This window comes from Curvibacter sp. GW821-FHT01G03, assembly GCF_059422285.1.
The window spans coordinates 279,571-337,241 of the sequence record NZ_JBWKWP010000008.1 but is presented as its reverse complement, the minus strand read 5'-3'; the positions used below and the strand labels follow the sequence as shown (position 1 = coordinate 337,241).

The 57,671-nt window shown below is 65.1% G+C and carries 47 protein-coding genes and 1 pseudogene (1 of these 48 running past the window's edge); 25 read left to right on the top strand and 23 right to left on the bottom strand.

The window, feature by feature from the left end:
- Nucleotides 1-644 precede the first annotated feature (644 nt).
- Nucleotides 645-1,478: a tyrosine-type recombinase/integrase gene (locus AC07VS_RS14165; RefSeq protein WP_494657988.1), complete on the top strand. Its 834-nt coding sequence runs from the start codon at nt 645-647 to the stop codon at nt 1,476-1,478.
- A gap of 100 nt (nt 1,479-1,578) precedes the next feature.
- Here AC07VS_RS14165 and AC07VS_RS14160 read toward each other — a convergent pair whose 3' ends face one another.
- The 5 genes from AC07VS_RS14160 to AC07VS_RS14140 all read right to left on the bottom strand — a co-directional run bounded on the left by AC07VS_RS14160 (nt 1,579) and on the right by AC07VS_RS14140 (nt 9,727).
- Complete coding sequence (locus AC07VS_RS14160) at nt 1,579-3,021, bottom strand: replication initiation protein (protein WP_494657987.1); 1,443 nt, start codon at nt 3,019-3,021, stop codon at nt 1,579-1,581.
- A 1,606-nt stretch (nt 3,022-4,627) separates the two neighbouring features.
- The gene (locus AC07VS_RS14155) at nt 4,628-5,665 is read right to left on the bottom strand and encodes a ParB/RepB/Spo0J family partition protein (RefSeq protein WP_492347456.1); all 1,038 of its coding nucleotides are present in this window, start codon (nt 5,663-5,665) and stop codon (nt 4,628-4,630) included.
- Between the two features lie 3 nt (nt 5,666-5,668).
- Nucleotides 5,669-6,355, bottom strand: coding sequence for an AAA family ATPase (locus AC07VS_RS14150; protein WP_492347457.1), 687 nt, complete (start codon nt 6,353-6,355; stop codon nt 5,669-5,671).
- A 1,418-nt stretch (nt 6,356-7,773) separates the two neighbouring features.
- A complete protein-coding gene (locus AC07VS_RS14145) occupies nt 7,774-8,121 on the bottom strand; it encodes a hypothetical protein (protein WP_492347458.1) in 348 nt (115 codons plus the stop codon).
- Between the two features lie 577 nt (nt 8,122-8,698).
- Complete coding sequence (locus tag AC07VS_RS14140; RefSeq protein WP_494751274.1) at nt 8,699-9,727, bottom strand: AraC family transcriptional regulator; 1,029 nt, start codon at nt 9,725-9,727, stop codon at nt 8,699-8,701.
- Nucleotides 9,728-10,007: 280 nt separating this feature from the next.
- On the opposite strand from AC07VS_RS14140, the gene AC07VS_RS14135 reads away from it, so the two are divergent.
- The 9 genes from AC07VS_RS14135 (at nt 10,008) to AC07VS_RS14095 (ending at nt 18,122) form a co-directional block, all read left to right on the top strand.
- Nucleotides 10,008-10,451, top strand: coding sequence for a carboxymuconolactone decarboxylase family protein (locus AC07VS_RS14135; RefSeq protein WP_494751273.1), 444 nt, complete (start codon nt 10,008-10,010; stop codon nt 10,449-10,451).
- A 51-nt stretch (nt 10,452-10,502) separates the two neighbouring features.
- Complete coding sequence (locus tag AC07VS_RS14130) at nt 10,503-11,558, top strand: beta-keto acid cleavage family enzyme (protein ID WP_492347461.1); 1,056 nt, start codon at nt 10,503-10,505, stop codon at nt 11,556-11,558.
- Nucleotides 11,559-11,606: 48 nt separating this feature from the next.
- Complete coding sequence (locus tag AC07VS_RS14125; RefSeq protein WP_494751272.1) at nt 11,607-12,884, top strand: MFS transporter; 1,278 nt, start codon at nt 11,607-11,609, stop codon at nt 12,882-12,884.
- A 13-nt stretch (nt 12,885-12,897) separates the two neighbouring features.
- The gene (locus AC07VS_RS14120; RefSeq protein ID WP_494751271.1) at nt 12,898-13,767 is read left to right on the top strand and encodes an SDR family NAD(P)-dependent oxidoreductase; all 870 of its coding nucleotides are present in this window, start codon (nt 12,898-12,900) and stop codon (nt 13,765-13,767) included.
- A 118-nt stretch (nt 13,768-13,885) separates the two neighbouring features.
- Nucleotides 13,886-15,085, top strand: coding sequence for a porin (locus tag AC07VS_RS14115; RefSeq protein WP_494751270.1), 1,200 nt, complete (start codon nt 13,886-13,888; stop codon nt 15,083-15,085).
- Between the two features lie 155 nt (nt 15,086-15,240).
- The gene (locus tag AC07VS_RS14110; RefSeq protein ID WP_494751269.1) at nt 15,241-16,281 is read left to right on the top strand and encodes a YeiH family protein; all 1,041 of its coding nucleotides are present in this window, start codon (nt 15,241-15,243) and stop codon (nt 16,279-16,281) included.
- Nucleotides 16,274-16,606, top strand: coding sequence for a Rieske (2Fe-2S) protein (locus AC07VS_RS14105; RefSeq protein ID WP_494751268.1), 333 nt, complete (start codon nt 16,274-16,276; stop codon nt 16,604-16,606). The genes AC07VS_RS14110 and AC07VS_RS14105 overlap by 8 nt, the downstream gene beginning before the upstream one ends.
- A gap of 84 nt (nt 16,607-16,690) precedes the next feature.
- A complete protein-coding gene (locus AC07VS_RS14100; protein WP_494751267.1) occupies nt 16,691-17,296 on the top strand; it encodes a LysE family translocator in 606 nt (201 codons plus the stop codon).
- A gap of 13 nt (nt 17,297-17,309) precedes the next feature.
- Nucleotides 17,310-18,122, top strand: a complete 813-nt coding sequence (locus AC07VS_RS14095) for a helix-turn-helix domain-containing protein (protein ID WP_494751266.1) — start codon at nt 17,310-17,312, stop codon at nt 18,120-18,122.
- 92 nt (nt 18,123-18,214) lie between these two features.
- Here AC07VS_RS14095 and AC07VS_RS14090 read toward each other — a convergent pair whose 3' ends face one another.
- Complete coding sequence (locus AC07VS_RS14090; protein ID WP_494751265.1) at nt 18,215-19,138, bottom strand: LysR family transcriptional regulator; 924 nt, start codon at nt 19,136-19,138, stop codon at nt 18,215-18,217.
- 179 nt (nt 19,139-19,317) lie between these two features.
- Here AC07VS_RS14090 and AC07VS_RS14085 point away from each other — a divergent pair, with 179 nt between their 5' ends.
- From AC07VS_RS14085 to AC07VS_RS14025, 13 genes are all read left to right on the top strand, one after another.
- Nucleotides 19,318-20,994 (top strand): DUF1302 domain-containing protein, encoded by a 1,677-nt coding sequence (locus AC07VS_RS14085; protein WP_494751264.1) that lies wholly within the window; start codon nt 19,318-19,320, stop codon nt 20,992-20,994.
- Between the two features lie 18 nt (nt 20,995-21,012).
- A complete protein-coding gene (locus tag AC07VS_RS14080) occupies nt 21,013-22,374 on the top strand; it encodes a DUF1329 domain-containing protein (protein WP_492347471.1) in 1,362 nt (453 codons plus the stop codon).
- A gap of 130 nt (nt 22,375-22,504) precedes the next feature.
- Complete coding sequence (locus tag AC07VS_RS14075; RefSeq protein ID WP_494751263.1) at nt 22,505-23,800, top strand: WD40/YVTN/BNR-like repeat-containing protein; 1,296 nt, start codon at nt 22,505-22,507, stop codon at nt 23,798-23,800.
- Complete coding sequence (locus tag AC07VS_RS14070) at nt 23,797-26,226, top strand: efflux RND transporter permease subunit (RefSeq protein WP_494751262.1); 2,430 nt, start codon at nt 23,797-23,799, stop codon at nt 26,224-26,226. Before AC07VS_RS14075 ends, AC07VS_RS14070 begins: the two co-directional genes overlap by 4 nt.
- An 18-nt stretch (nt 26,227-26,244) precedes the next feature.
- Nucleotides 26,245-26,766, top strand: a complete 522-nt coding sequence (locus tag AC07VS_RS14065) for a nuclear transport factor 2 family protein (RefSeq protein WP_494751261.1) — start codon at nt 26,245-26,247, stop codon at nt 26,764-26,766.
- Nucleotides 26,767-26,807: 41 nt separating this feature from the next.
- Complete coding sequence (locus tag AC07VS_RS14060) at nt 26,808-27,980, top strand: alpha/beta hydrolase family protein (protein ID WP_494751260.1); 1,173 nt, start codon at nt 26,808-26,810, stop codon at nt 27,978-27,980.
- Between the two features lie 34 nt (nt 27,981-28,014).
- Nucleotides 28,015-28,968 (top strand): VOC family protein, encoded by a 954-nt coding sequence (locus AC07VS_RS14055; RefSeq protein ID WP_494751259.1) that lies wholly within the window; start codon nt 28,015-28,017, stop codon nt 28,966-28,968.
- Between the two features lie 13 nt (nt 28,969-28,981).
- On the top strand, nt 28,982-29,356 hold the full coding sequence (locus AC07VS_RS14050) for a Rieske (2Fe-2S) protein (protein WP_494751258.1): 375 nt from the start codon (nt 28,982-28,984) through the stop codon (nt 29,354-29,356).
- Nucleotides 29,353-30,486, top strand: coding sequence for an FAD-dependent oxidoreductase (locus AC07VS_RS14045; protein ID WP_494751257.1), 1,134 nt, complete (start codon nt 29,353-29,355; stop codon nt 30,484-30,486). The genes AC07VS_RS14050 and AC07VS_RS14045 overlap by 4 nt, the downstream gene beginning before the upstream one ends.
- 68 nt (nt 30,487-30,554) lie before the next feature.
- Entirely contained in the window at nt 30,555-31,691 is a 1,137-nt protein-coding gene (locus AC07VS_RS14040; protein ID WP_494657994.1) for an MFS transporter, read from the top strand.
- Nucleotides 31,692-31,720: 29 nt separating this feature from the next.
- The gene (locus tag AC07VS_RS14035; protein WP_494657971.1) at nt 31,721-32,524 is read left to right on the top strand and encodes a cyclase family protein; all 804 of its coding nucleotides are present in this window, start codon (nt 31,721-31,723) and stop codon (nt 32,522-32,524) included.
- A 32-nt stretch (nt 32,525-32,556) separates the two neighbouring features.
- On the top strand, nt 32,557-33,180 hold the full coding sequence (locus tag AC07VS_RS14030) for a cupin domain-containing protein (protein WP_494751256.1): 624 nt from the start codon (nt 32,557-32,559) through the stop codon (nt 33,178-33,180).
- On the top strand, nt 33,180-34,157 hold the full coding sequence (locus AC07VS_RS14025) for an NAD-dependent epimerase/dehydratase family protein (RefSeq protein ID WP_492347481.1): 978 nt from the start codon (nt 33,180-33,182) through the stop codon (nt 34,155-34,157). The genes AC07VS_RS14030 and AC07VS_RS14025 overlap by 1 nt, the downstream gene beginning before the upstream one ends.
- Nucleotides 34,158-34,179: 22 nt before the next feature.
- Here the strand turns inward: AC07VS_RS14025 and AC07VS_RS14020 are convergent, their stop codons facing one another.
- The 13 genes from AC07VS_RS14020 to AC07VS_RS13960 form a co-directional block, all read right to left on the bottom strand.
- Nucleotides 34,180-35,277, bottom strand: a complete 1,098-nt coding sequence (locus AC07VS_RS14020) for a protein-glutamate methylesterase/protein-glutamine glutaminase (RefSeq protein ID WP_494751255.1) — start codon at nt 35,275-35,277, stop codon at nt 34,180-34,182.
- Nucleotides 35,274-35,819: a chemotaxis protein CheD gene (locus AC07VS_RS14015; RefSeq protein ID WP_492347483.1), complete on the bottom strand. Its 546-nt coding sequence runs from the start codon at nt 35,817-35,819 to the stop codon at nt 35,274-35,276. Before AC07VS_RS14015 ends, AC07VS_RS14020 begins: the two co-directional genes overlap by 4 nt.
- A complete protein-coding gene (locus tag AC07VS_RS14010) occupies nt 35,816-36,649 on the bottom strand; it encodes a CheR family methyltransferase (RefSeq protein WP_492347484.1) in 834 nt (277 codons plus the stop codon). The genes AC07VS_RS14015 and AC07VS_RS14010 overlap by 4 nt, the downstream gene beginning before the upstream one ends.
- 119 nt (nt 36,650-36,768) lie before the next feature.
- The gene (locus AC07VS_RS14005; protein ID WP_492347485.1) at nt 36,769-37,302 is read right to left on the bottom strand and encodes a chemotaxis protein CheW; all 534 of its coding nucleotides are present in this window, start codon (nt 37,300-37,302) and stop codon (nt 36,769-36,771) included.
- Between the two features lie 13 nt (nt 37,303-37,315).
- A complete protein-coding gene (locus tag AC07VS_RS14000) occupies nt 37,316-38,941 on the bottom strand; it encodes a methyl-accepting chemotaxis protein (protein WP_494751254.1) in 1,626 nt (541 codons plus the stop codon).
- Between the two features lie 17 nt (nt 38,942-38,958).
- Nucleotides 38,959-41,109, bottom strand: a complete 2,151-nt coding sequence (locus AC07VS_RS13995) for a chemotaxis protein CheA (protein WP_494751253.1) — start codon at nt 41,107-41,109, stop codon at nt 38,959-38,961.
- A gap of 12 nt (nt 41,110-41,121) precedes the next feature.
- A complete protein-coding gene (locus tag AC07VS_RS13990) occupies nt 41,122-41,457 on the bottom strand; it encodes an STAS domain-containing protein (RefSeq protein ID WP_494751252.1) in 336 nt (111 codons plus the stop codon).
- A gap of 10 nt (nt 41,458-41,467) precedes the next feature.
- Nucleotides 41,468-41,836, bottom strand: coding sequence for a response regulator (locus tag AC07VS_RS13985; RefSeq protein WP_492347489.1), 369 nt, complete (start codon nt 41,834-41,836; stop codon nt 41,468-41,470).
- A 15-nt stretch (nt 41,837-41,851) separates the two neighbouring features.
- Nucleotides 41,852-43,006, bottom strand: coding sequence for a methyl-accepting chemotaxis protein (locus tag AC07VS_RS13980; protein ID WP_494751251.1), 1,155 nt, complete (start codon nt 43,004-43,006; stop codon nt 41,852-41,854).
- A gap of 133 nt (nt 43,007-43,139) precedes the next feature.
- Nucleotides 43,140-47,030, bottom strand: a complete 3,891-nt coding sequence (locus AC07VS_RS13975; RefSeq protein ID WP_494751250.1) for a PAS domain S-box protein — start codon at nt 47,028-47,030, stop codon at nt 43,140-43,142.
- A gap of 38 nt (nt 47,031-47,068) precedes the next feature.
- Nucleotides 47,069-48,145, bottom strand: coding sequence for an HD-GYP domain-containing protein (locus AC07VS_RS13970; RefSeq protein ID WP_492347492.1), 1,077 nt, complete (start codon nt 48,143-48,145; stop codon nt 47,069-47,071).
- Nucleotides 48,146-48,312: 167 nt separating this feature from the next.
- Nucleotides 48,313-48,957 carry a response regulator gene (locus tag AC07VS_RS13965; protein WP_492347493.1) on the bottom strand — a complete coding sequence of 215 codons (645 nt, stop codon included), beginning with the start codon at nt 48,955-48,957 and terminating at the stop codon, nt 48,313-48,315.
- Nucleotides 48,954-52,982 (bottom strand): PAS domain-containing sensor histidine kinase, encoded by a 4,029-nt coding sequence (locus tag AC07VS_RS13960; RefSeq protein WP_494751249.1) that lies wholly within the window; start codon nt 52,980-52,982, stop codon nt 48,954-48,956. The genes AC07VS_RS13965 and AC07VS_RS13960 overlap by 4 nt, the downstream gene beginning before the upstream one ends.
- Nucleotides 52,983-53,152: 170 nt before the next feature.
- Here AC07VS_RS13960 and AC07VS_RS13955 point away from each other — a divergent pair, with 170 nt between their 5' ends.
- On the top strand, nt 53,153-53,815 hold the full coding sequence (locus AC07VS_RS13955; RefSeq protein WP_494657960.1) for a hypothetical protein: 663 nt from the start codon (nt 53,153-53,155) through the stop codon (nt 53,813-53,815).
- Nucleotides 53,812-54,573 carry an oxygen-binding di-iron domain-containing protein gene (locus AC07VS_RS13950; protein WP_492347496.1) on the top strand — a complete coding sequence of 254 codons (762 nt, stop codon included), beginning with the start codon at nt 53,812-53,814 and terminating at the stop codon, nt 54,571-54,573. Before AC07VS_RS13955 ends, AC07VS_RS13950 begins: the two co-directional genes overlap by 4 nt.
- Before the next feature lie 172 nt (nt 54,574-54,745).
- On the opposite strand, the pseudogene rbp reads toward AC07VS_RS13950, so the two are convergent.
- The 4 genes and pseudogenes from rbp to AC07VS_RS13930 all read right to left on the bottom strand — a co-directional run.
- A pseudogene (rbp, locus tag AC07VS_RS13945) lies at nt 54,746-55,141 on the bottom strand (RNA-binding regulator); the annotation flags it as partial.
- Nucleotides 55,142-55,435: 294 nt separating this feature from the next.
- Complete coding sequence (locus tag AC07VS_RS13940) at nt 55,436-55,567, bottom strand: hypothetical protein (RefSeq protein ID WP_494657958.1); 132 nt, start codon at nt 55,565-55,567, stop codon at nt 55,436-55,438.
- A gap of 311 nt (nt 55,568-55,878) precedes the next feature.
- Nucleotides 55,879-57,072 carry an MFS transporter gene (locus AC07VS_RS13935; RefSeq protein WP_494751248.1) on the bottom strand — a complete coding sequence of 398 codons (1,194 nt, stop codon included), beginning with the start codon at nt 57,070-57,072 and terminating at the stop codon, nt 55,879-55,881.
- A 59-nt stretch (nt 57,073-57,131) separates the two neighbouring features.
- Nucleotides 57,132-57,671: the end of a carboxylesterase family protein gene (locus AC07VS_RS13930; protein ID WP_494751247.1), read on the bottom strand. It continues 816 nt past the right edge of the window; the window shows 540 of its 1,356 coding nt (coding positions 817-1,356); its start codon lies beyond the right edge, outside the window; the stop codon is at nt 57,132-57,134.

The following is a 57,671-nucleotide window of genomic DNA, read 5'->3' as shown; positions in this document are numbered from 1 at the left end:
CTTTCACATTTTTTCAAATGATCCCAGATTCCCAGCCCCCGCACGCGCACAGCGAAACATCCACCCATTCGCCCACTTCCGCCCACTCTCGGCATGCCACAGCGGGGGACATTTTTTTCATCCTTTTGTTGATCGCTGTCGTTCTTGCCATCGTTGGCATGCTTTGTTTTGGCCTGTACACCAAGCTGACGCGTTGATCAATGGATGCGACGTCCAGGCCCACCGTTGCCCTGTCAAGCGGTACAGGACCATCAAGTACTTGGCTGTGACGATCTTTCACGCGTGAATATTTTTTGAGGTGGCCCAAAGAATGTGATCTCCCGCAGGAGCCACCCTTCTGGAGAAATGGCGTGCCCCAACCGCGGGCAGGCGCTTGCCACCGCCCTGATCAGCCATGATGCTGCAATACTGGGCACCGTCGGGGTTGAATGACTGTGCCTCTTGAATCAACATCAGTCTCTGTGCGCCCGATGCAAACACACCCTACGAATCCACGACCCGCGGGTGACGATTTTTTTGACCTCTGGTTGGCTTTTCGCCAGAGAGATCCCTACGACCCCGTGTGTGCCACCGCGACACGCCGCTTGTATACCAGCATCTGGACATTGTGGCTGAGGCATTTAAGTCATCGTGCCGTGCACTGGATGGACGCCAGTCCACTTGACGTGGCTCAATTTTTGAAGCAGCTCAAAGCACGGCGAGCCCAAACCGATGATGGCAGGGTCAGACTTGTGAGCGAGGTCTCGCAAAAACGTTACTGGCAATTGCTCCACTGGGTTTATGACCATGCATCGAAGCTAGGGCATTGCCAACATGTGCCTACCGGCGAAATGCACGAGTCTGATCGCCCCCGCAAACTCAATGATGATCCCACGATCCTTGACCCCGCTCTGTGGCGCGCATTGCCTCTGGCCTTTCCGCAGACTGGGCACTGTGACATTTACGGAATACGTGATCTGGTCATTTTGCGACTGCTTTATGAACACGGGTTGACCAGTGAAGAGGTGCGCGACATGCGGATGACGGATCTGGTGTGGAGTGATTCACAAGAGCCAGAGCTTCGTGGGAGCGTTACCTCAAGGGTGACAGGCGCCCACATTCGAGGGTCACGTAGTTGCCAAGAGCGAACAATTGAATTCTCAAGACCTCTCTGCAATGCAATGGATCATTGGCTGACTGCCAAGGCATTGCAGGCCAAATACGACGCACGGGAATGGGTGTTTTTGTCTGATCGTGCCAACCAGATCTCTGTACGAATTCTGTTTCATTTGGTCAGCCGAACCATCGTCAGTGCCGCTCAACAGGCGGATCTGCCATTGCCATTGCGCTGTGGCCCGCAGGTTATCCGCAACACCGTGATCCGAGAAAAACTAGACCAGAAATGGCCCGTCGACAAGATCGCTACCTTCGCTGGTCTTAAGAACCGTGAGAGTGTCTGGCGGCATGCCAAATGGAACCCAGGTCAAGGATTTTCCTGAAACTGCGGACCACATGGGGTCTGGGCCCCGTCATTGATGCATCTTTTTGACGTCGCCAAAGACTGGTTTAACAAGCGTACACATCTGAAGCAGCGCTGAATCAGACTTTGGTTCCTGAAGCGGTTTGAAGAAAGTCAGCCACGGCTTTGTCATCTGGTTCACCCCAAAGGCGAACGGCCAGCCAGTCATAAAAATGAACTTGGACAATCTTGGCCTCCAACCCTTTTCTCTTGGCGGTTGAGGCAAGGGTCTTGTTCCCAAACGACTCCATCTGGCTCAAATACTCGTGCCAGATGTTGTCACTTTCCCGACGGGTCATTTCCAGGAACAGGTTTTGTGCTTCTGTGCGGCGATGTGACACCAAATCCAGCCGCGCTCGCTTTGCATCCCTTTCCATCTGTGCCTGATTGAATTGGGCAGGCGCTTGGGTTGCTGCGGATTGTTCTTCGAACACCATCCCGTCTGCGTAGTTGTTCTTGATGGCGGCTTTGAGATACGCCGTGGGGTTGCGCAAGGCGGCTGATTCTGACACCGCAGCGCTTCTTTGCTTCACATAGGTCACGTTCGCCATCACACGTTCGGCGCCGTAGGTGGTGACGATTGAAATGGCTTCGGTGGCCTTCAACCCCAGGGCTCGCAATTCAGCCTCCGCCACCTTGATCGCCTCTTTTGCGGCATCACCCAGCAACAAGGGGAGAACTTCAACGGTCTTGGGTTCAATCCTGAACTGAATTTCGACGACGACACGACCTTCCTTGTGTTCGATCAACTCCAAGTTCAGGTGAGTCAACCGGTTCACTTCTTCAATGGCCGGCAGCAAGGTGTCTCGCTTGAAGTACTTGTATTCAAACGCCGCTCCATGGCCTTGGGGCTTGACCCTCAAGTACATGTCCCATTCCTCTGGGGGTTTGCGGAAGGTCAGTTTGGACGGGTTGGTTTCGTACGCGACCGCAATTCGGTACAAGTTCAAGGCCGACTGATTCTTCAGTTCGCGGGCCATGATGAGGTTCAGTTCGGAAAACTGCTCAAGTTCACGCACGCCCCGACTGATGTCGGGGGGAAGACTGACCTCGACGATGTTTTGGGAAGGGCTTCGAATGATCTTGGCTTGCGAGAGCAAGCTACTGACGGTCCATTGAGTACCGCCGGAATTCACTTCGTTCCACTCGACCTGCACGGCATTGAGAGATCGGAGGGTCGATTTCAAGCGTTCGTAGTTGCTCTTGTCCCCGAGAAAGTCCATCAGGACCGGCATGGGAATCTTGTAGGTGTCTGCTTTGGGCTGCTGCTGGATTTCTCTGACGATCTTCAGCCAGGTCAGCATCATCTGGCGGGTGATGGCCCCATTCATGGGTTTGAGCGCAATGCTTGGCATTGGCTGTTGGACCACCTGTGCGACAGCGGTTGCCCCTTTGCGGGCCGCCTGCTGGGCGGGACTGTCTTGGGGCCCCTCATCCATGAACCCTTCCGGGTGCTCGTGGAAGTCCTGTTCATCGAACAGACTTTCGGAAGGGGTTTCAGTTCGCTTGCGTCGCGTGGCCATGGTGAAAGTTTACCACTTGATTTTTTTCACCTGAGGCAAGTCACGAAACACCCTCGGTAGAGTGTTTAGAAGATAACACTTGAATACTTAGAAAAGACATAGAGAAGGCGGAGATCGTTATCTGGCGCGGCTTCCAGGGCATCGAGGTGAGTTTTTTGTTGGGATGCAGTGAGACTTTTGTTGTGGCAAGGTGAGTGGATTGTTGTGCGTTGCGCACTTTAGGTGAGTCGCTTGTTGTACTTAGGTGAGTGAGTTGTTGGGATAAATGCACCTTAGGTGAGTGTTTTGTTGGGGCTGCATTTTTTTCAGATTCATTGCGGCCTCCCGGTGGCAATGTGCCCTGGCTCATGGCGTGACGCAAGGTTTTTGGCCTTTTTGACCGCTGTGATCTTGAACCGAGCAGTCAATTCGTCGAGATCAAGTCGCCTGCACCTCCTTAGGTGAGCTTTGTGTTGGGGGTGTCCTGTCGTGGTGTTCATTGACAGGTGAGAGGTTTGTTGGGTGCTGAGCTGCCCCTGGCACTTGGGTGAGAGTTTTGTTGGGGGATCAGTCTGGTGATGTGTGTCAAATTTTGGTGAGAGGAATGTTGGGGGTCTGACATGGTCGGTGATCAGGTTTCAGGTGAGCTATTTGTTGGGTTCGGCCTTCTTTGCCGTCCAAATTCAAATGGTGAGACTTTTGTTGGGGGGCGTTAAGGGCTTCTCTTTTCGTTGACCCATGGGCACCCAACAAAAGTCTCACCTTTTCGACTTAAAACCCTTCGGATACCCCAACAAAAGGCTCACCTTGCCCTGGTCCTGATGTCGAAATCCACGCAAAGGACCCAACAAAAGTCTCACCTTTCGAAGGCTCACGGATGGCCTCGATACGCTGTCATCCCAACAAAACGCTCACCTTGGTGGAAGATTTCCGATCTAGGTGTTTCAGCCTAAATCTGATGCAGCGTCTTCTCTCCAGGCCCAACATTTTTCTCACCCAAGACCATCAGGTGAGAGAAATGTTGGGGGTATTTTTGAAAAAAGTAAGTGCTGGCTTTCACGGAATGACCTGAATATCCTTATATCTCTTGAATTCAGATGCAAAGGTGAGAGTTTTTTTGGGGTCCAAAAAACAAGCAATGCCCTCCCCCAACAAAATGCTCACCTAGAGGGTCTTGCCATCAACGCCGGTGTGTTGTGGGTACGAAATGGTGCCGCGTTGAACCTTCACGTTCTGGCCGGTACGAGGCGCTGTAGAACTCCATTTGCCTTGTGACGAGGCAAGGTGAGCTATTTGTTGGGGTCGCCTTGTTCAAACTGGTCAATTCCTTCCATTTGAACGCGCGTTGATACCCGTCTGTGGCCGATCAGAAGCTGAAAAATCTCGAAAGGTGAGCTTTTTGTTGGGGGGAAGCGTTCGAGCCGTTGACGCCTCCCGCTGCAACCTCACCTTTCTCGAAGGGGCAGGAATTCGGGTGGCTTCAAGCCAAGGTGAGGGTTTTGTTGGGGGATGTGGAGCCCCCACTCTGATGGGGAGGCTGCTGCTTCATTCGATTGAAGCAGCAGCGGCGCTGATGGCGCCGCGTGACCGTGAGCCCCATGTCCCGGGCAGCCGGTCAGTTTGGCACTCAGCTCAGGATTTCAGCCGCGGGTCCGGAATTGTTCGGTGTTTCGGCCAGGTCGAACCTGCTGCGCAGTTCTGCGACCAATGCTTCCCGGTCAGTCGTATCGGCCAGGACAATTTCAAACGACACCTTGCCCGAGTCCCATTCTTTGAGGTGGCCAATCAGCTGTCCATTGCGTTGAATCTTGTACTGACGAGAAATCTCCTTGCGCTTGCGCTCCCGTGGAGACTGCACTTTTGCCCTTGCCTCCTGAATTTCCTTGCGGCCGGCTTCCCCGTCCTTGACCAACTTGGCCATGGCCAACGCACTGGGGGTGTCAACGGCCTGCTCATAGAGCACCAACTCATACAGTGCGCTCATGGCGAATGCCTTGGGGTCTTCTTTGAGGACCTCGAGCACTGGGGGCGAAAGGCGCAGTATCGCCAAGGTTTTGTTCACGTTGGGCTGTGATTGGCCTGTGGCCTCAGCAATCTCGGTTTCACTGGCAAACACACCCTGATCCAGCAAGGATCGCCATGACAGCGCGTTGTCCAGCGCAGTCTGCGTTTCCCGTTCGGCATTTTCACGATAGCTGTGTGAATACAACTCACGATCGTTCAAGGCGTCATAGACCATCAGGTCCATGGTTTTTGCGCCAATCAACTTCAGAGCCCGCAGCCGATAGTGACCTGCAGCCAACACGTAACGACCGCCTTGCTTGGCAGCCAGCCCCGGAATCTCCTGACCATGGGCACTGATGCTTGCTGCCAGCTCACTGACTCTTTCAGGTCGGTAGATATGGCGTGCGTTGAAAGGGTTGACGTCGATCAGTTCAATGGCCACCTTTTCGAAGCGAGCCCCTGAAGAATTGGTTGGCTGCACCTCTGGGATGGCCTGCGCTTGCGAATTCAGCCCGATCGGGCTGTACGACGATCTTGGGGTTTCGTCCGCAGGGTGCGTGTGCACCAGGTCCTGGGCATGGCGAAGTCGGTCCCCGATGGTTGGCGCACTCTTGGCGGCCAGGGCTGCACGGGCAGCCATATCACCTTTTTTAATATTCATTTTTTATTTAGCCTTAGATACTTTCATTTCCAACAACCCCGTCACCTCGTCAACCAAGGCGTCGACTTCCGATGCCGCCACAGACTTGCCAAAAGAGCGAACAACACAACCATAAAGCTGAGATTCGGGGAACACATTGCGCATTGCCAACGTGGATTTCAGGATAGGGATCTGCGCGCCAGACTTGAGCGTTTCCAGGCAACTGTCAAAAATATTGCCTCGGCGAACCATGCTGAGCAGGTACACCGCTTTCAGGTTATCGCCCCCACGGGAGGCGCGGGCTTGGCGCGCCTCCAGTACCAGCTCTTCTGCTTGCTTGGATGCCCAAACGTTGTCCATGACGGGGACCACTGGAATGATGGCCAGATCCGATGCCACCAAGGCCGCCCATGGCACCCGCGATCCCAGTGCTGGCGGGCAGTCGATGATGATGACGTCGTACTTTTCTGCGATGGCCGAGAGCTTTTCAAGAAAGGCTTCCTTCAACGGTGCCATGGACAACACCTCTGCCGGGAAAGGGGTTTCTGCAGCCGCTTGATGAAACCACAGCGCGGCGGTGTTCTGGGGATCCATGTCCACCACAAAAACCCGCAGCCCCCGCAAGCCCAAAGTGCCTGCCAACTGCATGGTTGTCATGGTTTTTGCGCATCCACCCTTTTGGTTGAACACGGTAACGATTTTGGCTGTCATGAGCACCCCTTATGCCTCTGTGCGTCTATTCACGCGTGAATGAAATGGCCTTGCCCATTTTATCTAAATAATTTGTATGAAAATTAAAGAATCACATTAATTTGACGGGTTGGATTGATTTTGGTCGGTTCAGGTTCAGGTTCAGGTTCAGGTTCAGGTTCAGGTTCAGGTTCAGGTTCAGGTTGAGGTTGAGGTTGAGGTTGAGGTTGAGGTTGAGGGGTATTCACGCGTGAATGAGCTGTTGATGGCCTTCGGGCTTCGTGCGGGGTCGGGTGTTTGCGTGTGGAGAGCCTCATTGCAGCGCCAACGCTTGATTGCCCAGCAGCCCGACAGCCCATGCTCCTATTCACGCGTGAATGTCTGGGCTGCGCGATGCTGTGCTTCTCGGTGGCGCACCGAGGTCGATGGGTGATGGGTCTGTGTTGATCTCTTCGTGCGGCGAGGGAGTGCGTCGCCGATGCGTTGAGTCAGGCCGAGCAGGGTCGGTTCGATTGCTCGTTGTCAGGCCCGGATGGGTGCGAATTGTTGGCGGGTCCGTGGTTGGCGCCGTGCAGTCAGTCGGCTGACCGACCGACCGACTGCTCAGAGCGTCGCGCCCCTTGGCCTATGCCTGGCAGAGTTCGGTGTTTGAGTTCGGGGCGGGTTTGTTGAAATGGTGGCGGAGCCGCCTGGGTGGTGTTGAAGGCCGTGGCTTACAGGCACCAATTGTCGGACTGCATTCAAGCCGATGGTCGTCAGGTTTGAATGCGGGCGAAAATTGAGCGTATCTGCTGCCATCGGGCGGTTGGGGCAAAGGTATAAACCACCGTCCCTGTGAACTTGATGGCCTGGCAAGGGCTTGCTCTTTCTCCGGGTGGCGGATGTCCTGGGTGAAATGAATGCGCCTTTGTGGAGGGCGAGGTTGTTGAGGTGGCGCGCGGCTGAAAATCTTTGATGCTGGAGCGGGCAGGGCCCCGTCCATGGCGCGACCAAGGTGCATTGCCAAGTGTGCTCGTCTGCATGATGTGTCGCGTGTGCTGTTGGTCAAAATCACCGTCGCAAGTTCAATGCATCCGCTTGGTGTTGGTCGGGGCGGCCCCTCGCAACGTCGGTGTCGTGGCAACCCGCAACCCGCCGATGCCGTTTGTTGGATGCGAAAGGCTCGGCTTACCCCCCCCAAAAAAAAAGCGCTTGTCGTGCCCAATTTCTATTGGGTTCTTTTGCTCGTTTTGGGTGTTGCGGGTTTTATTTTTTTAGAAGGAGTTCTGGTCGTGGGTGGGGCGATGTGGCAGCCCGCGGAGAATCGATCCACGAGGTCCATCGTCGATGGCGCCAGGGGCAAAACGCAGTGCACTGAATCGTTTTTGCTGATCAATGACTGAAATCACAGATATTTCATTGATTTCATCATTGTCTTGAGTGTCCCCAAAAGGGGTAGATCAGCGTGGCCTTGAGGGCGGGTTGGTTTCATCCAGCTTCATCTCCAGGCTGGCAACCCTGTCCGACAAGCGACTGATGCCTGCCGCAATTCGACTGAGCTCCAGGATCGAATCGCCGCCCCTGCCGTCCGTACTCCCTCCCCGGTTTGATTTGAGCTCGGCGATCAACTGCAACTGCATGGCGTTGGATTCGTCGTATTTGCGCATCAGCGCCATTCGAGCCACCCGAAAGTCGGACGCATCGCGTTGGATCTCTCGCAAGCTGCCCATGGCCTGCTGCACTTGCTCTCCAAGCCGCTGGATATGAGCCTGCATGGCTTGAAAATCGGCCAGAGGCAGCGCCACCATGGGGGCTGGGGCCTGTGCCGAAGCGTGGGCTGCAAGGGCCTGGTTTCCAGAAGGTGAGTGGCCCTCGCCCGGCTTGGCCGCATCTTGCCCGGCCATCGGGGCGCCGGCATCTCGTCTCGGGCTCCAGCGGGCCAGAATCAGTCGCCGCGCTGTGGCCAAGTCAAACCTGACTCGCTGGCTGTGGCCGCTCTTGGCAGGCTCATGATGCCTGGCGGCGTCCAACAATCCGGTGGCGGCCCAGCGTTTGAGTGTGGCGATCGAAGGCCCCAGGTTGTCCAACTCCTGGTTCAGACATTCTTGCAGCGCAGGCAGTGAAAGGAGTCTTTTTTGGCTCATATTGGTATCAACTTGGAATCATGATACCGAAATGCCGATGCCGAATAAAGATCGCGTGAAACATTTCCCTGTGAAGCTGATCCATGACATCTGAATAATGCTTCAACTCATTGTTTTTATTGAATTTATACAGAGCCATGCCCAGGCCCGTGAAACATCGAAGGCAAATGGGCAACTCGGTCGATTCGGCATGACGATGTACCGGGGTGGGGTATCCGCTGCGTCACCTGCGCGCGAGGCCTCAGGTGCCTGGCTTTGCCGTGCGATGGGCGGCATCACCGACCTGCGACCGCTGCTCGGCGGCACAGATGCCGAAAGTCTGCTTGTACCAACGCGAGAACGCGCTTGAATGAGCAAAGCCCAGCAGTTGGGCAATGTCGGTCAATGAGCGCCGTCGCTCAGCCACATAACGCTGCGCCAGTTCCATCCGGGCCGACTGGACCAGCGCACTGAAGGTTTGCCCCTCGTCGACCAGCTGCCGGCTCAGGGTGCTGCGCGAGATGCCCATGAGGGCGGCGACATGTTCCGCCGTGCAGCGGCCGCGTGGCATCAGCGTCAGGGTCATCTGTCTGACCTCGTCGCTGACCGTGCGTTGCACCAGACTGTCCACACCCAGCTTGTGCCGGATGTAATCGGCCATCACCGGATCAGCCGAGGGCACGGCGGTGTCCAGATCCTGGCTGGTACACACAATGCCATTGAACTCGCAGTTGAACTCCGGCGTCTGGCCCAACACGCTGCGATGAATCGCAAGATCTGCGGGGGCCTCGTGGGTGAAGCAGATGCGCCGTGCCTTCCAGTCTGCCCCCAGGAACAGACGCAGCATTCGGATCACCACACCGATGACCAACTCGGTGGCCTGCCGAAACGACGCCTGTCCCGCCCCCATCAGATCTTCATGAATGATCGCGATCCCAGCCGCCTCTTCGATGCGGTGCAACAGTGACTCGTTGTGCGTGTGCCGATAGCGTTCCACGATCTGCATCGCCGCACGCACGGTGGGCGCTTCTCGGTAAAGCAAGCCGACCGCACCCAGGTTCGAGATCCGCCGCTCTTTGGCCATCAGCAGCCCGAAGCACTCCTGGCTGGCGACACGGGCCGAATCCTCCAGCAGGCGGTTCACTGCATCAATGGGGATGCGCAGATCGGGGTTCTCCAGGCAAGCTTGGGGCAGCCCTGCGAGCGCCAGCCGGCGCCAGGGGTCCAACCCACAAGACTGGGCGACCTCCACATAGTTGGTCAGACAAGCCGCGCGAACCTGCAAAGACATAAGGGTTGATTGCTTGGGCAGAGGAGGGCAGGGGATGCCGACAGATGGTAGTCCAGCTCGCGAGGGCGGCCTGGCCACCCGGGCGCGTCGGGCGCACTGGTCAGGCTCGAGTCTGGAAGTGCAGCAGCCTCGGTTGCGGCAGGCATGGGGGGCCCTGGGGTTTCCCCTTGCTGAGACGGATAGATAAATTAATGAAGCGAAATGGTAAGCGCCAACGGGGTGCCAGACCAAGAATCGGCGCCATCAGCAAGCCCAGTTCTTCGTTCAATCCGGAGCCCCCATGCAGGACACACCCACTCAGACACATACTCAGGCGCCCACCCAGGCACCCACTCAGACAGCCGCCACGCCGGTCTGTGACCACCTGAAAAAAGCCGGCCAGTGGAACCCGCTTTGGGACGACTTTCAGGCCCTTGACCCCGCCTGGACCGAAAAATTCATGGCCATGGGCGTCACCCCCATGAGTGCCGGCGTGCTGGATCCCAAGACCTGGGAGTTCATCGCCATCGCGGTCGATGCCTCATGCACCCACCTCTATGGCCCGGGTGTGCGCCGCCACATCCGCAAGGCGTTGGAACTGGGGGCCACAGTGCAAGAGATCACCGCAGTGCTGCAGGCCGTCAGCGTGCTCGGCATTCACACCATGAGCCTGGCAGCCCCCATCCTCATCGAGGAAAGCGGTCGCCTCCAGGCATCGGCCACCGCGCTGTCCCGTCACCCGTGACTTGTTTAGCGACATCCCCACTTTTCGACACCCCTTTCAAGGAGACACCCCATGCAATTCTTCGACGATTCCCTGCTGCCCGAAACCCAGCAAGCGCTGGTGATCCAGGTCGCCCCCTATGGGCCTGAGTTCCTGCCCGGTGACTCGGACGACATTCCCGTGACGATGGACGAGCAGGTCCAGAAGGCCGTCGATTGCTACAACGCCGGGGCCACGGTGCTGCACGTGCATGTGCGCGAGGCCGATGGCAAGGGCAGCAAACGCATGTCGATGTTCAACGAGATGTTGGCCCGACTGCGCCAGGCCGTACCCGACATGGTGCTGCAGGTGGGCGGTTCGATCTCCTTCGCGCCCGAGGGCGAAGGCGCTGATGCCCGCTGGCTCAACGACGACACCCGCCACATGCTGGCCGAGCTCGATCCCAAACCCGACCAGGTCACCATCGCCATCAACACCAACCAGATGAACGTTTGCGAGTTGATGTCAGGCGATGACGTGGCCGGTACCTCTCTGGCCCTGCCGGCCTACCACGCCGCCTACCGCGAGATGTGGATCCCCTCGGGCCCCGGCTTCGTCGAAGAGCACCTGCGCCGCCTGCAGGCCGCCGGCATCCAGCCGCACTTCATGCTCGGCGACGTGGGCCAACTCGAGACGGTGGAGCGCTTGATCCGGCGTGGTGTCTATACCGGGCCCCTGATCCTCAACCACGTCATGATCGGGGGCGGCGCTGATGGCCCCAGTCCCTACAACCTGATGGAGTTCATCCGCCGCACCCCGCCCGGCGCCGTGCTCACGGTCGAGGGCATCATGCGCACGGTGCTGCCCCTCAACACCATGGCGATTGCGATGGGCCTGCACGTCCGCGTAGGCATCGAGGACAACCTCTGGGGCCGCAAAGGCGAGCGCATGAGCTCTGTGCAGCAGGTCGAGCAAATGGTGCGCATCGCCCGTGAACTGCACCGCGACGTGGCCACCGGTGCCCAGGCGCGCCAGATCTACAAGATCGGCGAGTGCTACGCCAATGCTGACGAATCCCTGCACCGCATCGGCTTCGCACCCAACCGGCGGGCCGGCGAGCGGGGCGCCCCCATGCTGCAGGCCGCCTGAGCCTGCCCTGCCCCACACCCACCACTAAAAAAGACATTGGAGACAAGCATGGCGTGGAAGAGCAATCCCAAGGCGGTCATGGCCTGCCTGCTGGTGATCCATGTGCTTGCGCACATCGATCGCAACATGTTGCTGGGCTTCTCACCCCAGATCACCCGCGACCTGGCGCTGAGCAATGCGCAATATGGCTTTCTGGCCGGCGCGGTGTGGGTGCTCAGCTTTGGCGTCATGGCCCTGGTCATGGGCTCGCTGGCCGATCGCTACAGCCGCACCCGGGTGATGGCCTGCGGCATTCTGATCTGGAGTGTGTGCACGGCGGCTTCGGGCGCCGCCAACAGCTTTGGTGGCCTGGTGGCGGCGCGCTTTTTTGTCGCCAGCGGCGAGGCGGCGCTGGTGCCGGCCGCTGTGTCCCTCATCGCCGAGCTGTTCTCTGAAAAGCGGCGCGGCACCGCCATGGGGGTGTTTTTCGCGGGCATTCCGCTGGGCATCGGCTTCAGCTTCGTGCTTGCGGGCACCCTGGGCGCAAGCCATGGCTGGCGTGAGACCTTTTATGGCCTGGGCCTGGTGGGCGTGCTGATCGCCTTGCCGGTGGCCTTCTTGAAAGACCCGCGCAATGCGCCCGGTGTCGGGCAAGGGCCACACGACCGCGGTGCCCCCATGCCGCAGCAACTGGCGGCGCTTTGGGGGGTGCTGCGCGGCAGCCCGGCACTGACGCTCACCATGGCTGGCTTTGTGCTGGTGCACTTCGTGATCGCCGGCCTGTCGTTTGTGCAACTGTGGCTGGTGCGTGAGCGCGGTGTCGATGCCGCCGGCATGGCTCGCCAGCTCGGCCTGTTGCAGATCGCCTTTGGAACGCTGGGCGCTCTGGGCGGCGGCCTTTTGAGTGACCGTTTGTCGCGCCATGTACCCGGGGGCCGCGCAGGCTTCATGGCGCTGCTGGTGCTGGTGTGCGGGCCCTTGATGGTGGCTCACCGTTTTGCCGAGCCGGGCTCGGCCCTGTTCTACCTCGGCATGTGTGCCGGCATCTTTTTGCCCATGGCGCTCTACGGGCCTGCGGTCTCGCTCATCCAGGGGCTGACACCGCATCACATGCGCTCCACCGTCACCGGCATGTCGATGCTGCTGATCAACGTCTTTGCCATTGCCATCGGCAATGCCCTGATCGGTGCGGTGAGTGACCACCTGGAGGCGGCAGGCCAGGCCCAGCCCTTGACCCACATCCTGCTGGTCTGCGATGCCCTGGTGATTCTGGCAGCAGCGGTGTTCGCCCTCGCGGCCCGCCGCGACACCCGCCCCGCCCCCATGGTCGGCGTGGCCGCGCACTGACAGGAGAGCCGGCATGGAACTCAACAACAAGCCGCAGCCATCGCAGGCCGGCCAAGCGCAGCGACTGGCCGGCCGGGTGGCCCTGGTGACCGGTGCCGGCCCGGGGTTGGGCTGCGTGATCGCGCAGGCCTTTGCCCGCGAGGGCGCGAAATTGCTCGTGTGTGACATTGACGAGGCTGCACTCCAGGCCACCCAAGCCGCCCTACAGGCGCTGGGCGCTGAGTGCCTGCCGATACTGTGCGATGTTTCCAGCAGTGCCTCGGTGGATGCGATGTTCGACCTGGCCCTGGCCCGATGGGGGGCGGTCGACATCCTGGTCAACAACGCCGCCCGTGTGCCCAGCTCGGCCTTCGAAACCCAACGCCGCAATCAACACTACGCCTACGCCACCACCCCGGTGCCTCGGCAATCCCTGGGCATCGTGGCGTCCTTGTCCGACGAGGATTGGCTCAAGTGGTGGGGCGTGAACATGCACGGCGTGTTCTATTGCACCCGGGCGGCCCTGCGCAGCATGCAGCCCCGGCAATCGGGCCGCATCATCAACATCGCCTCGGTGGCGGGCCTGGGTGCTGGCAGCATGCACAGCCCGGGCTACTCGGCCACCAAGGCCGGCGTGATCAGCCTGACCCGCACCACCGCGTACGACGTGGCCGGCGCCAACATCCTGGTCAATGCCATCGCCTGTGGCGGTGTGCACACCCCACCGTTCGAGGCCTACCTGGCCGGTGCCACCGAAACCCAGCGCAACAGCCTGTTCCAGATGATCCCTGCGGGGCGTCTGGGCCGGCCCGAAGAGTACGCCGCACTGGCCTTGTTCCTGGCCGCCGAAGAGCACTACCTCGTGGGGCAAGTCATCAGCCCAAACGGTGGGTATGTGATCTGAGCTGATCCCCTTCCCCAAGCGGCCGAGCAGGGCCGCACTGCCCACCCGTCAGACCCCCGGCCTGCCGGCAAGGCCCCTGCTCGGCCTTGAATTCCAACCCACCCTCAAGAGAAGACAAATGACGATCAAACCCCAAACCCTTTTCTGTGTCGCTGGGCTCGTGCTGAGCACGCAAGCCCTGGCCCAATCAACGCTGAGTCTCTACGGCACGCTGGATCTGGGCCTGATGAACATCTCGAACACCAGCAGCGGCACCGGCTACCTGCCCAAGGCCGTCAGCCCCGGCGGCGGTAGCCTGCAACTCAAGGACGGCGGTATCGGCAACAGCAGCTGGGGCCTCAAGGGTGAGGAAGATCTGGGCGATGGCCTCAAGGCCCTGTTCCAGTTGCAGGGCAACCTCAAGGCCAACTCGGGCGACAGCGGCGGGCCCAACAGCAGCGGTGGCACCTCGGTGTTCAACCAGATGGCAACTGTGGGGCTCGGCGGCGCCTTCGGTGAGATCCGCTTCGGCCGCCAAGTTTCGCCCCTTTACTACGCCCTGGCCAGCAGCGATGCCCGCGGTGCACGCTACTTCGGCAGTGCCCTGACAGCGCTGGTGGGCCTCAACAGCGCCAGTGGCCTGTACATCGGCAACAACTCCAACCCCGCGTTTGGCACCATCTACAACGACAACGCGGTGGTCTACAACGCACCGACCTGGCAAAACCTGTCGCTTAGCGCCGCCTACGCCTTTGGCAATACCCCGGGCAGCCTGCAGGCCAACTCACAACAGACCTTGGCCGCCCTGTACAGCGCGAATGGCTTGAAGCTGTCGGCCTTCTACTACAACGGCTACGGCAACAGCGCCCCGGCTGCTGCCATCCTGATGGGCTCGGCGGCCAATGCGGCGGCCGCCGGCTTCACGGCCAACGCCAACACCAACCGCCTGATGTCGCTGGGCGGGATGTACACCCGAGGTGCTTACACCGTCAGCGCCTCCTGGATGGGCGCACGCAACCCGGCGCAACTGAACCACCTGGTCGGGGGCTCGGACAGTCTGGACCTCTGGAGCGTCGGCGCTGCTTGGCAAGTGGCCCCGCTGGCCAAGCTCAGCGCCGGCTACTACCGCATCAAGGACAACACCCACCCGGGCAACCTCTCCACCCAGCTTGCCCTGGGCCTGGACTACTTTCTTTCCAAGCGCACCACCCTGTATGTCGAGGCGGCCCAGGTCAGCAACCAGGGCGCCAACATGAACACCAGCCCGGTCTACGCCACACCGGTGGCGGCCAACCAAGGTGTGACCGCCTGGATGGCCGGCCTGCGCCACAGCTTCTGAGCCACGTTCGAAAGCGGCGCATTCATGTTCCAGCAAGGTCCCAGCATGCCTTTCACCCTGATCAGGCCCGGTTTGCCGCGCGGCGGCAGTCAGCCTCGGCTTCATCCACTCCCAGTGTCGTCCCGAAGAGACCGCCAGCCAGCCGGGGTGCCCGCATGAAGCGCTGGACGAGCCGAGCGCGCAGCCTGACACCCGGCGTGCTGATGGCCGCCCTGGTCGCGGTGGCCGCCATGTTCCTGTCCGACCACCACGGCACCCCGGTGATGCTGTTGGCGCTGCTGTTGGGCATGGCAGTGAACTTCCTGTCCCAGGAGGAGCGATGCCGACCCGGCATCGAGTTCACCGCCCGTCAAGTGTTGCGCTGGGGCGTGGCGCTGCTGGGTTTGAAAATCACGGCCGCGCAAGTCCAGTCACTGGGCTGGCAGCCACTGCTCATGGTGATCGTGGCCGTGGTCCTGACCCTGGCCTTCGGCATCGTCACGGCGCGCGTCATGGGTTTTCAGGCCCAGTTTGGCTTGCTCACCGGTGGCGCTGTGGGCATCTGTGGTGCCTCTGCGGCGCTGGCTTTGTCGGCGGTGTTGCCGCACCATCCGCAAAAGGAACGGGCCACCCTTTTCACGGTGATCGGTGTCAGCTCGCTGTCCACGCTGGCCATGGTGTTGTACCCCTTGGTGGTGCGGCTGCTGGGGCTCGATGCGTTGAATGCCGGCCTCTTTCTTGGTGGCACCATCCACGATGTGGCCCAGGTGGTGGGTGCGGGCTACAGCCTGGGGCCCGAGACCGGCGATGCGGCCACTGTGGTCAAGCTGTTGCGCGTGGCCATGCTGTTGCCGGTGCTGGCCCTGGCCGCCTGGATCACGCATCGGCAGCCTGCGCCGGCCACGCCCGAGGGCGCCGAGGCCCGGCCGGGCCAGCCGCGCCGCCCCTCTGTGCTGCCCGGGTTTGCGCTGGTCTTCGCGGCGCTGGTCCTGGTCAACAGCCTGGGTCTGCTGCCCCGGCCGCTGGTGAGCGTCGGCGCGCAGTGCTCGCATTGGTGCCTGATCATGGCCATGGCGGCCATCGGCATGAAAACACAACCGAAAGACATCCTCACGGTTGGTTGGAAGCCGGTGGCCCTGATGCTGCTCGAAACCCTGTTCCTGGCCGCCTTGTTCTACGGCCTGATGCGGCTCGCCGGCCTGCACACCCATGGCTGATTGGACGCTTGCTGTCTCGTGGGGAAGCCTGCAGGCTCAGGGCCGGGCCCGGGTCAGCCTGCTCGGCCTGGAATTGGCCTTGTTCCTCATCGACGGCGAGGTGCACGCCATCGAAGATGCTTGCCCCCACGCAGGTGCATCGCTGTGCCGCGGTCCCCTGAATGGCCTCAGGGTGCAATGCCCCGCACACGGGCTGAGGTTCGATCTGCGCACTGGCGCCATGCCTGGTGGGGGCCTGCAACTCAAGGTCTTTCCATCCCGCATCGTGGGTGACGAGGTGCAGGTCCGACTCGGGCCAGACATCCCGTCGCCCACGGTCTTGTGATGCGGCTGCAATTCCGTTCAATACGACGGTCGGCCATGAACCCACACTCCGGCCTCTTGATGTTTCTGCATGGAGGACGGGTTGATGGGTTTGCTTTTGATGGCCATGGGAAGCTTTGTCTTGGTGGGGGCCATCACGCCAGGGCCGGTGAACGTTCTGGCTCTGCGCCATGGCGTCACTTCGGGGCGTGGAGTGGCGGGGGCCTATGTGCTGGGGGCCAGCGTGAGCTATGCAGCGGTGGTCTGGCTCATGGGGGTGGGCGGCGAGTTGGTGTTGGGCACGCCCTGGGTCATGCCATTGGCACGGTGGGGCGGTGCCGCCTACCTGTTTTATCTAGCCTGGCGCATGGGCACCGCGCCCCCGATCGAGATGAGCAGCCAGGACAGCACCACCCGACATTCCAGTCTGGCGTCATTGATGCAAGGCGCCCTGACCCAGGTGCTCAACCCCAAGGCCTGGATTGTTGCGCTTTCGGGTGTCAGCCTGTTTGTGCTTTCACAGCGCGACATCTCGCAGGCGCGTTGGCTTTTTGTGGCCGTCTCGCTGTTCGGCTGCTTTCTGGGCGTCGGCAGTTGGGCCCTGGTGGGCCGGGTCCTGGCGCGCTGGTTGACGCTTCCCGGTCGGCAGCGGGTCTTCAATGTGGCCATGGGCAGCGTGCTTGCGCTTTGCGTGATGGCCATGCTCGGATAAGCTCACCCAGCCCATGAGCGCCGAGAGCCGACATCGAATCCACCGCCACCCGGCAGCGCCTTGGGCCGAACTGCGCGTCAGCGTGGACACCCTGGCCTGTTACCGGCCGCATTCCCATTCCGAATACTCGATCGGGCTGGTCGATCAGGGCCAGGCCAACTTTCATCACCCCGGCGGACCGAATCCTGTGAGGCCCGGATCGGTCGTCATGATCGAGCCTGACGTGGTGCATTCCTGCAATCCCGTGCGTCAGCAACCCTGGTCCTATCGCATGCTGTTTGTCGAGGCCGCCTGGCTGCACCAAGCCCTGGCCCAACTCTGGAACCTGCCCGCCCCGCTGACGGGGCTGGAGTTCCTGTCCCGCTGTGTGGACGACCCGGTCGTGGCGGGCCAGGTCCGAGGGCTTAGCGAGCCCCTGGATTCCGAGGCAGCCGCCCTGGCCCTGGCGCGGCAGCTGCCGGCATGGATCTCGAACTGGGCCCGTCCGGGGCGGGTGCACGACGTGGAGCGAGTGCCTGAGGCGCTGGCCCCGGCCATCGAGAACCTGCGAGCACAGCCTGAGCAGAAGCTCACCGTGCGTGAACTGGCGGCGCTGTGCGAGCTGTCGGAGGCCACCTTCATCCGGCGCTTCCAGGGGGCTTTTGGCATGACACCGGGCCGCTACCTGCACAACCTGCGCCTCAATGGCGCGAGAACACTGCTGTCCCGAGGCGTGCCCTTGGCCGATGCCGCCCATGCGATGGGGTTCGCCGATCAGGCTCACCTGCAGCGCAGCTTCAAGGCCCACCATGCCATGACCCCGGGCAACTACCGACTTCGCCCTTGATCGGCAGCCCCCGGGCGCCGCATCGCCCCCCCGCCGAAAAGCCACCGGCCTGCCCGATGACCCAGGGCCGGTGCCTGCGGTTGCGGCTGGTTTCAGGTGGCCAAGGTGATCTGGTCCATCCTTGCTGCGGCCGCCAGCAGGGTCTGCCTCAGCCAGAGCAGGCCGGGGTCTTTCGATCGGTGCTTGTGCCATTGCATCACCTGCACCATCGGCGGGATCGGCAGGGGAGGGCGCAGCAGCCGGATCGGTAGATGCCGGCTGGCCTGCAGGGCCAGGCGCCGATGCAGGGTGGCGATGCGGTCGGTGCCCACCACCAGATGCGGCGCGGTCATGAAGCTGAAGGTCGACACTTCCACCCGCCGCTCCATGCCCTGGCGCCGCATGTAGTCAGACTCCAGCGATTGCCCACCGGCCGGGGGCTGCATGATCACATGGCCAGCGGCCAGGTACGAGTCCAGGGTCAGCTCACGGTCTCTGAAACGGCCCTGGTTGCACACCGCACACACAAAATCGTCCAGAAACACGGTGTCCGTCGGGTGGTCGGGTGAACAGAACTCTTTTGGAATCACCAGCAGATCCGCCTCGCCTTGCTCCAGCGCGCGCTGGGGTTGCTCCACCTGGGGCAGCAGGTGAAATCGCACCCGGCGGGCCTGTTCATGGGCCAGCACCATCAGGTGCGGCATCAGGGTGCTCAGCGAATAGTCCGACACGAAGATGCGGAACTCACGCTCCGAGCGCAGCGGGTCGAACTCGGGCTGGGCCGTGATGGTGGTGTCCACCCGCATCAGCACATCGCGCACCGCCTCTTTCAAGACCTCGGCACGGGGCGTCAGCTCCATGCGCCGCCCCACCTGCACCAGCAGTTCGTCATCGAAATACTCACGCAGGCGGGCCAGTGCATTGCTCATGGCCGATTGGCTCAGGTGCTGGCGTTCAGCTGCCCGGCTGATGCTGCAGGTGCTCAGCATCGCGTCCAGCGCGACCAGCAGGTTCAGATCCAGTTTGTTGAAGCGCATGGCGTGGGCCGGGGTTGCACCTCGGTGTTAACCCCTTATGTATTCATGAGATCGATATCTTAGATGGATTGAAACCATTTTACGAATGTGTTTCGTGTTCGTAATCTTCGTGTCAGCGATCGGTCAAGCCGGTCACAGCCTCAGCAAGAAGGCCCCTGAAACCCACGGAGACACACACGATGCACAACAGACCTCAGCGCCTGCGCTCGCGCACCAGATGGACCCGGCTGCCCCTGATGGCACTGCCCATGGTCCTGGCCCAGGGGGCGCAAGCCTTCGAACTGGACACTGGCAACGACGATCTCAAGATCCGCCTCGACAACACCGTCAAGGCCAGCACGCAATACCGCCTGCAAGACGCCAGCCCGGCCCTGGTCAACAGCACCCGTCAGTTGGTGCCCGGTGTGGCCGCATCGGCCTTTCCCCAGGCGCTGAACCTGAATGCCGGTGACGACAACTTCCGCAACAAGGGCATCGTCTCCAAGCGCCTCGATCTGCTGAGCGAACTCGATGTGGTCTATCGCAAGGACCTGGGCCTGCGCCTCAGCGCGGCTGCGTGGTACGACGCCGCCTACAGCGGCAGCACCGCGGCCACCGATGTGGCCAACGGCCAGCCTGTCTACAACCAGTTCTCCAGCGCCACCCGCGACCTGGCCGGCCGCAAGGCCGAGGTGCTGGATGCCTTCATCTTTGGGGCGCTGCCGCTGGCCAACGGCAACAAGGCCACCGGCCGCCTGGGCCGCCATGCCCTGCAGTACGGCGAAAGTCTGTTCTTCGGCGACAACGGCATTGCCCGGGCTCAGGGGCCGATCGACCTCTGGAAGCTGATGTCCTCGCCCAATGCCCAGTTCAAGGAGATCATCCGCCCCGTGCCCCAGGTCTCGGCCCAGGTGCCGCTGTCGTCCGATGTCTCGGTGGGCGGCTACTACCAGTTCCGGTGGGAGGCCGATCGCATGGCGCCGGCCGGCAGCTACTTCAGCAGTGTCAACACCATCTGGGGGGGCTCGGGTCTGAACGAGGTGGTCGGCACCAGTGTCTTGCAGCCCGGCTCGGATGTGCGCCCGCCCAACAGCGGGCAATTCGGCGCCCAGCTCAAATGGCGCCTGGAGGAGACCGACCTCGGCTTCTATGCCGCGCGCTACCACGACAAGGCCGGCCAGCTCTACTCGCAGCTCAATGTGACGGGCGGGCAGGGCAACTGGTACTACGTCTTCCCTGATGCCGTGAAGACTGTGGGTGCCAGTGCCAGCCGCTCGCTGGGCAACACCAACGTGTCCATCGAGACTTCGCTGCGCAGCAACATGCCGCTGGTCAACAGCAACATCGTCTATGCCAACGTGGCCCCCGCCGGCACCCTGGCCACCGGCAAGACCGCCCACCTGAACCTGTCGTGGATCAGCTCCCTGGGCCCCAGCTTCCTGGCCCGCGAGGCCAACTTCATGGGTGAGATCGCCTGGAACCGCGTGCTCAGCAAGAACGACCCCGAGGGCCACCTCGACCCGCTGCGCACCCGCGACGCCACCGCCTTGCAGATGGTCTTCAGCCCCAGCTACCGCCAGGTCTTGCCGGGCCTCGACCTCAGCGTGCCGGTCGGGCTGCGCTACGTGTTGGACGGCAACTCTTCGGTCACCGGTCTGGCCTGGGGCCCCAAGGGCACAGGCTCGGCCACGCTGGGGCTGGAGGGCACCTACCAGGGGGTATGGCAGTTCTCGCTCAACTACACCCGCTTCCTGGGCGGTGCTGCGCCCTTCGTCAACTACACACCGTTGCTCACGGGCGGCACCGCCACCTACAGCACCGGCAACACCCTGGCCGACCGCGACTTTGTCTCGCTGTCCGTGCGCCGGACTTTCTGATTTCGACTGGAGACAAGCGTGAACAAGACAATGCTGATTTCGATGCTGGCCGCCGCTGCTGCGGTTTCAGGGATGGTGCCCGCAGTGGCGGCGGTGAGTGCCGAAGAAGCCGCCAAACTCAAGTCCGAACTGACCCCCTTCGGGGGCCAGAAGGCCGGCAATGCCGACGGCAGCATCCCGGCCTGGACCGGGGGCTACACCCAGCCCATCCCCGGCGACAAACCCGGCGGCCGCCGGGGCGACCCCTTCAAGGACGAGAAGCCCCTGCTGTCGATCAATGCCAAGAACGCCGAGCAATACGCCGCCAAACTCAGCGACGGCACCCGGGCCATGCTCAAGAAGTACCCCGACAGCTTTCGGGTCGATGTCTACCCCAGCCACCGCACGGCGGCGGCGCCGCAATGGGTGTACGACAACACCTTCAAGAACGCCACCCGGGCCCGGCTCAACAACGACGTGATCGAAGGCGCCTATGGCGGCATCCCCTTCCCCATCCCCAAGAGTGGGGCCGAGGCCATCAGCAACCACAGCCTGCGCTGGCGTGGCACCACCTGGCAGTGGCAGGCCACCCAGTACCAGCTCACCGCCGACGGCAAGGCGGTGCTGACCACCGAGGGCCAGGCCGACCAGCAGATGCCCTATTACTTTGAAGACGGCAGCCCCGAGCAGTTCGCCAAGAAGAACGAGTTCTGGCTGATCCGCCTCATCAACACCGGCCCGCCCATCCGCGCCGGCGAGGCCATCGTGGGCCGCAATCAGGTGGACGGCAGCAAAGACCAGGCCTGGGTCTACCTCACCGGCCAGCGTCGCGTGCGCAAGCTGCCCAACCCCTGCTGCGACACCCCGGCGCCCGCCACCGCCGGTGTGATGAGCTTCGACGAGCTGGAGACCTGGGCTGGCCGCATCGACCGCTTCGACTGGACCTTGGTCGGCAAGCAGGAGATGTTTATCCCCTACAACGGCAACAAACTGCTGCAGCCCAAGACCGACGCCGAGGTGCTGGGCGCCCACCACCTCAACCCCGACCACGTGCGCTGGGAGCTGCACCGCGTCTGGGTGATCGAGGCCAAGCTGCGCCAGGGCCAACGTCACCAGGCCGTGCGCAGCCGTTACTACTGCGACGAGGACACCTGGAACTGCGTGCTCGGTGACCGCTGGGACGCCAACGGCCAGCTCTGGCGCACCCTGTGGTCACAGACCCTGGTGGCCCCTGACCTGCCAGGCACCGTCATCGGCGCCATGGGCGTGAACGATCTGCTCACCGGCCAGGCCTATGTGGCCAACCTCTACAACAGCAAATCGGTGCAGTACGCCATCAGGCCGCGCCTGCCTGACACGGTGTTCACCCCCGATGCCATGGCTGGCGAGGGCATTCGCTGACCATCGTCCCGCGTCGCCTGCTCACCCGCGTCACCCACCGCTACCCCTCACCACACCCCCTCCACCTTCCAGGCCACAGTCGGGCGCAGCGCGCCCGGCGGCCGCCTGCACCCGTGAATCGAGACAAGCCATGATCGCGCACGCTGACGCCCCGGCCGGCCTTGCCTGCCCGCGTCGATCCGCCGGGCCCGCGGCACCGCGGCCCGCAGCCCCCCCACCGGCCGCCAATGCCTTGGTTGCCCGGGTCGCCACGGTGGCCCCGTCCCATGACCGGCTTGGTGCCCAGTTGCCCCGCCCTCTGCGTCCTTCTTGGGGCGGCCTGCCGGGCGCCCTGATCACTGCCCTGTTGAGTGCCCATCTGTGGGGCCTGGCTGGTCCCGCCCTGGCCACCAGCCCGGTGGGCGACAGCCTGGATCGTCCGGCCCTGGCCACCCGGCTGGGGCCCGGATCGGTGCTACTGGGCCTGGCCCAGGCCGGCCCCACCACCGTGGCGGTGGGCGAGCGCGGTCTGGTGCTGCTCAGTGCTGATCAGGCCCGGACCTGGCACCAGGCGCAGGTGCCCGTCAGTGTCACCCTCACCGCTGTGCGCTTTGCCGACGACCGCCACGGCATTGCCGTGGGCCATGCCGGCGTGGTGCTCAGCACCGACGATGGCGGCCAGCACTGGCAGCAACGACTCCATGGGCGCCAGATTGCCCAGGCCCTGCTCGACGAGGCCCGCGTTGGCGGGCAGGCGACGTCCATCGCCCAGGCCGAGCGCCTGGTTCAGGAGGGGGCCGACAAGCCCCTGCTCGATCTGGCCGTGCTGTCGTCACAACGCCTGCTGGCGGTTGGCGCCTATGGTCTGGCCGTGGCCAGTGAAGACGGCGGCCAGCACTGGGCGCCATGGACGTCCCGCCTGGACAATCCCAAGGGCCTGCATCTCAATGCGGTGCGCCACCACGGGGCCGCCATTCTGATCGCGGGCGAACAAGGCCTGCTCTTGTACTCCGGCGATGGCGGTGCGCACTTTCAGCGTCTGGCCAGCCCCTATTCCGGGAGCTTTTTCACCGCCGAAATGCTCAGCCCCGTCGAGTTTCTGGTGGCGGGGCTGCGCGGCCAGATTTGGCACACCCGTGACGCGGGCCAGCATTGGCAGGCCATCGCCAACCCGCTGCCTGCCAGCATCACCGGTTCGGTCCGTGGTGCCGACGGTACGCTCTGGTGGGTCAACCAGGCCGGCCAGGTGCTGCAACTGCAAGAGGGCGTGCTCAGGCCCCTCAACAAACAGGCCCTGGCGCCATTGAGCGCCTTGTTGCCCCTGGCGGGCGGCCAGTGGCTCACCGCAGGCCTGCAGGGGGTGCAAAGCATCACTGCCGACGGCGTGACCATGGCCTCGGCCGTCACACCGGCACCCACTGTCAATGGGGCGGGAGCACGACCATGAGCGCCGTCATCACCCCCTTGCCGCCGACCGCCGAGGCGCCCCAGAGCGGCTTTGACACCCGTTCCGGGTCGATCGTCGAGCGCCTGTTGTTCAACAACCGCCTGTGGGTGGTCCTGCTGTGTGCCCTCGCCACCGTGCTGCTGGGCTGGCAGGCCACCCGGCTGCAGCTCAACGCCAGCTTCGAGAAAACCATTCCCGCCAGCCACCCCTATGTGCAGAACTACCTGCAGCACCAGGGCGAGCTCAGTGGACTGGGCAATGCGGTGCGCATCGTCGTGGCCAACCAGCGCGGCAGCAGCCTGTACGACCCGGCCTACCTGGAGACCCTGCGCCAGATCAGTGACGAGGTGTTCCTGATGCCGGGTGTGGCCCGCACCCAGATGAAGTCGCTCTGGACCCCCAACACGCGCTGGGTCGGTGTGACCGAGGATGGACTGGAAGGCGGTCCGGTGATCCCCGATGGCTACGATGGCTCGCCCGCCAGCCTGCAGCAACTGGCGGCCAACATCGCCCGCTCGGGCGAGCAGGGGCAAGTGGTGGCCCTGGACGGCCGCTCCACCGCCCTGTACGTGCCCCTGCTGGAGCGCGACCCCGACGGCCACCACCTTGACTACAGCGCGCTGTCTGCGCGGCTGGAGGCCTTGCGGCTCAAGTACGAGGGCCGCGGCGTCACCTTGCACATCACGGGCTTTGCCAAGATCGCGGGCGACCTCATTGCCGGGGTGCGCATGGTGCTGGTCTTCTTCGCGCTGGCCGTGCTGATTGCCGCCGGCATGGTCTACGGCTTCACCCGTTGCGTGCGCTCCACCGTGCTGGTGGTGCTCGCCTCGCTGGTGGCCGTGGTCTGGCAACTGGGCCTGTTGCCCACCCTGGGCTATTCGCTGGACCCGTACTCCATCCTCGTGCCCTTTCTGGTGTTCGCCATCGGCATGAGCCATGGGGCCCAGAAGATGAACGGGATCATGCAGGACATCGGGCGTGGTGTCTCGCCCTTGGTGGCCGCCCGCTACACCTTTCGCAGGCTCTTTCTGGCAGGCCTCACCGCCTTGCTGGCCGATGCCGTGGGCTTTGCCGTGCTGCTGGTCATCGACATCCAGGTGATCCGCGAGCTGGCGATTGCGGCCTCGCTGGGCGTGGCCATGCTGATCTTCACCAACCTGATCCTGCTGCCCATCCTGCTCAGCTACAGCGGCGTCAGCCCCGCCGCGGCCGAGCGCAGCCTGCGCAGTGAACTGGCCGATGCCGCCGGTGCCGCACGCCACCCGGCCTGGGCCTTGCTGGACCGCTTCACCCAGCGCCGCTGGGCCTGGGGCGCGCTGGGGGTGGCCGCCGCCCTGGCTGTCATGGGCTACCAGTGGAGCACTCACTTGCAGATCGGCGACCTGGACCCCGGCGCCCCCGAGCTGCGCGCCGACAGCCGCTACAACCGCGACGTGGCCTACGTCAATGCCGCCTATGGCGCCTCCAGCGATGTGCTGGCCGTCATGGTCAAGACCCCCGAAGGCCAGTGCGCCAACTACGCGGTGCTGAACCGCGTGGATGCCCTGGAGTGGCAATTGCGCCAGATCGAGGGTGTGGAGGCCACCAACACCTTGTCGCTGCTGAATCGGCGCGTGCTCACCGGCCTCAACGAGGGCAATCCCCGGTGGTATGAATTCCTGCCCAACCAGGCCATGCTCAACACCGTCACGGCGGGGGCGCCGCGCGGGCTGTACAACGATGCCTGCAGCCTGCTCACGGTGTACGTGTACCTGCGCGACCACAAGGCCGACACGCTGAACCGGGTTGTGGCCCAGGTCGAGGCCTTTGCCCGCGACAACAACGGCCCCGAAGGGCAGTTTCTGCTGGCCGCAGGCTCGGCCGGCATCGAGGCCGCCACCAACATCGTGGTCAAGAGTGCCTGGCACCAGATGCTGCTCCTGGTCTATGCCGCGGTGGTGCTGCTGTGCTTCATCACCTTCCGCTCGTGGCGGGCCGTGGGGGTGGCTGTGCTGCCCCTGATGCTGACCTCGGTGCTGGCCGAGGCCCTGATGGTGGGGCTGGGCATGGGCGTGAAAGTGGCCACCCTGCCCGTGATCGCCCTCGGGGTGGGCATCGGGGTCGATTACGCCCTCTACATCCTGAGCATCACCCTGGCCCAACTGCGCGCTGGCGCCACCCTGTCACAGGCCTATTACCAGGCCCTGCTGTTCACCGGCAAGGTGGTCATGCTGACCGGTGTCACCCTGGCCATTGGCGTCATCACCTGGGTGTTCAGCCCCATCAAGTTCCAGGCCGACATGGGCCTGCTGCTGGCCTTCATGTTCCTCTGGAACATGCTCGGCGCCCTGGTGCTGCTGCCCGCCCTCGCGCACTTTCTGCTGCGCTCCACTCAGCCCACTCAGCCCATCCAGGGCCCCGCCCTGAACCCGTCCCCCGCCCTCTGAAACCGAAGAAGGAACCCCATGAAGCTGATCCATCCCCTGCCGGGCCACCGCCTGCTGCGCCCGGCCTTTCGCGTCGGCCTCGCCGCCCTCACGGCTCTGGCCGCCGGCCTGGGCCTGCCGGCCGCTGCGCAGACCGCCCCCGAGCAGGTGTTCCAGCAATACCTGGCGGCCGTCAAGGCCCATGACAAGGCCGCCGTCGAGGCCTTGATCGCCGAGGACGTAGCGCGCTCCGACTTCCCGGCCTGCCGCCCCGAGATGAGCAACAAACAATGCCTGTCGCTGTACATCGACGCCACCGTGCTCAGCCAGGCCGGCGAGATCACCGTGCTGCGCACCCAGGTCCAGGGCGACACCGTGCACGCCACGCTGGAGCTGCGCAGCGCCCTGACCCGCCGTGCCGGCGTGGAGCGCGCACGGGGCACCGACGAGGTGCGCGTGCGGCAGGGGCGCATCGCGGCCTTCCGCTTCGTGCCCGACTTTGCCGACGAGCCCACCCGCCGCTTCTTTGCCAGCCTGGGCATCGGGCCCGGGGCGCACTGAGCCGGGCTGACAGCACACCGCATTTTTGAAGAGGACCTTGCATGTTTCGTTTCTTTCCCACCAACTACGTCTGGGATCTGTCGGTCAACCTGGCCATCGAGATGGGCGCCCGCATGGGCGAGATCCAGGCCATGTGCGCGCCCCTGGCCGAAGCCGCCCAGCAGCCCGACGCCGCCGGCACGGCCGCCTTTCGCGAGACCTGGGTGCGCATGGCCAATCAGCTCAGCGAACTGGCGGCCGAAGACGAGGCCCGAGGCCGGCTGATCTCGGCCGGCGACAAGCTCAACCGGGCTGCCACCTACCTGATCACGGCCGAACGCCTGTTGGCCCATGGCAGTGAAGGGCGGCTGGCCCTGTACCAGCAGTTTCTGCAGACCTTCCGCCGCAGCATCGAGCTGAGCGGCGAGAACTGCGAGTTCGTGCGCATCCCCTACGAAGGCCAGCATCTGTCGGGTCTGCTGGTGCGCGCCGAAGGGGTCAGCGGGCCGGCCCCGATCCTGGTCCAGCTCAACGGCCTGGACTCGACCAAGGAGATGAAATACCGCGTGGGCCTGCCCGCCTGGCTGGCGCAACGCGGCGTCGCCTCGCTGATCATCGACCAGCCCGGCACCGGCGAGGCCCTGCGCCTGCAGGGCCTCACCGCGCGCTACGACACCGAGCACTGGGCCAGCCGCGTGGTCGACTGGCTGGAGACACGGGCTGACGTCGATCCCCGCCGCATCGGACTCGAGGGCGTGTCCCTGGGCGGCTACTACTGCCCGCGTGCGGTGGCCTTCGAGCCGCGCTTTGCCTGCGGCGTGGTCTGGGGCGCCAACCACGATTGGCGTGACGTGCAGAAGAAACGCCTGGCCCGCGAGGGCAGCCTGCCCGTGCCCCACTACTGGGAGCATGTGCGCTGGGTCTGGGGCGCCAAGGACCCCGACGACTTCATGCGCATCGCCGAAAACGTGCACCTGGACGGCGTGCTCGACCGCATCCGGGTGCCCTTCCTGGTCACCCATGGCGAGAAGGACTCGCAGATCCCCGTGCACTGGGCCCACCGCAGCTACGAGCAACTGGTGAACAGCCCCAAGCGCGAGCTCAAGGTCTTCACCGACCGCGAAGGCGGCGTGCAGCACTCGAGCTTCGACAACTCCGCCAATGCCGGTGCCTACATCGCCGACTGGGTGGCCGAAACCCTGGGTGGGCGTACCGCGCTGCCCGCCACCCGCTGACCTGAACCCCCACCTTCATTTCTGGAGACATTGCATGAACATCATCGGACCCGACGCCCTGGTCTTTGGCGTTGACGACCTGGCCGCCTGCAGCCGCTACCTCATCGATTACGGCCTGCAACCGGTCGATCTGGGCGCCGACGGCGGTCGCTTTGAAGCCCTGGACGGCACCGCCATCGTGCTGGCCCGCCGTGACGACCCGGCCTTGCCGACGGGCCTGGGCACGGCCAGCCAGTTGCGCAAGACCGTCTACGGCGTGGCCGACGCCGCCACCCTGGAGGCGATTGCCGCCGACCTGGGGCGCGACCGCGAGGTGCGCCGCCTGCCCGACGGCTCGCTTGAAACCCTGGATGACATGGGCTTTGCCCTGGGCTTTCAGCTCAGCGTGCGCCGCCCCATCGCTTTACCGGCCGAAACCGTCAACGCCCCCGGTGCGTCGACACAACGCCCGGCCAACCAGGTGGCCGCCAGCGACGACACCCCGATCCGCCCCCGCACCCTGTCCCACGTGGTGTATTTCGTGCCCGATGCGGCCCGGGCCGAGGCCTTTTACGTGCAACGCCTGGGCTTTCGTTGCACCGACCGCTTCACCGGCGTGGGCCCCTTTCTGCGCCCTGCCGGCACGCTGGACCACCACACCCTGTTCCTGATCGAGACCCCGCCTTTCATGAAGGGGGTGGAGCATTTCACCTTCCACCTCGGCGGCCCTTCGGAGCTGATGCAGGCCGGCACGCGCTTCGCCAACCAGGGCTATCAGTCCTTCTGGGGCCCGGGGCGACACCGCTTTGGCTCCAACTGGTTCTGGTACTTCAACAGCCCCCTGGGCTGCCATGTCGAGTACGACGCCGACATGGACCTGCACGACGACCAGTGGCAGGCCCGCGAGACCCCCATGGGCGCCGACGCCTCGCAGCTGTTCCTGTTCCAGCACCGCGACAAGTGGGCCCCTTCCGGCCCGCCCCCCGGTGCAGCGCAGGCACAACACTGAGGCGAGCCCCACCGTGTCACCCTGGATCCGCCTGTGCCATGTCGATGAGCTGCCCGAGGGCAGTTCGCGCGGCTTTGATCCCCTGCAGCAGGGGCAGGACTCGGTGCTGCTGGTGCGCCGCCAGGGCCAGGTCCATGCCTACCGCGACGCCTGCCCCCACCACGGCGGCACGCCCATGGCCTGGCGCAAGGACGCCTACCTCAACGCCGCAGGCGACCGCATCGTCTGCCATGCCCACGGCGCGCAGTTCGAAGTCGCCACCGGCCAATGCACCCTGGGCCCCTGCCTGGGTCAGGCCTTGTCGCGGCTGGACCTTGTGCAGAGTCCGCAGGGCGAGCTGCGACTGCAACGCCATCAATTGATATCAAAAAACGGAGACATCCCATGAGCCCACAAGCACAACACAAGATCCTCATCATCGGCGGCGGTTTTTCCGGCATGTCGGCCGCCATCGAGCTGCGCAAACACGGCCATGCGGTCGACCTGGTCGAGATCGACCCCGGCTGGCGCTCGTATGGTGCAGGCATCAGCCTCGGCGGCGCCACCCTGCGCGCCTTCCGGCAACTGGGCATCCTGGAGCCCTTCCTGCAGGTCGGCCACGCCTCGGATGGCGTCGAGCTGCTGGCCCCGAATGGCACCACGCTGGCCCACCTGCCCACGCCACGCATCGCGGGGGCCGATGTGCCGGGGGGCGGCGCCATCATGCGCCCCGTGCTCGCGCGTCTGCTGGCCGAGGCCACCCGGGCCTCGGGCACCCAGGTGTTCCTGGGCTGCACCTTCAGCGAGATCCGGCAGGACGCCGAGGGCGTCGACGTGCGCTTCACCGATGGCAGCCAGCGCCGCTACGACCTGGTCATCGGGGCCGATGGCCTGTACTCCAAGGTGCGGCAGAGCGTGTTCCCGCAGGCTCCGGCCCCGCGCTACAGCGGCCAAGCCGTGTGGCGCGCCGTGCTGCCCCGCCCCGACAGCGTGGGCGGCGCCATCATGTGGGTGGGCCCCAAGATCAAGGTGGGTGTCAACCCGGTCTCCCAGACCGAGATGTACCTGTTCGTGACCGAAGACCGCGAGCACAACACCCACGTGCCGCCGGCCAACTTCCATCGCCTGCTCGACGCCTTGCTGGCCCCCTTCAGTGCGCCCCAGGTGCAGCAGCTGCGCAGCCTGCTCACGCCAGAGTCGCAGATCGTGTTCCGCCCCCTCGAAGGCCTGCTCATGCCCCGCCCCTGGCATCAGGGGCGGGTGGTGTTGATCGGCGACACCGTGCACGCCACCACGCCCCACCTGGCCTCGGGCGCCTGCATCGGCATCGAAGACGCCCTGGTGCTGGCGCAGGAGCTGGCGTCCGGTGACGGCCTCGATGCCGCTCTGCAGCGCTTCGAAGATCGCCGCTGGGAGCGTTGCCGCATGGTGGTCGAGAATTCCGGCCGCCTGGGCGAAATCGAGATCACGGGCGGCGACAAGGCCGAACATGCCCGCATCATGCGCGACTCCCTGATGAGCCTGGCGGAGCCCGTATGAGCCACCCGCTGACCGACACAAGCCCGCAGCCCAACCAGACCGAGCGCTGGCCGGCCCGCCTGGCGCTGATGCTGGCGCACTGCGCCGGCATGCTGGATCTGGTGGCCCTGCCCGTCTGGGTGGGTACGCTGATCTCGTCCTACCACCTGGACCCTCAGCAGGCTGGGGGCCTGGCCACCCTGTTTCTGGTGGGGGCGGTGTTCAGCAGCCTGGCCGTGGCGCCGCGCCTGCACCGCCTGCCCGGGCGCCTGCCGGTCGCCCTGGGTTTCGGCCTGGCCGCGCTGGCCTTTGCCGGCGCGTCCCAAACCGCCGACTACGCCGCCATGGCGGTGCTGCACGCCCTGGCCGGCGTGAGCTCTGCCGCCGCACTCAGCTGCACCCACGGCACCATTGCACGCAGCGCCAACCCGCACCGTCTGTTTGCCTTGGTCGGCATCGCCCTGGGGGTGTTCGCCGTGCTGTTCTTTGCCGCCGTGCCGCCCTTGCTGGCCAGCCTGGGCGGTGCCCTGTTGTTCAAGGTGTTCGCTGCGGTCATGGCCGTGGCCTGCGTGGCCACCGGCTTGGCATACCCACGCGCCGCCGCGCTGATGACGGGGCAGGGCGTTGCGGCCCCAGGCCCCCGCGTGCCGCTGGGCCGGGCTGTCTGGCTCGGGGCCTTGGGGGTGAGTTGCATGGCCGTGGTGCAGGCCATGATGTTCAGCTTTCTGGAGCGCATCGGCATGGACCGGGGCTTTGGTCTGCAGGCGGTCAATGCGGTCCTGGTGGCCCTGGGCCTGGTCAACCTGCTGCCGGCCGGCCTGGCCGCCCTGCTGCAACGCCGCTGGCCGGCCGAGCGCGTGGTGCTGTGCGGCCCGCTGGCCCAGGCGGTGCTGGTGCTGGTGATCACGCAAAGCCAGCAGTTTGCGCCCTATGCCGCGGCAGCCTCGGTGTTCGCTGCGGTGATGATCTTCACCCACACCTTCGCCTTCGGCCTGCTGGCCCGGCTCGACCCCAGTGGTCGGGCCCTGGCCGCCACGCCGGCCATGATGATGGCGGGCGCCGCCCTGGGCCCGGTGCTGGGCGGCACGCTGGTCAAGTGGGCCGGCTACGAGAGCCTGGCCGGCGCGGCCGTGCTCATGGCCGCCTGTGCCGTGATCTGTTTCTCACAAGCGCGCCCGCGCTCGACGACCCCCTCGCCCCCGCCCCCTCAGCCGGCCGGAGTCTGATATCCCTGACTGACCACCCCCAACGATCCATGAGCACCAAACCCACCCGCCGCCTGGTCGACCTGTCGATCTACCTGGAAAACGATGTGCTGTCCGACCCGCCTCCGCTGGCGCCGCGCATCACCTACCAGACCCACGCCGACACCTTGCCCGAGTTCATGCACATGCTGCCCGGCACCGTACCGGCCGACTACCCCGATGGCCAGGCCGCCGCAGCCGAGTGGGTCACCCTGACCACCCACAACGGCACCCACCTCGATGCGCCCTACCACTTCCACGCCACCATGGACGCCCGCCTGGGCGAGGCCCGGCCCGCCATCACCATCGACCAGGTGCCGCTGGAGTGGTGTTTCCAGCCCGGCGTGAAGCTTGACTTCCGGCATTTTCCGGACGGCTATGTGGCCACCGCCGCTGATGTGGAGGCCGAACTGGCGCGCATCGGCTACAGCCTGCAGCCGCTCGACATCGTGCTGGTCAACACCCGGGCCGGCGAGCGCTACGGCCACAGCGACTACCTGAACGCGGGCTGCGGCATGGGCTACGAGGCCACCATGTACCTGTTGGAGCGCGGCGTGCGCCTGACCGGCACCGACGCCTGGAGCTGGGACGCCCCCTTCTCGTACACCGCCCAGCGCATCGCCGAAACCGGCAACAAGGCCCTGATCTGGGAGGGCCACAAGGCCGGGCGCGACATCGGCTACTGCCACCTGGAGAAGCTGCACCAGCTGGAGGCCCTGCCGTCCCATGGCTTCACCATCAGCTGCTTCCCACACAAGATCCGCGGCGCCTCGGCCGGCTGGACCCGGGCCGTGGCCATTTTCGATCCCGAGTGAACCGGCCGCTGGCGGCCTCAGCCCTGAACATCATGAACACCCCATCCGACACCCACCCCTTGCCCCCCATCCACCGCGTCGTGACCGGCCATGACGAGCGCGGCCAGGCCGTCGTCAGCAGCCAGGGCCCGCTGCCCACGGTGGTGGCCATCGAAGCCATCCCTGGCACCGTCTTCCACGAGGTCTGGAGCACCGAGGCCACGCCCGCCCGGGTGGACAACGGCCCCGACCCCACCCTGGGCCCGTTGCGCCTGCCGCCCCCGGCTGGCGGTACCCGGCTGCGCTTTGTCGACATCCCGCCCGACACCGCCGATTACCTGGCCACCGGGGCCGGCCGCATGAAAGAGGCCTTCACCCAGATCGGCGACGCCGGGGCCTCGACTGTGGTGGCCGACTCGCCTCACCCCCTGATGCACCGCACCGAATCGGTGGACTACGGCGTGGTCATCGAAGGCGAGATGACCCTGGTGCTGGACGACTCCGAGGTGCTGCTGCGCCCAGGCAGCGTGGTGGTGCAGCGCGGCACCAACCACGCCTGGGCCAACCGCTCGGGGCGGCCCTGCCGCATGCTGTTCGTGCTGGTGGACGGGCAGTACGACGCTGACATGGCGCACTGTCTGGCCAGCCGCTCGGCCCACCCTGCCGGAGCCCTCTGATGCATGTGCTGATCACGGGGGCGGACGGCTTTGTGGGCGCAGCGCTGGTGCAGCGCTTGTTGCGGGTGATGCCCCTTGGGGCAGGGCAGGGGGGATTGCGCCTCACCCTGGTCGACCGGCACTTTCGTCAAGGTTCGCCGGGGGCCGGGCATCGCCAACACACCGGCCACTTCGCCGATGCAGCCTTGCTGCAAAGCCTGTCGGAGGACCCGCCCCAACAGGTGTTCCACCTGGCCAGCATGCCTGGCGCGCTGGCCGAGCGTGAGCCTGAGGCCGGCCTTCAGGCCAATCTGCTGGGCACCGTGCACCTCCTTGAACACTTGGCCGGCCTGACCCGGCAGGGGCGCACGCCGCCGGCTCGGGTGGTGTTGGCCAGCTCGGTGGCCGTCTATGGCGCACTGGGGCCCGGGCCGGTCGGCGAAGACCTGCTGCCGCAGCCCCAGCTCAGCTACGGCACCCACAAGTGGATGAGCGAGCTGCTGCTGGCCGACTACGCCCGTCGCGGCGAGCTGGACGGTTGCAGCCTGCGCCTGCCCGGCATCGTGGCCCGGCCGCCTGCGGAAAGCGGGCACGGCTCTGCCTTCATGAGCCAGATCTTCCATGCCTTGCGTGCCGGCAACCCTTATGAGTGCCCGGTGTCGCCCGAGGCCGTGTGCTGGTGGATGTCGCTGGCTTGCTGCCTGGACAACCTCTTGCATGCGGCCAGCCTCCCTGCCTCGGCCATGCCGGCCTCGCGTTGCTGGCAGTTGCCGGTGCTGTGCCTGCCCGTAGCCAGCGTCATCGAAGCCACCGCACACAACCTGGGGCGGCCGGCTGCTGCGTTGATCCAGCACCGGCCCGACAGCCGCATCGAGGCCCTGTTCGGCCGCCAGCCGCCGCTGCAAACCCCTGCGGCCGAGGCGGCCGGCTTTCGGCACGACGGGTCAGTGCAGGGACTGGTGGCACGGGTGTTGGGCACCGCCGGGGGCATGGCCTGACCAAGAGTGGGCGGGGGGCCGGTCAGCGCCGCCGCCCGAACTCCATGATCGCGCCTGCCATGGCCTCCAGCCGCAGCACGCGCCGTGCCGCACCCAGTTGCACGGCTTCGCGCGGCATGCCGTAGACCACGCAAGTGGCCTCGTCCTGGGCGATGGTGTCGGCATTGGCTTCGCGCATCTGAAGCAAGCCGCGGGCGCCATCGTCGCCCATGCCGGTGAGGATTATGCCCAGGGCATTGTTGCGCGCCACCGTGGCGACCGAGCGAAAAAGCACGTCCACGCTGGGGCAATGGCGGTTCACTGGCGGGCCTGGCGCCACATCGACGTGGTACTGGGCGCCGCTGCGCCGCAGCTGCATGTGCTGACGCCCTGGCGCAATCAACACGCGCCCACTCAGCACCCGGTCACCGGGCCGGGCCTCGCGCACCTCGACCGCGCACAGGCTGTTGAGCCGCGCTGCAAAGGCCGCGGTGAACTTCTCAGGCATGTGTTGCACCACCACGATGCCGGGCGCAGTCGGTGGCAGCGCGACCAGAATCTCTTCCAAGGCCTGGGTCCCACCCGTCGAGGTACCAATGGCCACCACGCGATCGGTGGTTTCATGCAGGGCATCCGGCATGGTGGGCCCAGACAGTGGGCGCGCGGCCAGCGCGGGCACGGCGGCCATGGGCAGGGGCTTCAGGGGTGTGCGCGTCGGCGTGCTGCGCAATCGGCTCAGGTTGACCCGGCTGGCCGCGCGGACCGCTGAGACCACGTCGTCAGAGGCATCCACCAGAAAGCCGCTCACGTCGCTTCGGGGCTTGGTCACGATGCCGGCGGCGCCGGCTGCCAGTGCCTGCAAGGTGGTCTGTGCTCCGGCTTCGGTGAGGGTGGAGCAGATCACCACCGGCGTGGGTCGTTCGGCCATGATGCGCCGCAAGAAGGTGATGCCGTCCATGCGCGGCATCTCCACGTCCAGAACCAGCACGTCGGGCCAGTCACGCTTCATCTTGTCGAGCGCGAACAGCGGATCGGGCGCTGTGGCGATGACCTGGATGTCCGGCACCGCCGACAGCACCTGGGTGAGCACCTTGCGCACCGTTGCCGAGTCGTCCACCACCATCACGCGTATTTGCTTCATGCCTGTGCTCCTGTTGTTGCCACGCCTTCGTCGAATCCCTCGCAAGGCGAGAACCGCAGCCAGACATCGCCGCTGCTCAGGTCGAGCCGCAGTTGCCGATATCCCTGTCCACCCAGGTGCTGCGCCACCACGCGCAGACCGTGGTGGCGCACCAGCCGGTGGGCCTGCTCGACATTGCGCAGGTGCACCTGCAGCGCTTCGCCGCCGCCCGCCGTGCTGGCGAACATGCGCCCGCCGCCAAACAGCTTGACCTCACACTCGGTCGGCGTGCAGCCGGCGCGCCGGGCTGCGGCCAGCAGCAGGGCCAGGGCTTCGTCCCCGTAGCGGCCATCGAGCACCCGCCGTTCCAGACCTCGGGCGGTCGGGCCGCGTTCGGGCAGCATGTAATGGCACAGCCCGCCCGCCTGGGTCTTGGGGTGCCACAGCGTGACAGCCACGCACGAACCCAGCAGGGTGCCGACCCGTTGTTCGCCCTGGCCGAACCAGACCTCGCCGGGCATGACCATCTTCTCTGGCCTCGGGGTCCAGGGTGTGGCGGTCATGCGTGCTTGCGATAGACCGACGGCGAATGCGCTTGCAGCAGCGGGCTGATCCCGTTGAGGCTTTCCGAATGGCCGACCACCAGCCAGCCCCGGGGCCGCAGTGCCCGCAGCAGGCGTTCGATCACGCTGCGCTTGGTGGCATCGTTGAAGTAGATCATCACGTTGCGCAGGAAGATCACGTCGAAATCGCCCAAGTCGGGCAAGGTCTCATTGAGGTTGACCTGCTCGAAGCGGACCCGGCGCCGCAGTTCGGGCGCGATCAGAAAGCGGCCGTGCTGTGCCCCCACACCTTTGAAGCAGAACGCGCGCAGAAAGGGTTCGGGGATCTCACGTGCCAGCGCCGTGTCGTACAAGCCCTGGCGGGCCCGCTCCAGCACACGGGTCGACAAGTCGGTGCCAAGCACCTCCCAGGGCGCCGCGCCCAGCACGTGGGCCATCAGCATGGCCAGGCTATAGGGTTCCTGCCCCGTAGAGCACGCGGCGCTCCACACGCGCAGCGGGCGGCCTGCCGGGTGCTGGGGCAGCACCGTGTCGCGCATCAGCTCGAAATGCCCCGGCTCGCGAAAGAAGTGGGTCTCGTTGGTGGTCAGCAGGTCGACTGCCAGCTGGTGTTCCTGAGGATCGCGCTGAAGCAGCTCGAAGTAGGCCTCGAAGCTCCCCAGACCGTGCTGGGCCACGCGCCGTGCCAGCCGGCCAGCCACCAATGCCTTTTTGGCCGGGCCCATGGTGATGCCGGCCACCCGGTGTATCCAGTGCTGGAACAGGCCGAACTCGGTGTCGCCCAGCACCCATCCTGCGGGCGCGGCGCCTGGTTGCAGGGCGCGGCTCATGGCCCAGCCTCCGCGGTGCGATGCGTGTTGATGCTGTGGCTGTGCATGTGCTGCCATCTCCATTTGGCGGCGCGGTGCGCCGCCTGCGTGCGGGGGGGGCCAGCAGGCGGCTTGCGCGATCAGGTGAGGGCCTCGTGGGCCGGGGCGTTGCGCAGGTCTTTGAGCTCTTCGAGCGACAAGGTCTTGTGCACGTTCAGGATCAGCACAAAGCGCTCCTTGACTTTGCCCATGCCCTGCAGGAAGTCAGGGCGGATGCCGGTGCCGAAGCTTGGCGGCGGCTCGATGGCGGCGGCGGCGATGTCCAGCACCGCATTGACGGCGTCGACGATCACCCCGATCACCTGTGGCCCGAGGTCCGACGCCTCACCGGCGGGCAGCTCGAGGATCACCACGCAGGTGCGCCGGCCGACCACGCTGGGCTCGCCGCCGAAGCGGCGCGACAGATCGATCACTGGCACCACCGTGCCGCGCAGATTGATCACCCCGCGCATGAAGGCCGGCATCATCGGCACCAGGGTGATGGGCCCGAATTCGATGATCTCCTTCACCTGCTCGATGCCCATGGCATAGACCTCGCCCTGCAGGGTGAAGCTCAGGTACTTGTGGGTGCCGGAGAGGGCCCCGCGGTCACGTTCGGCCAAGGCTGTACTCATCGCAACCCCTTGTTCAGAAACGCACGAAGTCAGGGCCCGGCGAGGTGATTGCCACCGCATTCCGGCGCAGCGCAGGCACCACGGCCGGGCGGGGCGTGGCGCGGTTCTCGGGCGGCTGTGCCGCAGGCGCGACCTCGCTGGCACCGAGCTTGAAAAAGGCCATCAGGCTTTGCAGTTGCTCGGCCTGGGAGCTCATTTCCTCGGCTGTGGCGGCCAGCTCTTCGCTGGCCGAAGCGCTTTGCTGGGTGGTCTGGTTGAGCTGGTTGACGGCGGTGTTGATTTGGGCGACACCGGTGTTCTGCTCTTCGCTGGCTGCGGCGATCTCTTTCACGAGGTCCGAGGTCTTGCGGATCGATGGAACCATCTCCTCCAGCAGCTTGCCTGCCCGTTCGGCCTGCTCGACCGAGTTGGTGGCCAACTCGCCGATCTCTTGTGCTGCCTCCTGGCTGCGCTCGGCGAGCTTGCGCACTTCGTCGGCCACCACGGCAAAGCCCTTGCCATGTTCACCGGCCCGCGCGGCCTCGATGGCCGCATTCAGTGCGAGCAGATTGGTCTGGTAGGCAATGTCGTCGATGATGCCAATCTTGCCGGCGATGCTCTTCATGGCGCCGACGGTCAGCTTCACGGCCTCGCCGCCCTCACCGGCATCCCGGGCCGCGTGGGCCGCCATGCCGTCCGTGACGCGCGCGTTCTCTGCGTTTTGCTGGATCGAGGCGCTGGCCTGTTCGATGGTGGCCGACATTTCTTCCACGCCGGCCGCCTGTTCGGTGGCACCCTGAGACAGCGACTGTGCGGTCGACGAGACCTGTTCGGATGCGCTGGACAGGCTGTTGGAAGCGGCGCGCACCTCCCCGATGATCTGGGCCAGCTTGGCCACCATCTCGCCCATGGCCTGGAGCAACTGGCCCACCTCGTCGCGCCCACGCACCTCGATGCGGGCGCTCAGATCGCCCTCTGCCAGACGGCGCGCCGCTGCCGTGGCTTCGCCCAGCGGGCGCGTCACGCTGCGGGTCACGCCATACGCCACGGCCAGGGCCACCAAGACCGAAGCCAGCGCGAGGATGGCCATCAGCTCGCGGGTGGCTTGGTACTGGGCATCGGCCTGCTCGCCGGCCTTTTTCACCATGCCCACCTGGTATTGGATCATTTCATTGACCACCCCTTCGTACTCGCGCTGGGCATCGCGCATCTCGGTCACCATCAGCACGGTGGCTGCGTCGAATTTGCCGGCCTCGACCAGGCTCAGGTACTGAACCAGGCCTTGGCCGAACTTGGCGCGTTTCTCCTTGATGCGCGACAGGAGCATCTTGCCGGTCTCGGTGCTGATGCCCTTGTCGAGGGTGTCCAGCAATTCGGTGAAGTTGCTGCGGATCTTGGCGATCTTCTCCAACTCGGCCTTGACCACCGCGGGCTCGCGCGACAGCACGATGTTGCGCATGGCCAGGTTGGCCACATTGAGTGAATCAATCAGCGCGTTGGCTGTGATGGTGTTCGGAAAGCGTCGGTTGACGATGGTCTGCATATCGTCATTGATCTGGCTCATCTTGAAGACGGCCATGGCCACCGTGGCCAGCAACACGGCGATCACCAGGAAGAAGCCCAGGCCCATGCGCAGGCCGATGCGAAAATTGTTCAACATAAGGAATGCTCCGAGAATCAATGGGTTGAAAACACGGAGCGGGCCTCTTGTGAGGCGCTCCATGAGGCCTGGTTGACCAGGGCCGGTATGTCCAGCATCAGCGCTACTTCGCCGCTGCCCAGGATGGTTGAGCCCGAGATACCGGGCAAGCCCTCCATCAAGGGCCCGAGAGGTTTGATCACCGCCTGGAATTCGCCCTTGAGCTGATCCACCACCAGGCCGGCCTTGCGGGTGCCGAGTTGAACCACGACCACGTTCTCGCGCCGCGTCGCCCGGCCCGGCAGCCCGAAATGGCGCCTCAGCCGCAGCAGTGGCAGGACCTCGCCGCGCAGGTTTGTGTAGTCGTGCGCTTCGGTGCCGAGTTGCACGCACTCCAGCACCGCATCCAGTGGCACCACGTAATGGGCTTCGCCCACGGCCATCAGAAAGCCGTCGATGATGGCCAGGGTGAGCGGCAGGCGGATGCGGAACAGCGTGCCCCGGCCCGCCACGCTGTCGATGTCCAGCGTGCCGCGCAAGGCCTCGATGCTGCGCCGCACGACGTCCATGCCAACACCTCGTCCCGACAACTTGCTGATCTGCTCGGCAGTCGAAAAACCAGGCTCGAAGATCAGCGCCCAGACCTCGGCGTCGCTGAGGTGGGCCTCGCTGGTGAGCAGGCCCGTTTCGCGTGCCTTGGCCAGGATGCGTTCGCGGTTCAACCCGGCACCATCGTCCGCCACCTCGATCACGATGCCGCCCGCCTCATGGCGTGCCCGCAGCTCCAGCCGCCCGGCCGCAGGCTTGCCGGCCGCCAGTCGGTCCAGGGGGGCTTCCAGGCCGTGGTCCATGGCATTGCGCATCAGGTGGGTCAAAGGGTCGCCCAGGCGATCCACCATCGACTTGTCGAGTTCTGTGTCGCCGCCACTGATGTGCAGCTCGATTTCCTTGCCCAGGTCCTTGGACACGTCGCGTACCACGCGGCGGAACCGGTTGAAGGTGTCGCCGATCTCCACCATGCGCAGGCGCATCGCGCCGTCGCGCACGTCTTCGGTCAGGCGCGACATCACCGACACCGCTTCGCGCAGTGCACGGTCCTGGTTGCGTGTGGCCTGCACACTCACCGAAGCGCTGGCAATGATCAGCTCGGCCACCCGGTTGATCAGCGCGTCGAGCTTGTCTGAGTGCACGCGGATCATCTTGGCTTCTTGCGACTGGCGTTGGCGCAGTTCGTTCTGGCGCCCGATGGCGCCTTGCACCAGTTCGGCTTGCACCGCGCGCTCCTCGACCAGGATCTCGCCCAGCGGGGCCCGCTCTGCGTCGGGCTCTGCCTGTTGCTCCGCCAGCGCCCGACTCAGCTCGTGGGCAGTCAGTGCACCGCAGGCCTGCAGGATTTCGCCCAGGCGCAGCCGGTCGGCCGGCAGGGCCTCGATCAGGCGCAGGTAGTCGTCGACCCGGCTGTCGGGCGGCAGGATGCGAAGCTCGCAGTCCTGGCTCACGAACTCGAACACCGACTCGATCTCAAGCTTGCTGGCGGCGCTGGCCAGACGGATCTCGAAACCGAGGTAGCAGGACTCTGGGTCCATCGTCTCAAGCACTGGCAACTGGGTGCTGAGGGTGCTGATGTGCACCACGCGACCCAGGGTGCGCAGGTGATGAATGAAGGGGGCGGGGTCGAAGCCTTCCTGGAACAGGCCGGTCGAGAAGCGCAGCGACAGATGCCACAGGTCCTGGTCATTGCGGGTGCTGGCTTGCGCCACGGGGGGGGCGGTGCAGGTCGACGAGGCGGCCGCGTCCAGCGGGGCCAGGGCGTGCAGCCGTTCGACCAGGGCCAGGCCCAGCATCGGCAGACCGTCGTCGCGTTCACCGGCCGTGTCGCCAGCGACGTCGATCAGGCGGTGAATGTGGTCGCCGCACTGCAGCAGCAGGCTGACCATGTCACCCTGCAGGTTCAGACTGCCTGAGCGCACCCGGTCCAGCAGGGTCTCCACGTGGTGGGTGAAGCCGACGATATCGTCCAGCCCGAACAGCCCAGCCGAGCCCTTGATGGTGTGGGCGGCGCGGAACACCGCGTGGATCGCCTCCGCATCGCCGGGCTCGCGCTCCAGGCTCATCAGCGCGCTTTCCATCTCGCCGAGAAGGCCGCGACTCTCGGCGAAGAAGGTGTGCAGCACATCGTTGAATTCCATGGGGTCCCTTTCTCAGCGCCGGCCAACGGCCTCGCCATCGGTGCCCGCCAGCGGGTCGCCAAGCCAGTCTGCGAGGTCGTACAGGGCGATCAGCGAAAGCACGGCCGGGCTATGCCCACTCAGGCGCAGTGACTGGCCACCCAGGCGGGCGAAGTTCTTGGCCGCCATCAGCACCTGGAGCCCGGCAGTGTCGAATTCGGTCACCGCCGACAGGTCGAGCTCCAGCTCCGCCTGTTCGCGCAGGCGTTCCAGCAAGGTGCTGCGCAGTTCACCAGCGCTGTAGATGTTGCAGTCGCCCTGCAGGCGCAGGCGCAGCGTGTCTGCACCGCTTTCGGCAATGATGTCCATGCCGCGCTCCTCAGGGCAGGATCAGCTTGGCCACGGCGGCCAGCAGCTGATCGGGGCGGAAGGGCTTGACCACCCAGGCCTTGGCGCCACCCTGCTGGCCTGCCTGCTTTTTGGCCGCATCGGTTTCGGTGGTCAGGATGATCACGGGTGTGAACTTGTAGGCGGGCAGCGCCTTGATGTGGCGCAGCAGGGTCAGCCCGTCCATCTGGGGCATGTTCACGTCGCTGATGACGAGGTGGATCTTGCGACCGTCAAGCTTGCGCAAGGCGTCGTGCCCGTCGGTGGCCTCGACCACCTCGTAGCCTGCGCCGCGCAGCGCCATGCCAACCACCTGGCGCACGCTGATGGAGTCATCCACGATCAAGACTGTCTTTGCCATTGCCTATCCGCTCCCTCAGAAAAAAGTGATCTCTTCGCCGGCCGGTGCGGACGCGACAGCGCCGCCACCCTGGCCGTGGTTGTCCAGTTGGTCCTGCATCGTGTAACTGCTCCGCGATTGGTCCAGCCAGGCCTGCGGGTCCAACCGTATGTCGGGGTGCAGGGCCCGGGACTGCAGGTCAGACTCCAGCCGCTGCAGGTCGCCTTGCACGTGGCGCAGGATCTGGCCCGTGCGGTCCTGGAACTGCAGTGCCACCATCACCTCGCTGATGTCGCCGTCGATGGCCGAGGTCTCGTGCTGCAGCACGTCGTTGCGCTGCTCCAGTTGTTGAACCGCGCCACGCAATTGGGTCAGCACGCCTTCGATCGTGGCCTCGGAGCTTTGCAGCAATTGCTTGTCCCGTTCTGCAAATCGGTCCGAGGCCTCGATGATCTGGCCAATGGCCTGGCCCACCGAGCCGACCTTGCTGGTGATCTGGCGGCCGGTGTCCGCCGACAGGGCTGACAGGCGCCGCACCTCGTGCGCCACCACCGCGAAACCTCGCCCCTGCTCGCCGGCGCGGGCCGCCTCGATGGCCGCGTTGATGGCCAGAAGATTGGTCTGGTGGGCGATTGAGCCGACCAGTTCTGCCATCTCGCGCAGCTCGGTGGCAATACCGCCCAGGCCTTGGATGCCTGAAAGCATCTCTTCCTTGGCCTGCATCGCCAGTTGCAGGCCGCTGGCCATCTGGCGCAGTTCGCTCTGGGCTGAGGCGAACACGGCCGCGCTGCCCCCGTCTTCGCCACCGGTCTGGGTAAAAAGGCCCAGTGTCTGCTGCAGGCGCTCCTTGATGGCGCCGAACTGGCGTGCCAGTGCGCCGATGGCCACCTCGCTTTGCGAGGCCGAACTGTCGATCTGTCGGCTCCAGATCGGCAGGGCCTGCGCACAAAGGGATTCCAGGTCCCGCAAGAGCTCTTGTGCCAGCGGGGGCGGTGGGGGTTGGCGCAGCACCCGCCAGCCTCCGCCCACGCCGAGCAGGCCCATCAGCACGAGGCCCCCTGCCCACAGCGGCCGGCCCAGTTGCAGGCAGGCCAGGGCGCCGATGGCGCCCACGATCAGGGGCCAGGCCAGCCAGGCCAGGGAGCCCGCGCCCAGACCGGGCAGAGTGTTTCGAGAAGGTTCTGGCTTCATGCAACCGATGCTAGGGAGGACCGGTTGGCGGCGCTATAAGGCGAGGGCTGCTCATGTCCTCAGAGCGCGCTGAAATCGCGTCAGTAAAACCTGACCCCGGACCGGGCGAGATGCCGGCCCGGGGCCTCGGGCATCAGGCCTTGTCGCGGCCCAGCATGTCGGCGAGCTTTTCCAGCAGTTCGTGTGAGTCGAAAGGTTTGCGCAGAAAGTGGCGCACTCCCATCTGGCGCGCCGATTCGGCGTCGATGTACTCGCTGTAGCCGGTGCAGATGATCACGCCCAGCGAGGGACACAGCGCCTGGGCGGCCTTGAACAGCGCCACCCCCGACATGCCGGGCATGGTCTGGTCGGTGATCAATGCTGCCGGCGGTGCCGCGCCGTGCCCTGGGCGCAGTGCCTCGCCCAGTGCCGCCAGCGCCTGGCGTGGATCGGCAAAGGCCGACACGGTGAAGCCGTGTTCGCGCAACAGCTCGCTCAGGAACACCAGCACTGCCGGATCGTCGTCGACCACCCAGATAGCCTCGCCGGACACGAACTCGAGTGTCGGGCGTGGCGCCACTTCGTCCACTGGCACATCCTGCGCCGCCGGCAACAGCACCCGCATGGCGGTGCCATGCGGCGTCCTGTCATGCACCTGGATGTGGCCGCCGGCCTTGTGCACCAGGCCCACCACCGAGGACAGCCCCAGGCCGGTGCCTTTGCCCACGCCCTTGGTGGTGAAGAAGGGGTCAAAGATCTTGGGCAGCACCTCGGGTGCAATGCCCGGGCCGTCGTCGGTCACCTCCAGTACCACGAAGCGGCCGTGGGCCATTCCCTGGCAGTTGCTGCAGGATTCCGCGGCCAACTGGGCGTTGAGCAGGCGGATGTCGATGTGGCCGCTGGCCCCCAGCGCATCGCGCGCGTTGATCACCAGATTCATCACGATCTGTTGCACGTCGACCGCCGAGATGCGCACCGCGGGCAGGGAGTGATCGGCCTTGTAGCTCAGCAGGATGCCACTCGGAATGGAGGACTTGAGCATGTCGAACATCTCGCTGACCATGGCGCCGAGTTGGCGCGGCGCCACGTCCTCGGGTTCTTCGGTGCGCACGTAGGCCAGCATCTTGGCGACCAGATCGCGCCCGCGCTCGCTGGTACGCACGATCTCGCGCAAGTAGCCGGCCAGCTTGCCACCAGGATCGCTGACATAGCGCTCCAGCCCCAGACTGGCCAGGCCCATGATGCCAGCCAGCATGTTGTTGAAGTCATGTGCGATGCCGCCCGTGAGGTGACCCAGCGCCTCCAGCTTTTGCGATTGCATCTGCTGCTGTTGAACAGCCTGGCGCTCGGCTTCGATGCGGCGCTGCACCGTGAGGTCTTCGCTGATCGACCACAGATAGGCCTGACCGCCGAGTTCGATGCGAACACCATTGAGGCGTACCGGGACGCGACTGCCGTCGGCGCGAACGTATTCCTTGTCGTAGGGGCCGTAGCGTCCGATGCGTGCCACCATCTTCAGCTGTTCGGCCTCGGCGCGCATGTACTCTGACGGTGTGAGGTCCCAGTACGAAAGGCTTTGCAAGGCCTCGGCGCTGTACCCGGTCAGGGCTCGGTAGGCTTCGTTGAACTCGACCAGGTTGCCGTCGAGTGTGCACAGCGCAATGCCCAGCGGCGACAGCTCGAACAGCGAGCGCAGCTTGTCTTCGCTCTCGAACAGGGCCTGCTCCGCACGTTTGCGCTCGGTCAGGTCGCGCACGGTTCCAATCATGCGCACCGGCGTGCCCGCGGCATCCCGCAGCAGTTGGCCCCGCGACAACACGTCGACCCAATGGCCGTGCTTGTGGCGCAGCCGGGTTTCGATCTCGAAGCGTTCATCGCTGCGCCCTGCCACCACGTCGCCCAGCGCCAGGTGCAGTGCGAGTGCATCGGCGGGATGGATCAGGCGCGAGGCGGTCTCGGCGTTGACCCTCAGTTCGCCCTCCTGGTAGCCCAGCATTTCCTCGCAGCGTGGCGAAAGGTAGACGCTGCCGTCGATCAGGTTGCGGTCCCACAGTCCGTCATTGGTGCCGCGCAATGCCAGTTCAAAGCGCTCCTCGCTCTGCCGCAGTGCCTGTGCGGCAGCACGGCGCTCGGACAGATCGCGCACAAAGACAAAGAAGTGCCCATCGCCCAGCGGCGAGCGGCTGGTGGTGATCTCTACCGGCCAGTGCTCGCCGCTTTTGCGCCGGTGCTGGGTCTCAAAGCGGTCATGACCCGACACCAGTGTGATCTGGATGTGGCGGCTCACATGGCCGGGCTGGTCATCGGCATTGACGTCGGGAATGCGCATGCGCAGCAGTTCGGCGCGGCTGTAGCCCGACATCTGCACATAGGCGTCATTGACCTCGAGAAAGCGGCCGTGTTCGTCACAGATCCAGACGCCATCGAGTGCGGTGTCCATCAGCGCTCGATAGCGCGCCTCGCGCTCGGCAAGTGCTTTTTGTACCTGCACCCGCTCGCTGATGTCACGCATGAAGCCGATGAACACCGAGCCTTCGCTCAGGCGGGCCTCGCCGACGGTGAGTTGCACGTGCAGTTCGCGCCCGTCGCGCCTGCGCGCCTGCATGTCACGGCCCACGCCAATGATGTGGCGTTCACCCGTGTCCATGTAGTGCTGCACAAAGCCGTCATGCTGGCGCGCCACCCCGTCGGGCATCAGCAGGTTGACATTGGCGCCCAGCAGTTCGTCGCTGCTGAAGCCAAACATTCGTTCCACCGCGTGGTTGACCATCTGGATGTGGCCCTGCGCGTCGATCACCACGACGGCGTCGGGGGCCGAGCTCAGGAGGGCTCGCATGCGTTCTTCGCTGGCGATCAGTTCCCGCTCGACCCGATGCCGCTCGGTGATGTCGTCGCCCAGGATCACAAACCCGTTCAGGTGGCCTTGTGAGCCCCGCATCGGTGTCACGCTGCGATCATCGAGGTAGATGCTGCCGTTGTGGCGCCGCACCTGAACCTGTCCCTTCCAGGGCTGGGCCTGGATCATCGCCTCACGCATCTGGGCCCAGGCCTGCTCGTCGCCAGCCACCCGCAGCACGTCGAACTCGCGGCCCAGCAAGGCCTGTGCTTCGTAGCCGGTGACCTGTGCAAAGGCCGGGTTCATCCAGACGATGGTGCCGTCCTCATCACAGATCAGGGCCGGGTTGAGTGTGGCTTGCAAGGCGTCGGCAATGCCGCCGGCCGCTTGCAGCGGCTGGCGCACGGCCAGCAGGTAGGCCGCGCGGGTCAGGTAGCCATAGGCCGCGATCTTGGCGATGTGCCCCAGTGCATTGAAGATGTCCGTCGGGCTGCTGTAGGTGGCAAAGCAGCCTTCGGCGATGGCCGAGAGGACCGCCGCGATGGCCATGGCCGTCATCGGTACGCCTGCGCCGCGGCGGCCGAGGTATTCCAGGCGCAGGGCCGTTGCCAGCAGCAGTGCGATCAGGGCCATTTCGCTGCCGACCTTGGCGGCGGTCAGGCCCTGGCCGGATTCGAAGGTGTGCGGCAGCAGATCGGGCCAGAAGAGGATCAGGGCGCTGCTGAGCGTGACCAGACAGGCCACCAGGCCCAGCGACAGGCGTGGGTATCCGCGTTGCGCGCGTGTGGCTGGCGGGGTGATGGCCATCACCACCAGGCCGAAGGCCACCAGCGCACGCCCGGCCAGCCAGAAGGCGATGCTTTTTTCCACCCCTGAAGGGGTCACCAGAGGCGGCATGCCGTCATAGGACAGCATGTGAAGGAAGTCCAGCACAGCTGCTCCACCCATCACGGCCGCCAGCAGCACGGAGGCAGGCCGGCGGGGGCTGTCGGGGGCCATCCAGAGCAGGCCGAAGCTCAGCGAGGCCAGGACCACCGCCGCAACTTCCGCGCTGGTATGGGCGGCCAGAAAGCCCATTCGGGCAAATTGGGGCAGGGCACTCAGCGAGGTCTGCTCCAGCAGCCAGACCAGGGGGATCAGCACCAGCAGGGGCAGGGCGCGCCGCCATTCGGCACGGGAGTTGGCAATAAAGACTTGGAAGGTCGGCATGGATGGCTAAAAGTCGAGGAAAGCGGGCCGCACGGGCTTCAGTTGCGGCGTGTCATGCTGGCATACAGCCGCACACCCAGGTCGTCGTTGGCCGGATCGGCCTGTGGCGTGCTCATGCTGGCCAGTTCGGGGCGCCGCTGCACCAGGTCGAGGAAGCGGCGCGTCATGTAGGGGTCACGCCAGCCGCGTTCGGCCTCCTCAGCCAGGATGGCCGATGCGTGCTCGGAGCTCATGCCCTCTTTGTAGGGGCGTGGCGATATCAGCGCGTCGTGGATGTCGACCAGTTGGAACACCCGCGCCAGCAAGGGAATGGATTCACCGGCCAGGCCGTCGGGATAGCCGCTGCCGTCCCAGCGCTCGTGGTGGTGCCGGATGATCGGCGCGGTGAGGCGCATGCTCTTGAGCTGCGACACCAGTTGGTGGCCGATGGTGGTGTGTTCCCGCATCACAACCCATTCTTCTGGCGTGAGGTGGCCTGGCTTGAGCAGGATCGCGTCCGGGATACCGAGCTTGCCAATGTCGTGCAGCACGCCGCCGCGGCGCAGCGCCATCAGCTCGGCCGCTGACAGGCCCAGCTCCAGTCCCAGCAACACGGCCTTGTGCGCCAGGCGTGAGCAGTGATCGCCGGTGTTTTCGTCCTTGGCCTCGACCATGCGGGCCAGGGCGAACAGGGTGGATTCCGTGCTGTCGAGCTGGTCGGTGATGCGCTTGCGATGCACCGCAGCCTGCACGCGGGCGCGCAACTCCATCGGGAGGTAGGGCTTGCGCAACAGGTCGTCAGCACCTGAAGACAGGCCGCCCATCAAGTCTTCGGCCGCCGTGCTGCCGGTGATCATCAGGATGGGCTGCACCGCCAGGCCGAGCTCGCCACGGACCCGGCGGCAGAACTCGTCGCCGTCCATGCCGGGCATGCGACGGTCGGTCAGCACCACGTCGAATTCGGCCCGGCGCAGCCAGTCCAGGCCATCCAGGCCGCCCGGTGCATAGGTGAGATGGTATTGCGGCGGCTCCAGGATCTCCTCGATCAGCAGTCGTTGCAGCGGATCGTCGTCGATCATCAGCACCCGATAGGGATACTCGCCCGACAGCCGGCGAATGAGTTCGTTCTGATCCATGGGCATTCCTGGGGTTAGGGCTGGGGACCTGATGTGCGCACAGGGCCGCCATGCGGCACGCTACAACATCCGATGCTGCCTGAGCCTGCCGGGGTGGTCTGTCGGGGCTGGCCTCACGCCCCGTTCAGTCATGCCGGATTCGCTGTCGGGAAATCCTGACCCCGGCCTCAGTGGCTGGTGATGCCATGGCGCAGGGCGTACTTGAGCAGGTCGGCATTGGTCTGCAACGCCAGCTTCTGCATCAAGCGCATCTTGTGGGTGCTCACCGTCTTCGGGCTCAGGTGCAGCGCGTCGGCGATCAGGCCCAGGGGCTGGCCGGCGGCAATGCGCTCCAGAACCTGCAGTTCGCGCGGCGACAGCTGTTCATGCGGAGAGTCGGAGCCCGGGTTGAGGGCGCCGTGGAAGACCACAGAATCGACCAGGGCCGGATCAATGTAGCGGCCTTTGGCCGCCACTTTGCGCACCGCGCCGATCAGGGCGCTGGGCTCGCAGTCCTTGGTCACGTAGCCGGCTGCGCCGGCGCGCAGCACCCGGGCCACGATCTGCGCCTCAACGTGCATGGACAGCACCAGCACCGGCAGGTCCGGGTGATCGAGCTGAAGCCGCTTGATCAGGTCAACCCCGCTCAGGCCGGGCATGGACAGGTCGAGCAGCACCACGTCGGCACGGGTGTGGCGCAGCAACTCCAGCAGCGCATGGCCATCGGCGGCCTCGCCGGCCACCCGCAGGTTGGGGGCACTGCTGAGGAGCTGGCGCAAACCGCTGCGCACGATGCTGTGGTCGTCGGTGACGATGACGTCGATCGGGTTCATGAATCCAGACTCCTGCCGATGTTGTAGCTGATGTCGATGAGGGTGCCGCCGGAGCCGGACTCGATTTGCAGCCGGGCGCCCAGCGCGTGCATGCGCTCGCGCATGCCCAGCAGGCCCAGGCCGCCGCCACGGCGCGCAGCCACCTCGGCCAGGTCGAAGCCGCAGCCGTTGTCGCTCACGGACAGGCGCAGTTGTCCCGACTCGCAGGACAGTGCAATCACCACCTCAGTGGCGCGCGCGTACTTTGCGATATTGGTCAATGATTCTTGCACGGCCCTGAACAGGGCCAGTGAGGCTGCCTCGGACAAGCTGCTCAGGTCCCCTTCCTCCGCGCGCGGCAACTGCAACTCGCACCGGGTTTCCCAGCGCAGCGAGAAGTCTTCGGCCAGCCACTCGATGGCGGCCACCAGGCCGAGGTCCAGCGCCGCCGGTCGCAGATTGGAGGCGATGTGGCGCACCACCTCGGTCATGGTGACCATGGTCTCGCGCATCTGGGCGGCGCGCTGGGCGCTGGCGCCCCCGGGTTCCAGCTGGCCGCGCAGCATCGACAGGTCCATTCGCAGCGCCGTCAGCAACTGGCCCAGCTCGTCATGGACCTCGCGCGCGATGCGCTTGCGCTCCTGCTCGATCACCTCGCTCTCGTAGGCCACCAGTTCGCGCAGCCGCTCGCGCGAATCGCGCAGTTCAGATTCGATGCGCTTGCGCTCGCTGATGTCCTGCATTGTTCCGCTCATGCTCATCGCCCCTTGTGCGCGCTGTACTGTGCCGTGCATGTGCACGATCAACTCGGGGCCTCCGCTGCGGATCAGGCGCATGTCCAGTGCCAGGCCCCCACCATGGCGCCACGCCTGATCCAATGCCTTGGCCAGGCTTGTTCGGTCATCCGGGTGCACGTGGGCCAGCAATTGCTCACGCGAGAGTTCGCGGGAGGCGGCCAGGCTCTTGTCCAACATGCGCAGCATCTGATCCGAGCAGCTGAACTGGCCACTTTCCCTGTCCCACTGCCAGTCACCGATGCCGGCCAGCTTCTGCGCCGCTGCCAGGCGCAGGTGGTTGCTGGCCAGCTCTTCGGCATTGCGGCGTCGCTCATCCACATCGAGCACCTGCACCAGCACGCGGTCTTCCTCGCCCAGGGTCGCTGGCAGTCGGCACACGATCAGCAAGGTCCAGCCCAGGCTGCCCCCCACCCGGTGCATGCGATGTTCGCTCACATAGGTCGGCAGTTCACCACGCGCTACGCGCGCGATCAGGTTCTTCTGCAACAGCGCATCGTCGGGCTCCAGGCAGCTGTGCAGCACATCGGCCCCAGCGTCCGGTCCGATCAACAGGTTCCAGGCCAGGTTGTGGCGGAGCACCCGGCCAACGGCATCACACAGTGCCACGCCGACCACGCCAGCGTCCAGGATGCGCTCCAGCAGGTCATGTGCGGCGCGGGCTGCCAGCTCGCTGCGGCGTAGCGAGCTCAGGTCCTCGTCGATCGCGATGGCGCCGATCACCTCGCCTTGCGGGTCGAACATCGGGCTGGCGGTGGTCAGCAGGCTGCGCCGTTCGCCCGGTGTACGGTCAAAGTCGACCAGTCCGCTGTCAAGCGTGCCGCGCAGCACCACTGCGCGGCGCATCAGCGAGTCGTGTTGTATCGGCAGCGCTCCGGAACCGCGCCAGTCGGGCGTCTGCTGTGCCGAGTCGCCCAGCCACAACTGCCGGGCGGCCGGGTTGGTCTGTGTTGTCTGGCCGTGCAGATCGCCGATCCACACGCCCACCGGCAACGCGTCCAGCACGGCGCGCAGGTGCAAAGCGTGGCGAGTGGCGGTCTGCTCTGCATTCTTGAGCGCGCTGATGTCTTGTACGCTGACGACGAAGTGCAGCAGTGCGCCCGAGTCATCCCGCACCGCCGAGATGCTTACCAGGGTCGGGATCTCGCTGCCGTCACGGCGCAGGTGGCGCATTTCACCCTGGACACTGCCTCCCAGCTCGGCCCCGCGCCGCAGGCGTGTCATGGTTTCCCAGTGCGAAACCGGCACGTGCTGGCGCACTGGCTGGCCTACCAGTTCCTCGGGGCGGTAGCCCAGCATGCGGGCATAGGCAGGATTGACCAGTTCCAGCGCCGGCCTCGGGCCGACCGAGCCAATCACCACGCCCCAGCCCGAGTCCTCGAACACGCGAGTCCAGCGCCGCATGGTGCGCGCAGCGTCCAACTCAGCGCGAAGATCGCGCAGCATGACCAAGATGCCGCGCCGCCCGAGCAAGGTGTAGCTTGCCAGCAGCACCTCAACCGGAACACGCGTGCTGTCTGCCGTCAGCAGATCCAGGTTGTGGCTTTGTGAGGTGCCGTCTGCCAGGGGGCTGAGGTCGATGCGGCCTGGCCAGTCGGGCAGCAATCCAGCCACCGGCAGGCCCAGCCAATGCGACGCCGGCGCTCCGAGCAAACGCTCGGCCGCCGGATTCACTCGGATCACGCGCTGTTGGGCATCCAGCACCAGCGTGGCCAGTGGCAGGTGGTGCAGCGTGGCCTGAGACTGGGCATGGGACAGGTAGAGCTGGCGCAGCCGCGGCAACTGGCGCCAGTAGCTCCATGCGGCTCCGAGCAATGCCAGGCCACTGAGCAGCAGCATGGCCAGCAACATGGGCCCACCCACAGCGCGGAACAGGCTTGCGGCGCCGACACGCAGCATCAGGTAGCTGCCTTCGTCGCCGATCGGCGCCAGTGCCCCCAGGCCCAGGCGCTGACCCTCACTTGACAATTCGACCAGGCGGTGGCCCTGCTCGCGCCAGCCTGGCGCTGCAACGGTGAAGCGTTCGGCGGCAGCCGGTGCACCATCGCTGCCCGGATCAAACTCCGAGCATAAAAGAAGGTCTTGCTCACCGGCCTGGCAGATCAGCAAGGGCTGCCGCAGCTGTCGATCACTCTCCGTTCGGGCTTCGCCCGTTTCGGACCACAGTTGCAGCTGCACTTGCAGACCACTTTGGCGCCCCTTGGCGGGCAGCTCGATGCGTACCCGGCCATTGGTCAGTACGCTGGCCGTGAGTTCCGCCGTGCGCAGAACCGGTGCTGCGGTGGCCCAGTGTCGACGGACTGCCTCTCGGGCGTCTGCTGCCAGTTCGATGTGCTCACCCTGGCTCTGCAGCGTGCGGAGAAAACCGCCCCGATCCCAGCCCACAGTGGTGGTGGCGGCAGGTTGTGCCCAGGCTTGCTGGTAAGCCCCCGAAACCAGGGCGGCGGCTCGCCCCACGTGGCGTTCCAGCACCCGGGCCTGGCGTTCGGCCCGGGCTCGCAGGCCCTCGGTCAGCAGGTCGGCCGACTGCGCCGACACCACCGCCGCGGCGGCCAGGCCAGCCAGCACGCTGGTGGTCAGCAACAAGCCCAGATTGCGCGCGAACACCCAGCGGTAGCCCTGGTCGGGCGCGGACCGGCCTTGGCGGTCGATTTCGCCCAAGGCGATCATCACCAGCGCCAGACCGAACCACAGCAGCGCCAGCAGCACCGGCAGGCTGAACAGCAGCGAGGCCCCGGGGACGTCGCCGAAGACCAGCCAGCAGGTGAGGGTGAAAACGGCCAGGGCACTGTCGCCCATGCTGAGCAGGGCCAGCAAAGACAGCGCCACGCTCAGCCGGGTGTGGCCCGGGCGCTGCAAAGCCCAGGCGGCCAGGCCACTGAGCAGCAGCCAACCTGCCAGCACATAACGACCGGCCATCGAGACCCCATCGACCACGCTGTTGGAGAGCAAGACGGCGCTGTCCAGCCGCAAGCCCCATTCCAGCAACATCAGCCCGACCAGGCCCAGGCCAGCCTGGATCGCAAGGGCCGCAAGGCGCGGCGCGTGCGGGCGCAACACCTGGGCCAGCGGAGGCAGGCCGAGCGCCAGCAAGGACACCGGATTCAGTTCGGGTGCCGCCAGCGCGGGCCACAGCGCGCGCAGCGACGTGCTCAGCTGGAGCAGCATCAGCACCACGATCCAGAGCAACGCGGCCCAGGCCCCGATGTGACCGAGCCGGCCCAGCAGGGACATCTTTCGCAGGTCGAACACTCGCGCCACTCGCTTATCTATTTGTTAGCAAAAGTGTCAATTATGTCGCCCACCAGAGCGACTGAGTGACCCCATGCTCAGGCTTTCCTGAGTCGGAATCAGAGCGGGCTGAGGCTCGAATCAGTGCCGCACCGATACCGTTCGCCAGCGGGTGTCCCTAGGATGCTGTCATGTTTGATCCATCTGCCGCCCCCCGGCCCAGCCCGGCCCGGGCTGCCCAGGCCCCTGACCTGCCGACGGCGGACAGCCAGCGCCGGCTCGAGGCTGTGGTGCAGCTTGGCCTGTGCACCCAGCGCGTGGCTGAAGGTGCTGCCGCGGTCGATCTGGCGGCGCTCAACGCCATGCTGAGCGCGCATCAGGCCCGTCGCAAGGCACGCGGCTTTCGCACCGCGGCCGCACAGATGCGGGTTTTCTCGACCGAATTGGCCAGCCTGATGTTGCGTGTGGCCGCCGCCGTGGCCGAGTTGAGCGACGAGGTAGGGCGGCTGTGCCAGCGTGGGCGCCTGGAAGGCCAGTTGCGCCAGGCCGCGGCTGGTCTCGAACGGCCTGATGCGCGGCTGGTGGCGCTCGTGAGCGTCATGAACCGCGACGCGGCCCTGACCCGCGAGCGCCTGGGCCGACAACGTCAGGGCCTGAACCATGCGGTGGCTCGGGCCCTGCACTTGTGCGACGCCGGACGCAATCTGGCGCGCTGCGCCCTCATCGAAGCGGCCCATGCCGAAGACATGGCCCCCCAATTGACCCAGGTGGCGATCGACCTGGGCCAGGCCGTCGCCGGCATCATCGACGTGCTGGGCGGCATGAAAACACCTCTGGAGAATCTGGCGTCATGAAGCGAATGGAAACCCTTTTTGAGCAAGGCCCGCACCGCTGGGCGGTGATCGCGCGAGATCCGGAGCGCGCTTCGGCCCTGATCGACACCAACGAATACCTGGTCAGCCACGGGCGCGAGTCCTTGCTGACCGACCCGGGTGGCATGGAGATCTTCCCGGCCGTGTTCGCAGCGCTGGCCAATGGCGCTGACGCCAGCACGTTGCGCTGGATCTTCTCTTCGCACCAGGATCCCGACGTGGTCAGCTCGCTGGCCTTGTGGCTGGAGTTCAACCCGGCGCTCAAGTGCTATGCCTCGAAGATCTGGCATACCTTCTTGCCGCATTACGGCGGTGATGCGGACACTTTCATCTGCCTGCCAGACGAGGGCCAAACGCTGCAGCTGGGCACCCTCACGCTGCAGGCAATGCCGGCGCACTACCTGCATTCGTCTGGGAATTTCCATCTGCATGATCCGGTGGCCCGCATCCTGTTCACGGGTGACGTGGGTGCGGCCATGCTGCCGCCCGAGGAAGACACCCTGTTTGTGCAGGACTTCGATCGACACTGCCGCTATGCGCGTGGCTTCCACCAGCGTTGGATGGGTTCGCGCGAAGCTGTGCTGGACTGGTGCGAGCGTGCTAGCGCGCTGGGCCTGGACATGCTGTGCCCGCAGCACGGTTCAATCTACCAGGGCGCTGATGTACAGCGCTTCATCAACTGGTTTTCCGAGCTTGAGGTTGGCACCGGGCTGGGGCGACGCGCTCTGGCGTCAGCCTGAGACCCCAATCCTGACAGGAGTGCGGGTCGGGATTGCTGAATTGCCCGTGCCGGCTTGGGTTGGGGGCGCCCCGAATGCGGCCCATTCGATACCGTACAGACGAAAAAATACCCCTGCTAGAGGGGTATCTTCAATTCACAGGCCATAGGCCTAGTGTGAATTAGTAGCTGTTGCCGCCGCCGTAGCCGCCGCCGCCGCCGTTACGGCCACCGCCGTAACCGCCGCCGCCGCCACCACCGTAGCCGCCGCCACCGCTGCGGCCACCGCCGTAGCCGCCACCACCACCGCCGCCAAAGCCACCGCTACGGGGCGGGCGGGGTTCCATCGGACGGGCTTCGTTCACAGTGATGCTGCGGCCACCCAGGGATTGTTCGTTCATGCCGTTGATGGCGGCTTGCGCTTCAGCGTCGCTGCCCATTTCGACAAAGCCGAAGCCCTTCGAACGGCCGGTGTCACGTTCCATCATGACCTTGGCGCTGGTGACAGTGCCGAATTCGCTGAAAGCTTGTTCCAGATCGTTGTCACGAACCTGATAAGGCAGGTTGCCGACATACAGTTTGTTGCCCATTTTGGGACTCCTAAAAAACACATTGACAAAGCGATGGAGTCCCGAAAAACGCACAAATCAGACGAAAACCTGGCCATTCACCGCAAGCTGCTTGGATTAAAAATCCGCGCCAACCGATTAAACGCGCATACGGCACCAAAAAACCATCAACCGGGGGTCGCACACCTTTTTTTTTTTCATTCCATGATTTTCAACAGGGTTTGTGGATGGAAAAAGACGAAAACGCACTGAATTGGGGCGGTTGGGCTTGGCAAGGCCACGGCGTGGGGGCCCCAATCCGCCGTGTTGGCCGCCTCAGGCGCTCAGCACGGCCCGGAATGCGCCCTGTTGGACCACCACCCGAAACGCCAGGCCGTTGCTTACTTGCAGGGCCATCACCTTGATGGTGTTGGCGGTTGGGTCGGAGTCGCCTGAGCGGTGCCGCACGCCATGTGGCCTTGAACTTGAGGCCCTGGCGGTTCAGGCCGCCGCAGATGACCCGGTCGAAGTGGTGGCCCGCCACCAAACAGATCAGTACCGAGACCCATTGCGGGGCGCGGCTGAAGTTGCCCAGGAACGACCCGTTGGCCGAAACGGTGGTGGTGTCCGCCAACAGATCCGCCAACAGTCCGGCGATCTGCGTCACGATCAACAACCCGAAGGTGAGGATGATCTTGGCTCGGATGGTGAGGCTCATGTCAGCACCTCTGCGCGTGAACGAATGGCAAGACGGCCATGGGGAGGAGGCGTTCGTTTACTCAGGCCCGGCCAAGACCGCCCGGCGTGCGGGAGGTCATTCTTTGGGCCACCCAAAGGGCCACAGCAGCCAGCAGAATGGGGGCCACCGGCAGCAGCAACCACTGCGGGGCGGGCAGTTCGCTGGCCACAAAGGCGCCCATCAGGCCCGGGCCCAGCACTGATCCCAGGCGGCCGATGGCCGCACTCCACCCAATCCCTGCCGTGCGCAGGGCCGGGGGATACAGGCTCACCGCCAGCGCGACCTGTCCGATGGTGCCCGCAATCAGGCAGGTGCCCACCACCACGATCAAGGCCAGAAGCAGGCCTGGCGTTGCGGCCTGAGACCAGGCCATCACCAAGGCGACGGCGCCCAGCAGCGAGCAGGCCAGCAGGATCTTGCGCACATGGAAGCGAAAGCTCAGCGGGATCAAGCCCAGTGCGGCCACCACGCCACCGATGCCCATGGCCGCCGAGCCGAAGGCCACGCCCGAGGTGTCAAAGCCCAAGCGATGGAGCATGGACGGAACCCAGAAGGTCAAGGCATAGACGGCCGTGAAAATCAAAAATGAAAACGCCCACAGCAGCAGCGTCTGGGGCGCCAGGCCCGCTCCGAACAAGGCGCTGAGTCGCGCGGCGTGGGGGTGCCCCGCAGAGCCGGCCGAGGTCGGGGCATCTGCGGGCAGGTGCGCCCAGAGCGCTGGCAGCAGCAGAAAGGGGGCGATGCCGCCCAGCATGAACACCGAGCCCCAACCCCAACTCAGGATCAGTTTGCCGCCGATGGCGCCCCCCAGCGCAGCGCCCAGGGACAGGCCGGACGTGACGCCCACCGTCACGGATTCTCTGCGCTCAGGTGCCGTGCCGTCCACGGCCAGCGACACGACCGCCGGGATGGCCGCGCCCAGACCGATCCCCGACAGCAGCCGTATGGCGGCCAGAACGGGCACCGACCCGGCCAGTGCGGCCAGGCACGAGCCCAGCGCAAACAGAAACACCGCGCCGAGCACGATGTCACGCCGCTGCAGGCTCACGGCCAGGCGGCCACTGAGTGCATAGCCCAGGGCCGCGCCCAGGCTGGTGGCCACGAAAACCGGGGTGAAGGCCGACAGTGGAAGCTGCCATTGAGCTGCCAGGGTCGGGACGACAAAGCCGATGGATGTCGTGTCGAAGCCATCGACCAGGATGGTCAGGAAGGCCAGCAAGCTGATCTTGCGCATGGGTACTCCGCAGAAGGAAGGGGATGGGGGTCAGGGGGCAGGGTGGGCAGGCACCGGGGTCATGGCGACCCGGCAACCTGCTGCAGCCCCGTGTGGGGGGCGAAGTGCAGGCGTTGGATCGGCTGATCCGCTTGCACTGCAGGCCAGTCGGGCAGGGTGTCGGCTGCGGGGCGCCCATCGCGGATGAAGCCGAGGAAGGCCTGACGCATCGGGCGGGAGATCTGCTCGAACGCTTCTTCCTCCAGTCCCCCCAGCATCGGTGCCGTCGCAAAGGCCTCGCGGTTGCCGAACACAAACGGCAGTTCGATGCAATGCGTGGCACCCAACGTCTCACCGCCGGGGGTGTGGTCGAAGCGGTAGACGTAGGCCCCACGCCCGGCTTCGGCTGCCTGGCGTGCCCACAGCAGGGACGGTGCTTCAAACACGTGCTGGGTCATGGCGTCGTGCTGGCCGCGCGCAAAGAACGCCGTTGATTCATCGCGCGTGGTGCCGATCATCACGTCGACCCGGGTGGCTGCTTGCGCCAGCGCAGCCTGGAGCCCGGACGGTGTGGGCAGGAGGGCGCCATCGGCCACCGGAACAAATGGGGGGGCCACATC

Bases quoted from the DNA above. Each gene is read 5' to 3' on its own strand.
- AC07VS_RS14165 (WP_494657988.1), top strand. From the start codon at position 645: ATGGACGCCAGTCCACTTGACGTGGCTCAATTTTTGAAGCAGCTCAAA.
- AC07VS_RS14160 (WP_494657987.1), bottom strand. From the start codon at position 3,021: ATGGCCACGCGACGCAAGCGAACTGAAACCCCTTCCGAAAGTCTGTTC.
- AC07VS_RS14155 (WP_492347456.1), bottom strand. From the start codon at position 5,665: ATGAATATTAAAAAAGGTGATATGGCTGCCCGTGCAGCCCTGGCCGCC.
- AC07VS_RS14150 (WP_492347457.1), bottom strand. From the start codon at position 6,355: ATGACAGCCAAAATCGTTACCGTGTTCAACCAAAAGGGTGGATGCGCA.
- AC07VS_RS14145 (WP_492347458.1), bottom strand. From the start codon at position 8,121: ATGGTGGCGCTGCCTCTGGCCGATTTTCAAGCCATGCAGGCTCATATC.
- AC07VS_RS14140 (WP_494751274.1), bottom strand. From the start codon at position 9,727: ATGTCTTTGCAGGTTCGCGCGGCTTGTCTGACCAACTATGTGGAGGTC.
- AC07VS_RS14135 (WP_494751273.1), top strand. From the start codon at position 10,008: ATGCAGGACACACCCACTCAGACACATACTCAGGCGCCCACCCAGGCA.
- AC07VS_RS14130 (WP_492347461.1), top strand. From the start codon at position 10,503: ATGCAATTCTTCGACGATTCCCTGCTGCCCGAAACCCAGCAAGCGCTG.
- AC07VS_RS14125 (WP_494751272.1), top strand. From the start codon at position 11,607: ATGGCGTGGAAGAGCAATCCCAAGGCGGTCATGGCCTGCCTGCTGGTG.
- AC07VS_RS14120 (WP_494751271.1), top strand. From the start codon at position 12,898: ATGGAACTCAACAACAAGCCGCAGCCATCGCAGGCCGGCCAAGCGCAG.
- AC07VS_RS14115 (WP_494751270.1), top strand. From the start codon at position 13,886: ATGACGATCAAACCCCAAACCCTTTTCTGTGTCGCTGGGCTCGTGCTG.
- AC07VS_RS14110 (WP_494751269.1), top strand. From the start codon at position 15,241: ATGAAGCGCTGGACGAGCCGAGCGCGCAGCCTGACACCCGGCGTGCTG.
- AC07VS_RS14105 (WP_494751268.1), top strand. From the start codon at position 16,274: ATGGCTGATTGGACGCTTGCTGTCTCGTGGGGAAGCCTGCAGGCTCAG.
- AC07VS_RS14100 (WP_494751267.1), top strand. From the start codon at position 16,691: ATGGGTTTGCTTTTGATGGCCATGGGAAGCTTTGTCTTGGTGGGGGCC.
- AC07VS_RS14095 (WP_494751266.1), top strand. From the start codon at position 17,310: ATGAGCGCCGAGAGCCGACATCGAATCCACCGCCACCCGGCAGCGCCT.
- AC07VS_RS14090 (WP_494751265.1), bottom strand. From the start codon at position 19,138: ATGCGCTTCAACAAACTGGATCTGAACCTGCTGGTCGCGCTGGACGCG.
- AC07VS_RS14085 (WP_494751264.1), top strand. From the start codon at position 19,318: ATGCACAACAGACCTCAGCGCCTGCGCTCGCGCACCAGATGGACCCGG.
- AC07VS_RS14075 (WP_494751263.1), top strand. From the start codon at position 22,505: ATGATCGCGCACGCTGACGCCCCGGCCGGCCTTGCCTGCCCGCGTCGA.
- AC07VS_RS14070 (WP_494751262.1), top strand. From the start codon at position 23,797: ATGAGCGCCGTCATCACCCCCTTGCCGCCGACCGCCGAGGCGCCCCAG.
- AC07VS_RS14065 (WP_494751261.1), top strand. From the start codon at position 26,245: ATGAAGCTGATCCATCCCCTGCCGGGCCACCGCCTGCTGCGCCCGGCC.
- AC07VS_RS14060 (WP_494751260.1), top strand. From the start codon at position 26,808: ATGTTTCGTTTCTTTCCCACCAACTACGTCTGGGATCTGTCGGTCAAC.
- AC07VS_RS14055 (WP_494751259.1), top strand. From the start codon at position 28,015: ATGAACATCATCGGACCCGACGCCCTGGTCTTTGGCGTTGACGACCTG.
- AC07VS_RS14045 (WP_494751257.1), top strand. From the start codon at position 29,353: ATGAGCCCACAAGCACAACACAAGATCCTCATCATCGGCGGCGGTTTT.
- AC07VS_RS14040 (WP_494657994.1), top strand. From the start codon at position 30,555: ATGCTGGCGCACTGCGCCGGCATGCTGGATCTGGTGGCCCTGCCCGTC.
- AC07VS_RS14035 (WP_494657971.1), top strand. From the start codon at position 31,721: ATGAGCACCAAACCCACCCGCCGCCTGGTCGACCTGTCGATCTACCTG.
- AC07VS_RS14030 (WP_494751256.1), top strand. From the start codon at position 32,557: ATGAACACCCCATCCGACACCCACCCCTTGCCCCCCATCCACCGCGTC.
- AC07VS_RS14025 (WP_492347481.1), top strand. From the start codon at position 33,180: ATGCATGTGCTGATCACGGGGGCGGACGGCTTTGTGGGCGCAGCGCTG.
- AC07VS_RS14020 (WP_494751255.1), bottom strand. From the start codon at position 35,277: ATGAAGCAAATACGCGTGATGGTGGTGGACGACTCGGCAACGGTGCGC.
- AC07VS_RS14015 (WP_492347483.1), bottom strand. From the start codon at position 35,819: ATGACCGCCACACCCTGGACCCCGAGGCCAGAGAAGATGGTCATGCCC.
- AC07VS_RS14010 (WP_492347484.1), bottom strand. From the start codon at position 36,649: ATGAGCCGCGCCCTGCAACCAGGCGCCGCGCCCGCAGGATGGGTGCTG.
- AC07VS_RS14005 (WP_492347485.1), bottom strand. From the start codon at position 37,302: ATGAGTACAGCCTTGGCCGAACGTGACCGCGGGGCCCTCTCCGGCACC.
- AC07VS_RS14000 (WP_494751254.1), bottom strand. From the start codon at position 38,941: ATGTTGAACAATTTTCGCATCGGCCTGCGCATGGGCCTGGGCTTCTTC.
- AC07VS_RS13995 (WP_494751253.1), bottom strand. From the start codon at position 41,109: ATGGAATTCAACGATGTGCTGCACACCTTCTTCGCCGAGAGTCGCGGC.
- AC07VS_RS13990 (WP_494751252.1), bottom strand. From the start codon at position 41,457: ATGGACATCATTGCCGAAAGCGGTGCAGACACGCTGCGCCTGCGCCTG.
- AC07VS_RS13985 (WP_492347489.1), bottom strand. From the start codon at position 41,836: ATGGCAAAGACAGTCTTGATCGTGGATGACTCCATCAGCGTGCGCCAG.
- AC07VS_RS13980 (WP_494751251.1), bottom strand. From the start codon at position 43,006: ATGAAGCCAGAACCTTCTCGAAACACTCTGCCCGGTCTGGGCGCGGGC.
- AC07VS_RS13975 (WP_494751250.1), bottom strand. From the start codon at position 47,030: ATGCCGACCTTCCAAGTCTTTATTGCCAACTCCCGTGCCGAATGGCGG.
- AC07VS_RS13970 (WP_492347492.1), bottom strand. From the start codon at position 48,145: ATGGATCAGAACGAACTCATTCGCCGGCTGTCGGGCGAGTATCCCTAT.
- AC07VS_RS13965 (WP_492347493.1), bottom strand. From the start codon at position 48,957: ATGAACCCGATCGACGTCATCGTCACCGACGACCACAGCATCGTGCGC.
- AC07VS_RS13955 (WP_494657960.1), top strand. From the start codon at position 53,153: ATGTTTGATCCATCTGCCGCCCCCCGGCCCAGCCCGGCCCGGGCTGCC.
- AC07VS_RS13950 (WP_492347496.1), top strand. From the start codon at position 53,812: ATGAAGCGAATGGAAACCCTTTTTGAGCAAGGCCCGCACCGCTGGGCG.
- AC07VS_RS13935 (WP_494751248.1), bottom strand. From the start codon at position 57,072: ATGCGCAAGATCAGCTTGCTGGCCTTCCTGACCATCCTGGTCGATGGC.